Below are 57671 nucleotides of genomic sequence, written 5' to 3'. Positions count from 1 at the left end.
TTTTGAATTTATGACAACAAGGAGTTTGGCTTATGTACTGGTCAGATCGAAAAGAAAACGCCATTTATTTTTTGCTGGCCCTGATCTTGTTATCTGTTGCTTGCTATAATATCTTTTTCAATTTAGGTAAATTTCCTATTTATAGTTGGGATGAAGCAAGACACGGAGTAAATGCTTATGAGATGTTAAGACAAGGAAATTTTATCGTCAATACTTATCGTTATAAGATGGATTATTGGAATTTAAAACCGCCTCTTAGTTATTGGGCCATCATGCTTGGCTATAAAACGGCGGGATTCAATGCTTTAGGATTACGATTAATCTCAAGCATTTGTGCTATGTTGACGATTATCATCGTAGGCATTTTTGTGAAAAAGAATTTCGGAAATGCAGCTTCCTTATTATCGATGCTAACATTGTCGACAAGCACTCAATTTTTAATCAATCATAGTGCACGAACCGGTGACGCAGATTCTCTTTATGTCTTTTTATTTACAGTGGCTATTCTGTCTTTGTTGCTTAGCGAGAAAAAGGATTATTGGCTGTATGTATCGGGACTGGCCTTTGCTTTGGCTTTTTTAACAAAAAGTTGGCATGCAGGGAATATAGCCGTCATTATGGGATTGTACCTCTTTATTACTGGAAAATACAAAAAATTATCCTTTAAAAAATGGATGATGTTATGTTTGTGCATGATCGTGCCCATTTTGATTTGGGCGGTTATACGATATCAATATGACGGCTTTGCTTTTTTCCAAAATATGATTTCGTATGACTTGCTGCATAGATCAACGGTTCCCATTGAAGGTCATGTAGGCGATGAATCTTACTATGGAGTCATATTATCCCATTTTTACTTTTTGTGGTTCGCTGTTTTATTGGGAATGATTTTAGTCTATCATTTTCATCAAAATCTTTCGATTAATCTATCCAAGCATGAAAAACGATCTTATATAATAGGGCTCTGTTTATGGGTGATTGTTCCTTTCATCCTGTATACATTAGCTAAAACGAAGATAAGATGGTATATTTTGCCTGTTTATCCTCCGCTAGCCATCATGATAGGGATTTTGGCCAGCAGAATTTTGTTGAAAGGTAAATGGCTGGTCAAAATAGTTCTTTTATCGACCATTCTTTTTGTTGCTCATTATTATGAAGGGGAAATTCTAATGTATGTTAACAACCCCATACCGAATGATCAATTAAGTTTGATTGAAAAAACGAAGTCATTGGATGGAGTAAGGGGATACAGCTTATTTAAATACCATCCAAAAAGACATAAGGTGGTATGGGCTCAAAGTGCGGTTCTAACGGCTGAATTAGTGAATGATTTGAAAGTGCAAGGCGGAGATTTTCATGCCTTCTTAAAAAATGATAGAGCCTTGCTTTTAGTGAAAAAAAGGTCTTATACAAAACAATTGGCCGCTTCGAATCATTTAAACATCGTCGCCTCCAATCACTGGGGCTACATTCTTAGTAAAGAGAAGATTCGGATGAAACATCAATTGAATTGAATCAGAGAATGACACATGTGGGATTGGACACCATTTATCGAAGGAGCAGGCAAGAATTTATGGATTCATTCTTGCCTGCTCTTGTTCAATTCAAAAGTGATTGGTGACAAATATTTTCTATTCTTTAGGTCTTTAAAATGCCGAAATGCCCCATATATTGTTCGCATGTCCTTTTTCAATACTTATATCTGCACTCTCTAATCCCCAAATCTTCCATTTCAAACGTTGTGAAAAAAACAAAGTTCCATTATTTCCTCTATAATCCTATTCTTTATTCATTGTTAAAAAATTTAACATATCGTGTTAAGAACATAATGTCAAAACCATCGAAAATGGGAGAAATAATCTGAACTACAGATTTATATTTCGGAAAATTTAGTATTGACAAAAAATTAAGTTATACTTTATATTTATTTTGTGTTAAGTTATATAACATTTGTTTGAATTCTAACATTACCATCATATTAAAGGAGGGATAGAATGTTATCATCGAGTGTCGGGTATCTTATATTGCTTATCTTTGGAATTGTTTTTACAGTGATTACAGTTTTGATCCAACGTCGTCAAGGAGAAGTCATGACGGCAGAACAATTTAGCACCGCAGGCAGGAGTGTCGGGGTGGGTTTAGCGAGTGCTTCCATTATTGCCGCTTGGACATGGGCAGCGACATTAATGATGTCTTCTTCTACCGGATATCAATATGGAATTAGTGGACCTTATTGGTATGCTGCTGGCGCTACTATTCAAATTTTACTATTTGCGATAGTGGCCATTCATTTGAAACGGAAAGCACCGAATGCTCATACATTTTTAGAATTTATCGCTCAGCGATTTGATAAGAAAAATCACCGATTGATGCTCGTATTCGCTTTAATGACCAATATCATCGTAACGGCAATGGTCATTTTGGGTGGAGCGGTTTCTTTACACTCTTTAACGGGAATGAATGTATATATTGCAGCGCTTTTAATTCCTATCACTTTCACGATTTTCACGGTGATCGGTGGATTAAAAGCTTCCTTTATTGCAGACTACTTAAATACAGTTATTATCTTTGCCATTCTTGCGATTTTTGCAGCGGCTGTTTATTACAAATTCGGTGTTACGGATATTTATGAAGGATTACGTAAAATCCCTGAATCCAAACAAATGATCACAATGGCTTCGATACCAGGGCTGTTTTTTGGAATGATTAATATTATTGGTAATTTTGGAACCGTATTTGTGGATCAATCTTATTGGCAGCGCGCCATTGCAAGTACAGAAAGAGCGGCAGCGAAAGCCTATATTTATGGAGGGGTTGCTTGGTTTTCAATTCCGTTTACCATAGCCACTTTTCTAGGTGTGGGTGCAGCCGGGTTAGGAATTTCTGTTGACTCGCCGGACTCTGTTGCCCCTATTATGGCGGCCCACGTCATGGGGACTGTTGGATCTATCTTATTTTTAATTATGCTTTTTATGGCTGTGATGTCTACGGGTGTTGCGGAACTGACGGCTATTACAAACATCATCGTTACGGACATCTACCTTCACTCCATCCATCCACAAGCAAATAGTCAAAAAATATTAAGTGTTTCCCGCCAAGTAACCTTATGTGCCGGATTGGCAATGGGGCTATTGTCCATTTTGCTTTTTAAAGTAGGGATAAGCCTTAGTTTCGTTTATATGGCAATGGGAATTTTTATAAGCAGTGCTGTGATTCCTGTTACCCTTGGGTTGTTATGGAAACGGGCAACGAATGAAGGATCTTTTTATGGAGCTTTATTGGGAATGATCAGCGGACTCATCGCATGGGTTTCATCTGCCTATGCCACATCAGGAGAAATTACGATCGAATCGTTAGGCGGGCTTTATCCTATGTTGATTGGAAATTTAACGGTTTTTGTTATTAGTGGTGTTATTTCCATTGGTCATGGATTGCTGTCCAGTCAGGAATTTGATTTTGATTCTTTAAAAGATAAGTTTAAAAGCTACGATGATGACTTATCTGAATATGGAAAGGAAGTTAGCTATGGAGAAACAGCCAATAAATAAAGACGCAAAGTTGTGTATACAGTGGGCTATTGGATTAACCGTTATTTTGATATTTGTGTGGCCCGGGATTATGTTTATCACAGGATATCAGTATAGTTTATCGTTTTTTAAAGGTTGGACTGTACTTGCTTTCGTATGGTTAATGGTAGCCGGTATTTTTATCACGATCAGACCGTTGATGGAGCTTTTTAAGAAAGATCAATAATATATCACAAAAATTTTTTTAAAAATCGCAGTTGCTAGCGGGTTTGTAAAATGAGTGAGAATCTATTGGATGTATTAGAAGGAAATTTGATATAATTTTTAGATAGAAAATTCTAAATATTCAATCTTATAAATGGAGATTTATAAGATCAATTTCATAGTTTGGAACAACCACTTAAAATAGGAGGTTATCCATGAAACTGACTTCACGTGAAATGGAAAAGCTCATGATTGTTGTGGCGGCTGACTTGGCCCGTCGTCGTAAAGAGCGGGGCTTAAAATTAAATTATCCTGAAGCTGTCGCGATGATTACATATGAAGTGCTGGAGGGGGCGCGGGATGGAAAAACGGTAGCTCAATTAATGCAATACGGTGCAACGATTCTTACAAAAGAAGATGTAATGGAAGGGGTTGCCGAAATGATCCCGGATATTCAAATTGAGGCAACCTTTCCTGATGGAACAAAGCTTGTCACGGTTCATGACCCGATTCGTTAAATGAGGAGGACATACGTTGATACCAGGGGAGTATGTATTGAAAAAAGAACCTATTTTATGCAATCAAAATAAGCAGAGCATCAAGATTCGCGTGTTAAACCGGGGTGATCGACCTGTTCAGGTTGGTTCCCATTTTCATTTTTTTGAAGTGAATCAATCGCTTCAATTTCATCGTGAAAAAGCATTTGGCATGCATTTGAATATTCCGGCTGGAACGGCGGTTCGCTTCGAGCCCGGTGATGTGAAAGAAGTAGAAATAATTCCGTTTTCAGGTGAACGCAAAGTGTATGGTTTAAATAATTTAACGAATGGATCAGTTGAAATGGGGAAAAGAAAATGAGTTTTTTGATGTCTCGAAAGCAATATGCGGATATGTTTGGACCAACTGTCGGCGACGCCATTCGTTTGGCAGATTCAGAATTGTTTATCGAAATTGAAAAAGACTATACAACCTATGGAGATGAAGTAAAGTTTGGCGGCGGAAAGGTGATCCGAGATGGAATGGGGCAGCATCCTTTGGCGACAAGCGATGAATGCGTCGATCTTGTATTAACAAACGCGATTATTGTTGACTATACAGGTATTTACAAAGCGGATATCGGCATAAAAGATGGAATGATTGCCTCCATAGGCAAAGCGGGGAACCCGCTGTTAATGGATGGGGTCGATATGGTGATTGGGGCGGCAACGGAAGTCATAGCTGCAGAAGGGATGATTGTGACAGCCGGAGGAATAGATGCTCATATTCACTTTATTTGCCCTCAGCAAATCGAAACCGCTCTTGCATCGGGTGTGACCACTATGATTGGCGGAGGAACAGGACCCGCTACAGGCACAAATGCCACTACTTGTACACCGGGGCCTTGGAATATCCATCGTATGCTTCAAGCAGCCGAAGAGTTCCCGATGAACTTGGGCTTTTTAGGAAAGGGAAACTGTTCTGATGAGGCTCCTTTAAAGGAACAAATTGAAGCAGGAGCAGTGGGATTAAAGCTTCACGAAGATTGGGGATCGACAGCGGCGGCTATTGATACATGTTTGAAAGTGGCGGATCGATATGACGTGCAAGTAGCGATTCATACCGACACTTTAAATGAAGGTGGATTTGTCGAGGATACATTGAAAGCCGTAGACGGTCGAGTGATTCATACCTATCATACAGAAGGAGCTGGAGGTGGGCATGCTCCGGATATTATAAAAGCGGCCGGCTTCCCGAATATTTTGCCTTCTTCTACGAATCCAACTCGACCTTATACTATCAATACTTTGGAAGAGCATTTAGATATGTTAATGGTTTGCCATCACCTAGACGCCAATATTCCGGAGGATATTGCCTTTGCCGATTCACGCATTCGGAAAGAAACCATCGCGGCGGAAGATATTTTACATGATTTAGGCGTATTCAGCATGATTTCGTCCGATTCACAAGCGATGGGGCGCGTAGGAGAAGTGATCATTCGTACGTGGCAAACAGCTGACAAGATGAAAAAGCAAAGAGGGAAGTTACAAGAAGACAAAGGTGTGGGAGACAACTTTCGTGTGAAACGTTATATTGCCAAATATACGATCAATCCAGCAATCGCTCATGGTATTGCGGATTATGTGGGTTCTGTTGAAGTGGGGAAATTAGCTGATTTAGTGGTGTGGAATCCTGCTTTTTTTGGTGTGAAACCTGAACTGGTTTTAAAAGGAGGAATGATTGCTTACAGCACTATGGGAGATCCCAATGCCAGCATTCCGACACCGCAGCCGGTTTTATATCGTCCGATGTTTGCAGCGAAAGGAGATGCCAAATATCAAACGTCTATCACCTTTGTTTCAAAGGCAGCGTATGAAAAAGGCATTCATGAACAGTTGGGTTTGAAGAAAAAGGTGAAACCGGTCTATGGAATTCGAAAATTGACGAAAAAAGATTTAATTTTGAATGATAAAACCCCAAAAATTGACGTCGATCCTCAAACATATGAAGTGAGGGTAGACGGTCAATTAGTGACATGTGAACCGGCAGAAATCGTCCCGATGGCACAACGGTATTTCTTATTTTGAGGTGAGAAAAACATGATGGTTGAAAAAGTAGTCGGAAACATCACGACATTAGAGAAAAGAGTTCCACATATAGAACGGGTTTATATGCGAAGCGATGATTTAGTCAAACGGGTGAAACGGGTTGTGACAGATCATGGCAAAGAGATTGGCATTCGCTTAAAAGAACATCAGGAATTACAAGATGGAGATATTTTATACATGGACGATCACAATATGATTGTGATATCGGTCTTAGAAGATGATGTATTAACGATCAAACCAACATCCATGCAGCAAATGGGGGAAATTGCGCATCAACTTGGCAATCGACATCTGCCGGCGCAGTTTGAAGGAAATGAAATGATTGTGCAATATGACTATTTAGTAGAAGAACTGCTTCAGAAGTTATCGATTCCATTTACACGTGAAAACAGAAAAATGAAACAAGCATTTCGCCCAATAGGACATCGTCATGAATAGATTATTTTCACTTTTTCAGTTGTGTGATTCCAACTTTCCATCGGGATCGTTTTCTCACTCTTTTGGATTGGAAACATACATTCAAGAAAAAGTGATCACGGATAAAGAAAGCTTTAAGAATGCTATTTCCGTTTATATTCGGAAACAGCTGTTTTTCACAGAAGGCCTTGCTTGCAGACTTGCTTATGAAGCAATGGAGCAAAATGAACCATCCGCGTTGGTAGAGCTTGATCATATTTTATTTGCATCGAACATTGCGCAAGAAACAAGAAGCGGGAATCAAAGGATGGGGGAACGGATGGCCAAGCTATGTGTGGATCTGTATCCATCTCCTATTTTAATAGAATATACAAACCGGATAAAAGAAAAGAAAGCGTATGGTCATTCTGCCATAGTGTTTGCGATTGTCGCTTACCACTTAAAGGTGACAAAGGAAACGGCAGTTGGAGCCTATTTATTTGCCAATGTATCTGCTCTTGTGCAAAATGCGGTGCGTGGAATTCCGATTGGTCAAACAGACGGTCAAAAGATCTTAGTTGAAATTCAACCTCTTTTAGAGGAAGGGGTAAGAACGATTTCACAATTGCCTAAAGAGGATTTAGGAGCGGTAAGTCCCGGGATGGAAATTGCTCAAATGTGCCATGAACGTTTAAATGTGCGCTTATTTATGTCTTAAAATTCGGAATATAAGGAGTGAGAAACGTGGAACCAATACGTATTGGAATCGGAGGGCCTGTTGGAGCGGGAAAAACGATGCTTGTGGAAAAATTGACGAGAGCCATGCATAAAGAATTGAGCATCGCCGTTGTGACAAATGATATCTATACGAAAGAAGATGCTCAATTTCTTCTGAAGCATGGTGTGCTGCCGGCAGATCGCGTCATTGGTGTGGAAACAGGAGGGTGTCCGCATACAGCTATTCGTGAAGATGCATCCATGAATTTTGCCGCCATTGATGAACTAAAAGAAAGGCATCCCGATCTTGAGTTGATATTTATCGAAAGCGGCGGGGATAATCTAGCCGCTACATTCAGCCCGGAACTAGTCGATTTCTCTATTTACATTATTGATGTAGCGCAAGGGGAAAAAATTCCGCGTAAAGGTGGACAAGGGATGATTAAATCTGATCTTTTTATCATCAATAAAATTGATCTCGCTCCGTACGTTGGAGCCAGTTTAGAGGTTATGGAGCGCGATACTCTGGCAGCGAGAGGGGATAAGCCATATATTTTTACCAATTTAAAAGATGAAATCGGTCTTGCAGAAGTATTGGAATGGATTAAAACCAATGCACTTTTGTACGGATTGGAATCATGAAATATACAGGAGTATTACAAGTATCTGCCGCCAAAAAACGGCAAAAAACCATTATCTCATCTTGCTATCATGAAGGGGCCTTAAAAGTGAGCCGTCCCATTTATCTTGAAAAGGATCTACCTTTCTTATATCTCATTCATGTTGGCGGAGGTTATGTAGACGGGGATGTCTATTTAACCAATCTCAACGTGGAAGAAGAAGCTGAGCTGGCGGTTACAACGCAATCCGCCACAAAAGTATATAAAACACCAAAGAAGCCTGTTGTTCAGAAAACGAACATCCACTTAAAAAAAGGAAGCGTTCTTGAATACTTGCCGGATTCTTTAATTGCTTATAAAGAAGCACGTTTTATACAAGAAACGACCGTTCATATAGAAGAGGATTCCGGTTTTTTTTACAGCGATGTCATTACACCAGGTTGGGCGGAAGATGGGAGTTTGTTTCCTTATGATTGGATTCGTTCGAAATTAAAAGTATATAAAAAAGACCGGCTTGTGTTGTTTGATCATTTACGGCTTGAGCCGGATGAAGATATGTCCGGAATGTTGCAAATGGACGGATATACTCATATCGGCACTTTTTTGATCTTTCATCAGAAAGCAGATAAAACATTTCTTGACCGTTTATATGATGAAATGGAGGCTTTTGATTCCGACGTTCGATTTGGTATGACATCATTGCCGGCTAGCGGCATTATTTTACGTATACTTGCACGTAGTACGGGTATCATTGAGAACATGATTTCTCGCGCTCATTCATTTGCCAGACGAGAGTTATTAGGCAAGAATGGTGTCACTTGGCGAAAGTATTGAAAGATAGGGTGAGGAATAAACGATATTAGGAGGCTTATAGATGGACCAAGTAGACTTGCTTTCCGTTTTAACTTTAGGATTCGTTCTTGGAATAAAACATGCTATGGAGCCGGATCATGTGATAGCTGTATCAACGATTGTTTGTCAAAGCAAAAAACTTTGGAGATCCTCTTTAGCCGGAGTCTTTTGGGGGATCGGGCATACATCCACATTACTTATATTTGGAATGACTATTATTTTGATGAAGAAAAAAATTTCACAAGAATGGTCGATGTCATTAGAGTTTTTAGTCGGAATCATACTCGTTTATTTTGGAATTTCAGCCATTCTTTCTCTTAAGAAAACGCATGAACATTCTCATTCACGTCTTCATCTTCATACAGATCATCCTATTTATACATATAAAGGGATTCCCTATGTTAAATCTCTTTTTATTGGGATCATTCATGGACTTGCCGGTAGTGCAGCCATGGTATTGTTGACAATGAGTACAGTAGAAAAGGCATGGGAAGGTCTTCTTTATATTCTGTTTTTTGGCGCCGGAACGGTTTTGGGCATGCTTTGCTTTACGACTTTAATTGGGATCCCATTCACACTGAGTGCCAAAAAGATTCGTATTCACAATGCCTTCATTCAAATAACAGGCTTTATCAGCACGGTATTCGGAATTCATTATATGTATAATTTAGGTGTAACCGAAGGCTTATTTAAACTTTGGATACGGTAAATGGGAACAAGAAAATGTTTTTTGCTGCATCATGATAAGATCATTCGTTCCATCATAATGGCGAACGGTATTAAAAACTATTGGCAGGATGATGGGTGGTTTGACAGATGCTTGGAGATCTTTTTTCTAAGCCAAAAGCAAGGGCGGGGTCTTTACCGTTTTTGGTTAGGAAATAAAAAACAAGGGAATCGTGATTAGACGAAAGATTCCCTTGTTTTTCTTTTCTGCGCTTGCTAAGTGTTCCTACACTCTTTTCTTTTGAAAGGCTGCAATACTTTCATATTCTTCTTTTAACAGTCGAGAAAGACGAATGTAGATAGGAATTAATTCTTTATAGACGGATACATGTTCTGGATTCGGTACATGATGATGGGTGGCGCCTACCATTTCCGATACTACGTGTAATGAATGAATTTCACCTAGACTATATAAGCCAAGGATAGCAGCTCCCAAACAAGAACTTTCAAAACTTTCCGGTATATATACCTCTTGATCGAAGATGTCCGCCATCATTTGACGCCAGAGTGGGGATCTGGCAAAGCCTCCGGTGGCTTGAATTTTTTTCGGCTCACCGATTAATTCTTCTAAGGCAAGCAGAACGGTGTATAAGTTGAAAATAACTCCTTCCAAAACAGCACGAATTAGATGTTCTTTTTTATGATGCAAACCTAATCCAAAGAAAGAGCCTCTTGCATTGGCATCCCACAATGGAGCCCGTTCTCCGGCTAAATAAGGATGAAATAATAATCCGTCCGATCCGGGATTGACTTTTGCCGCTATCTCTGTCAACACTTCATATGGATCTTTCCCTAAACGCTTCGCTGTTTCGACCTCTGAAGAACCTAGTTGATCGCGAACCCATCGGAAAATCATGCCTCCGTTGTTGACCGGGCCTCCAATGACCCAATGGTTTTCAGTCAATGCATAACAAAAGATTCTTTCTTTAGGATCGGTTACAGGGCGGTTCGTTACGGTTCGGATAGCACCGCTTGTCCCAATGGTGACAGCCACAACTCCGGGATCTATTGCATTTACTCCTAAATTGGATAATACGCCATCACTGGCTCCTACCACAAAAGGAGTGGACGGGTGCAAATTCATTTCTTTTGCAAACGTTTCATCCAATCCTGTTAAACGATAAGTAGTTGGAACAGGACGTGACAACTGTTCTTCTGATATACCGGCGATATGTAGAGCCTCTTCATCCCATTTTAAGGAATTTAAATGAAACATTCCTGTTGCGGAGGCAATCGAATAATCAATCACATATTCCTTAAATAGCTTATAAAAGATATATTCTTTTATTGATATGAATTTATAGCTGCGTGCAAATATTTCGGGATGCTCATTTCGAAGCCATGTCAACTTAGAAAGAGGAGACATCGGATGGATAGGCGTTCCGGTCCGCCGATAAATCTCATGGCCATTCATTTCCTTTTTTATTTTTTCGGCCCATTTTGCGCTTCTGTTATCCGCCCAGGTGATGCAATTCGTTAAAGGCTTGCCTTCTTTGTCTACAGCAATGACGCTGTGCATGGCGGAACTAAAGGAAACGCAAAGAATATCAGATGGCTGAACATGGCTATCTTGTATCGTTCTCTTAATGGTGTTGACCACAGCGCGGAAAATTTCTTCCGGATCTTGTTCTGCCGTTTCTGGTGTAGGAGAGAATAAAGAATATTCAATTCCATGTCTTGAAATAACGGATCCTTCTGCGGAAAACAAAACGGATTTTGTACTGGTTGTTCCAATATCTACACCGATTACATATTTTGAACTCATGATTTTTTCCTCCTTACAAATACCTGACAACCTAAGTGCTCTCTTTTCCGATAAGCGCCTTTCTTTCTTTAGCAACAAGCTATTATCAGTAAGGTCCAGTCCTGTTTTCATCGGTTCTTTTCTTTACACAGGTTGATGACATGAACCGTTTTAAGCCACTCCATCTCTTAAGGATTAAAAATTTTTCCATCATTTCCTTTTTACAATCTTCTGCCATCGTTTGCATCATACCATATTCTGTCCTATTTTGTTTTCATCAGCTCATGTTGTTGAATTCTCAAAGAGATAAACTCCCTCTACGGATGTGTAGAAGGAGTTTTGTTTTTATACAAACATATTAAGCAGCAAAGCGCCTGCAAAAGCGGTAAATGAAAGGATTGTTTCCAATACGGTCCATGTTTTAAACGTTTCTTTCATGGATAATCCTAAATATTCTTTTACCATCCAGAATCCGGCATCGTTTACGTGTGAGAACATTAAGGAACCTGCACCCGTTGCGATCACGAGCAATTCCAGATTGACACCGGACATATGTTCAATAATAGGTGAAACGATGCCAGCCGCTGTGGTTAAGGCGACGGTTGCTGAACCTGTAGCAATACGAATTAATCCTGATATCATAAAGGCTAAAACAAGGGGAGACAGAGATAGATGTTGGGACATATGACCAATGGTCGTACCAACACCGCTATCGATAAGGATTTGTTTAAATCCACCGCCGGCTCCAATGATTAAAATGATGGAACCAACAGGCAGCAAGCATTGATCTGTTAATTTCTTAATGTCTTTTTTACTCATTCCTTGACGAATTCCAAGGAAGTAGAATGCTGCGAAACAAGCGATCAGAAGCGCAATGATAGGGCTTCCAATGAATTCGAAAAATTTCATGAAGCCTTTAGGCAGTGGCAAATATGGTGCAACGGCCGATAAAATCATTAACAATACAGGCAATAAAATGATGAAGAACGAAAGTCCTGTACTAGGTAATGTTTTCGCTGTCATATTGACGCGAATTAACTCCGGTTCGCTTTCAGGAATGACGCGTTTATGAACCCATTTTGCAAATAATGGTCCTGCGATAATGGCTGCAGGAAGCGCAATAATCAAGGAATAAAGAAGCACTTTTCCAAGATTGGCATTGTAAATCTGGATCGCGGCAATCGCTCCCGGATGCGGCGGCACAAGACCGTGTACGATCGATAAACCGGCAATGACAGGCAAAGCGATTAATAAAATGTTTTGTTTCGTCGTTTTATGAATAGAAATGACTAATGGCAATACAATCAAAATTCCGACTTCAAAGAACACAGGAATTCCAATAATAAACCCTGAAAGAAGCATGGCCCAGGGCAATTTCTTTACACCGAAAAGCCGAACGAAGAAATTGGCCACTTGCATTCCAGCGCCTGATTCTGACATCATCTGTCCTAAAATGATGCCTAATGCCAAAATTCCGACTAAATGGCCTAATACACCCCCAACTCCGGTTTCATAGGCAGTTACGATTTTATCCAAGGACATTCCGGACATGATCGCTAAGAACAAACTGGCGACAAGCAAGCTGATAAACGCATGCCATTTCCACCATGATACTCCTAAAATAACAATGAGAATGGCCAAAAATGTAATGGTCAACAAATATAGATCCATACTTCATTTCACCTTCCTTTTATACGGTAATCGTTTTCAAAAAAGTTGAAAACGATACTGTCATGTTTTTGTTGTGTTAGGGGGTCACAAATTTCCTTTTCGGATGGGACTGAATGTAATCACTGCAGCACAACTAATAATTGAAAGCATTTTCATTTTGTAAGTAAATTATATGAAAAAATTTTTCGTAAATCAATAGAATTTTATTTAAATATAATGATAGGATTTTTGAGAATATATGAACTTTTTATTTGTACAATGAAAATGCCATGAACATTGAAGCTTGAAATTCAAAGTCAAGAAGCCGCGCAGGTTATCGAGTTATTGCGTTCATCATTTAAATGAAATCATTCAGCTCAGCTTTTGAAAAAGAAGGATTTTTTCAAGTGGTTTCCCATAACTGTTCCAATTTTAGGGAGATAGGAGGCATTATTTGATAAGTTTCTTGGGAGTGTTATATTAGACGGCGTTGATTACACAAGAGCCGTTGTTTTTGCAAAAAAAAATAAGTGAACTATTACTTCGCCAAACGAAAAAAAGAAGCTATCCAAATGGACGGCTTCTTTTTCGCATGGCTGTTGCTAAGAAAAGATGGAACTTGTTATATTGAAATCATTGCAAACAGCCCTTTGATGAATGATATTTTCGTGAATTTAATTCGAATTGGTAGCAACGACTTTTTTTCTATTTTTCAGTTTCGATTCTTTTTCACCTTTTTTGTTCGACAAGTGGATTTGTTTTAAGAAAAGGGTGCACACTGCTCCAGCTACGACAAACCATAAACCTACAAAAAACACGCTGTGCAAGGAATCCATTAAGGATGTTTTTAAAATCGGCACCATTTGATTGGATAATTCAGGAGGCATCTGTTTCAACGTTTTTGGATTAAAGAGCATTTGGAACAAACCTTCTGGATTGTTTGCTATCGTCTGTTTAAATTTTGATACGATAGGTCCCGCCTGTGCAGGCAATGTATTTAAAAATGGAACTAGTTTGTCTGTCAATAATGTTCCGGATGTGCTATTCATGACAGCTCCTAAAACGGTAATGCCAAAAGTACCTCCAATAGAACGGAAAAATTGGCTGGAAGAGGTGACAACCCCCAGTTCTTGCTTTGAAAAACTTTCTTGAAGAGCCAAAGTAATTGTTGGCATCACGAACCCTAACCCTAAACCTATCACAACCATATAAGATGTTGCGACTAACTTGCTTGTATCCATATCTAAAGTAGTTAATAAAAAGAGTCCGCCGGCCATAATGAACATCCCTATCATGATTTGCAGTTTGATGCCCATCTTGTAAACGAACTGGCCGCCGATAATGCTTGTAATAATCATGGAAATCATCATCGGTGTCATGATCGTTCCGGATTGAGTAGCACTGACTCCAATAATGCCTTGCATAAAAAACGGAACAAACGTAACGGCTCCAAACATTCCAATCGTCATAAAGAATCCAATTAAATTCAAGAAAACGAATGTTCTATTTCTGAACAAATGCAAAGGAAGAATCGGTTCTTTCGCTTTCCTTTCCACGATCACGAAACTCACTAAACCGATGGCTGCCAATGTAAACAGACCGATAATTTGCCATGAATTCCAATCGTAGTCTTTTCCGCCTAAACTAAGCGCAAGAAGCAAGCTGACGGTTCCGACCATCATCGTAAACATACCGGCAATGTCAAAGTGAATAGGGCCTGTATGTTTGTGTTTTTGTAATCCTAAGGCGATAAAGATGGTGGCTAAAATTCCAACAGGGAGGTTGATATAAAATACCCATTTCCAGTTTAATGAGTCGACAATCCATCCGCCGATTTGCGGACCAATGACAGAAGCGAGGCCATAAATTCCGCCAAAAATTCCTTGGAATTTGGCGCGCTGCTCTCCTGTAAATGTATCCCCGATGACAATCATAGCCATCGGCATCATGATTCCGCCGCCAATTCCTTGTATTCCACGATAGATAATTAGCTCTGTCATGTTATGGGCCATTCCGCAAAGTGCTGATGCCCCCATAAAAATAATCAGTCCTGCAATATATACCACTCTGCGGCCTAATAAATCCGATAATTTTCCTGCGATCGGAACAATAGTAGTAGAAGTAAGCAAATAAGCGGTAGTAAGCCATGTCATCATACTTAATCCGCCTAGGTCTCCTACGATTTTTGGCATAGCGGTTCCCACAATGGTTCCGTCAAGCGCAGAAAAGAACATCGCAATAATAAGACCAATCAATAATATCGTACGATTATGATTTGTATCCATCGTTTTATCCATATCCATAGCTCCTTTTTCTTTTGTATCATCTATAAACGGGATGTTTCGTTATCTTAAGTTAACGAAACAACATGTTGATCCTTTATCCTTCAGTCTGTTCGTTCTTCTATTTGTTCTTTTTCTGTGTAATTTGCAAGTTTTTCGGCGGTCTCCGCCATAAACGAAAGTTCATCTTCTGTCAAATAGGAAAGGTATTTGGTTATGGTGGCTTTTCTACTTTCCAAAATGGTTTCCAACATATTTTCTCCTTGTTTGGTCAGTCTAATATTGACCACTCTTCTATCCTTTTGATCATGCTCGCGCATAATGAGTTTGTTCTGTTCAAGGCGATCCATCATAAATGTTACGGCACTTGGTTTTACACCCAGGTGATCGGCTAATTGAGAAATGTTGCATCTTCCTTGTGTTTTTAATAAAGACAGAACAAATAGTTGTGTAGGTGTTATCCCATGATCATGTAGACTTTCCGACATTTCCGGATGTATTTTTTGGTAAACGAAGTGACTGGCCGATTGAATTCGTGCAATGTAGTCGCAAACATCCCTCATAATAGGATTCCCCTTATTAATTAACGGAGATAAATATAAACTTTATAAATATTTATTTTATATAAAATTCCATGCCATTAAATATAAAGGGTATTTAAATAAAAATCAATGGTTTTTTTTAATACTAACGAGTTATATTCACTCATTTATGGAAACATCCTCTATTTATCGTTCTTTTTTCATGTCAAAAAAATCTGCAGGATGAACCTTTTCATACAAACGGTATTTTTTTCACAAAACTTTATATGATATTCCGATCAAGTTTTGAACATTCCTCTTGAGGATAGGATGCATCAGGAAATTTCATTTTATATTCTATTGACCTAATTGGTCAATAGGATTATGATGAAATTGACCAAATCGGTCAATAACGGTAAATAAATGGGGGGATCATCATTTGTTTTCCAATTTCTTTCAAATAAATCCAGAAAAGCAAGAACGAATTTTAAATGCGGCACTAAAAGAATTTGCCAAACATGGTTATGAAAAAGCGTCCACCAATGGGATTGTAAAAGAAGCCAATATCTCAAAAGGGCTGCTTTTTCACTATTTCAAAAATAAAAAGGAATTGTTTTTATTTTTGTATGACTATTTTGTAGAGATGATCATGGATGAGTTTTACGCGAAAATCGATTGGAATGAAAAAGACTTGTTCATGAGATGGCGAGAATGCGCAGTCCTGGAATTTGAATTAATGAAGAAATATCCCGATATCTTCAATTTCTTTATAGCCGCCTCTCAAGAAGAATCCGACGAGGTAAAAAAAGAGTTAGAGCAAAGGAATAACGAAATATTGGTCAGCAGCTATCAAAAATTATTTACCGATATTGATACTTCAAAATTTAAACAAGGCCTTGATATAAACAGAGCTATCAAAATTATCATGTGGACGATGGAAGGATTATCAAATGAACAGCAAAAAAAGATGAAGCAATTCTCTTTGAAGCATTTCGATATGGATGAAATATTATCGGAAATGGATCATTATTTAAATCTGCTTAAGGAATCTTTTTATGATGAAACCGAAGATTGAGAAAGTCTGCATTATTAAAAAAGGGGGTTCAAAGAATGAATGTCATTGAAATCAACCACTTGACGAAAACCTATGGAAAGGCAAGAGGAATTACGGATATTAGTTTTACGGTTGAACAAGGTGAGATTTTTGGATTCATCGGACCAAATGGTGCGGGAAAGTCGACGACCATAAGAACGTTATTGTCTCTCATTTATCCGACAAGCGGAAATGCCAAGATTTTCGGAAAAGACTGTATAAAATATGCTCCTGAAATCAAAAAAGACATCGGGTATTTGCCTTCAGAAGTTTTTTATTATGACAATATGAAGGTGATAGATTTGCTGAAATATTCAGCCAGCTTTTATAAAAAAGATTGCAGCAAGAGAATGAAAGAATTAGCTGAAATAATGGATTTGGATCTGAATAAAAAAATAGATGATTTATCTTTGGAGAACAAAAAGAAGGTTGGGATCGTTCAAGCGCTGCTCCATGAGCCAAAGCTGATGATTTTTTGATATAAAAAATAAATTGATAATCAGTTATTGACAAAAAGAGCGAAAACTATGACTAAAAAGTCATGGTTTAAACTTGTCTTTAATAACTGGATAAAATGCTTTGTGCTTGTTGGTTCAATAGGATAAAGTTGCGAAATCTTTGTGTAACAGTGAATGATTCAAATAAGGTGAAATGAATCATGGATAACCATTTGCGGAGGCAAGATCTGCTCACTGGGAGATTGAAGATGAGGGCAAGGAGTGAGACTTAGCGAATGCACAGGATTTTTCAATCTTTCCTTGTGTTTGTGATGTAAAAAATCATTATAAGCGACAGCTAATTTTGGAGTCGGCAGACAGCTCACAGAAATGATCAACGGTTTGGTCGTATTAAACTTGTCGTTGTTGATTGGAGTATTTAACAACCGGCCATTTTTCTTTACGTAGTGCGTTCATCAATTCTGGTCCTGCATGCAAGTTGTCCGCTACCAGCTCCCGAGGAGTAAGCGCCATCCACTGATTTAGTGACACATCGGCAAAACGGTCACTCTTGAACATCTCCAGAAACCATAGGCTTTGGTCACCGGTGTTCTGGATGTAGTGTCCGAAGGCGAACGGCACATATCCTACATCGCCGGCCCGGTAATTGAAAGTTCGCGCCTTGCCATTTGCTGCGAATACGGTCATGCGTCCCGTGCCCGATAGGTAATACTGCCATTCATCGTTATTCGGGTGCCAATGCATTTCCCTCATAGCGCCTGGCTTGATTTCTACCAATGCCGCCGCAACGGTAGTTGAAATGGGGAAGTTGGTGGAATCGACTATACGCACTGTCCCGCCCGGAGTGACGAGCGGTTCCTGCGCAAGCAACCGGTGTGTGAAGCTTTTGGGCACCGTTCCATAAGGGTCCGGTATCTTTTGGCTCTCCAAAGGACCGGGAACTTTTGATTGGTAAATGTATCGTTGTTTTTTGGGTATATGAGCAAAGGCGTTTTCTGATACGCCGAAATTTGCGGACAGTACGTCTTTCGGTGTGTGCGCGAACCAATCTGAGATGGAGAAGGTGTCGAAGTCGGAGAAGTTGCCGTCATCGAAAACAAGCAGAAACTCGCAGCCTTCTTCAAGCCCTTGGATGGAGTGTGGAATGCCGGGGGGGAAAGTACCATAGATCCCCGTGGCCGACGTCCGCAATAAAGTTCCGACCGTTCTGATCGACGGCGGTGATGCGCGCCCGGCCCATAATCATGAAGGCCCATTCCGCTTGTTTATGCCAATGCAGCTCACGAACACCCCCAGGGGTCAGACGCATGTTCACGCCTGCCAGTGTGGTTGCGATCGGCAGCTGTCTTACCGTTACTTCTCGTGACCAACCACCATGATTTAACTGCATATTGGTGTCGGAAAAAGAGAACTTCAAGTTAGGGATCGTTCCGGCATCGGTGGCAGGCGGAACCAGCATGTCGGGGTTCTCCAGGTCCCTCATGATGTCCCGCGGACCGAAATCGGTTGCACCGGCGCCATCATCTCTTATAGGATGAGGCACATGGCCATAATAATGCTGATTCCGAGTTCGATTGTCCATGAAACACGCTCCCCTTCCTCAGATCATGCAATAAGTCATTTATCTCCAGTCTATGATCGCTTTGTTGTGTGTATGTTTTATTCTTTATGGCTTGCATTTGGTTGGTGAAATCTATTTATGTGTCGCTATTTCGCACTTATTTTTTGTTGGTTTAACAGGGCGGCCTGTTCTTGCCTTCTTTTTTGGCTGGACAGATAGACGCCGATAAAGACGAGGAGTCCTCCTAAAATCTGCACGAAAGTAATAGGGTTCCCCATGAGCAGGCTTAGAAGAGCGGTAAATACCGTGATCAAATTCAAATAAATTCCCGCTCGGCTGGGGCCAATTTCCCGAATGGACGCATTCCAGAAAACAAAAGATCCGACGGAGGGAAAAATTCCAATATATAAGATTCCTATCGCGGCTTCTTTGCTAAGAGGAAAGTGGACGCCGGAAACAAGAATAAAAGGAAGAAGCATCACCAATCCCAATAATACGGATACCGCAGTAGCAGAAATGGGGGGAACGTTTTGAATCTTTTTCCCTAAAATGGAATAAAACGTCCAAACGAGGATGTCCAAGAGCATGAAGAGATCGCCTCGGTTATAGTCAATGAGAAAAATTTGCTCCAAGTGTCCTTTCGTTAAAACAAGAAGAACCCCCAGAAGGGAAATGACGAGGCCGAAGCCGTTCACCAGCGAAATTCTTTCCTTTAAAAGAATGGCGGAAAAAAGGACGATGACTGCCGGATTGATCGAATTGACCAGCGCTGCATTTAAGGAGGTCGTAAACCGCAAGGCCTCATATAAAAGAAGGTTATACCCTAAAATCCCCAACAGTGATAGAACGATGAGAATTTTCCACTGGTTCCAAACGTTTTTCCAATCCGGACGTTCAATCCAATGAGCGAGAGGGAATAAAAGAAAGATCGCAATCACCCAACGGGAAAATGTCATTTGTAAAGGAGACATTTCGGCCACTACATATTTTCCGAACACATAATTACCTGCCCAAAATAAATTGGCTAGGACTAGAAACAAAAAGACTTGGTATTTTTTCATCGCTATTCCTCGCTTTTCTTTCCGTTTTTCAATGAATCTTTACAATAGTTCCTAAAGATTCATTGAGTCGCATTCACAAAAATAAAAAATCGATTTCCGTTCATGATCCTTTTGAAATTTTTTAAATCATTTTGTGTTGATGGGAAATCGATCCGTTTCAGATTGGGGGGCAGTGTTGTTTAGAGAACATAAAATCGACGTTTCGGTTTCATTGATAAAAAGACATATCACCCGTGAATGCCGGAATGATATGTCTTTATAAATTCATTTTATTATTTCCATATATCTTGGGCAATTTGAACGACATGGCGCAGTTTCGCCCATTGCTGTTCTTCCGTTAACAAGTTGCCTTCTTCTGTTGAAGCAAAACCGCACTGTGTGCTTAAACATAATTGGTTTAAATCAACATAATGGGAGGCTTCATCAATGCGCCGTTTAATATCGTCTGGATTTTCCAGTTCTCCCGCTTTTGATGTGATTAAGCCGAGCACAATTTTCAAATCGGATCGATTCACGAATCGGAGCGGTTCAAAGCCGCCGGCTCGGTCGCTGTCATATTCGAGGAAAAAGGCGTCTATATTCAATCCGTTAAACAGGACTTCTGCTACCGGCTCATAGCCGCCGGAAGAAAACCATGTCGAGCGATAATTGCCACGGCAAATGTGCATGGTAATCGTCATATCATCCGGACGGACCGCCACAGCTTCGTTTATTAACTTCATGTATGTAGTGCTCAATTGATCGGGGTCTACTCCTTGAGCCAGCATTTCTTCTCTTTTCTCGGTTGAACACAGGGCGCCCCAAGACGTATCATCGAGCTGCAAGTAGCGACAGCCTGCATCATAAAAAGCTTGTATCGCCTTTTGATAAGTTTTAGCTAAATCATGGAAAAATTCTTCTTCGTCCCCGTAAGCGGTTTTTTCGATTTTGCCTCTTAAATGAAGCATGCTTGGACTTGGAATGGTCATTTTAGCAATATGGCTGCCGGCGATGCTATGGAGATATTGATAATCTTCCAGCATAGGGTGGTCTGTGAAATCCAATTTTCCTGTCACTTTAATTCCATGAGACTTTGTTTGCATTTGATGAAATGAAATGCCGCTTTCTGGTTCATAGCTTTCGACGCCGTCAAGGTTTTCAAGGAAATCAAAGTGCCACCATGCTCGGCGAAATTCACCATCTGTCACGGCTTGAAGCCCGATTTCTTTTTGTTTTTCAACGATCCGTGCGATTTCTTCATTTTCAATCAGCCGCAATTGGTCAGCTGTTATTTCGCCTGCTGCTCTTTGAGAACGAGCTTTTTGAATCCGTTTTGATCTTAACAAACTGCCCACTTGATCCGCACGAAACGGCGGTTTTTTGGTTTGCAGTGATTGAATTGTGTGTTGTTCCAAAGTTGTTCCCTTCCTTCCTTTAAATAATTAAATTAAATGGTATCAAATATTCAGATAGAAGTAAATATTTTGAAACATAAAACAGGTCTGTCATATCGATCGTTTCTGCATACTTGATTCTATTTCTCGGAAATGAGGCCCTATTTCAAAAAGAAATTGAAGGATCTTAGCTTCTTTTCTACCAAAATTCTGTTTTCTGATTGTCTGTAAAAAGAAAAACGAACCCGGATGTAAGATGGGTTCGTTTGATGTGTTTTTTAGCCAAAACATAACGGTAAGGATCATGCATTGGCCTTTTGTTCAAACAGTTTGATGATTTCAATAATCACGTTCGTTGCTTTTACCATATTGTCGGCGGAAATGTATTCATATTTGCCGTGGAAGTTTTCTCCGCCTGCAAAAAGATTAGGTGTCGGGAGGCCCATGTACGATAGCTGTGCGCCGTCGGTACCTCCTCGGATCGGTGTAACTTTCGGTTCAATGTCTAAATTTTTCATCGCTTCGTACGCAATGTCGACAATTTCTTTGACCGGTTCGATTTTTTCTTTCATATTATAATATTGATCTTTGAGTTCCAACAAAATATTATCTTTCCCGTATATATTTCTGAATTCTTCTACAATCTTTTCTAATTGGGCTTTTCGGGCGTTGAATTGTTCTCGATCAAAATCCCTGATGATGTAGTGCAAAGTTGTTTGTTCGACATCACCGTTGATCGCAAGCAAATGATAGAATCCTTCGTATCCTTCCGTATATTCAGGTGATTCCTTTTCCGGCAGTTTACGATGGAGTTCCATGGCAATCTTTGTCGAGTTCACCATTTTCCCTTTCGCTGTTCCGGGATGTACGTTGTTGCCTTTGATCGTAATTTTGGCAGCGGCAGCGTTAAAGTTTTCATACTCGAGTTCGCCGAGTGGGCCGCCGTCCACTGTGTAAGCATATTTTGCATCAAAAGCGTCTACATTGAATTTATGAGGTCCTCTTCCAATTTCTTCATCCGGTGTAAACGCCACTCTTACTTTTCCGTGCTTAATTTCTGGATGATCCAATAAATAAGCCATAGCCGTCATGATCTCGGCAATCCCCGCTTTATCATCGGCGCCGAGAAGAGTGGTGCCGTCAGTGGTAATCAACGTGTGGCCTTTATAGTTGGCCAGTTCAGGAAAATCTTTTGGCGAAAGTACGACATTTAGAGATTTATTTAAGATAATGTCACCGCCGTCATAGTTTTCGACAATTTGCGGTTGAACGCCGGCACCGGTAAAATCAGTCGCTGTATCCAGATGGGCCAAAAATCCAATGGTCGGGACATTTTTTTCCGTATTGGCCGGAAGGGTGGCCATCACATAGCCGTTTTCATCCACTGTCACATCTTCCATGCCGATCGCTTTTAATTCGTCCACAAGCATGCGGGCAAGCGTCCACTGGCCGGGAGTAGATGGACAAGTGTTGCTGTTTTCATCAGATTGAGTGTCCACTTTGACATAAGAAATAAATCTTTCCATTACTTCCTTTTTCATTTTCGTTCATCTCCTCACGTTTTATTTTATATTATACTCTTCCGAGAGGATACATACTTTCTCGGATGTTTTCTACAATCGAGAAAACCAACAATTTTTTCTTTCCTTTTTTCACTCGAACACCTTCTTTTTTGCTGACAAAGATCGTTTTCAATGAAACTCGTAAGCCGATTGAGATTTTGATCCAAAATGCAAGAAAAATTTTATTTTAAGTCCAACAATGGGTTTTAGCACTCGCTTTTTTATTTTCAAGGCTTTGAATCGACCGAATGTTTAGGCTTTCTCAATTAAAATCTATGGCATACGATTTTTGATATAATAATATGGTCTTTAAACATTTCATTAAAACTAAATAAGAAGTAGAGGTAAATGTATGAAAAAAAGAATTTTTGTAGTCGGAATCGTTTTCCTGGCCATTTTTCTTCTTTTGTATGGTACTTACAAATTAATGAATTCACGAACATACCAGCTATTCGGAGGGTTAACCAACCAGGTTGAAACAAGTCAAAAAGTTGTGGCTTTGACCTTTGATGATGGGCCTACAAAGAATGTCGATCAACTGTTGCCTCTTTTGGATAAATACAATGCGAAAGCCACTTTTTTTGTCATTGGGAATGAGTTGGAAAAGAATCTGGAGGAAGGAAAGAAAATAGCACAAGCAGGACATCAAATTGGCAATCATAGCTATTCTCATAAGCGAATGGTCTTTAAAACCCCTTCCTTTATTCAACAGGAAATTGAAAAAACCAATACATTAATTCGAAAAACAGGTTATAAAGGACCCATCGATTTTCGACCACCTTATGGCAAAAAACTGGTGGGATTACCGTATTACTTAAATAAACATCACATGGATACCATTACTTGGAATCTTGAACCAGACACCTATTATACTTCCGTTTCTGACAAAGTCGATTATGTAAAGAAAAACGTGAAACCCGGGTCTATTATTTTGATGCATCCAATGTATGATGATACGGGAAAAGAGTTAAAAGCCATTGAAGGAATATTAGCGGCCTTGTCCAAAGAAGGCTACAAATTCGTCACGGTGAATCAGTTGCAAAAATGGAAAAACAATTAGTCTGAAAATGGGTGGACATTCATACTATATGTAAACTATTGAGGTTTACATCACTTCATTGGTGATTTTAGGAAAAAAAGAAAATATTAGCAGATTCCTGTTATCATGTTAGCGACTTTGCCAATATATTGAATAAGCGTGTTCATATAACCATATAAAACTTTCCATAAGTTCTACGGAGGCTTAAACAGTTTTAAATAACTTATAAAAAGTTATAAAATTTTTATTGACTTTATAATTTTTTCATGCTATATTTAATTTAAGGAGGAATATAGCATGAGATATTATAGCATTCATGAATTTTCCAAATTAATCAATCGAACGCCACAAACTTTAAGAAATTGGGACAAAAGTGGAAAATTAAAACCACATCATACTGGCTCAAACGGCTATAGATATTATTCTCACGATCAACTTAAAGAGGTACTTGGTATTAAAGAAACTAGTCAAAAAGTGGTTGGTTATTGCAGAGTTTCTTCTAATAAACAAAAAGATGATTTGCAAAGACAAGTTGAAAATATGAAAAAATATTTAGAATCGTTAAATGTTGAATATGAAATCATTCAAGACATTGGTAGTGGGATTAATTACAAGAAAAAAGGTTTGCGTCAACTAATCAAAATGATAAATAACAAAGAAGTAGATAAAATAGTAGTATTCTATAAAGATAGGCTTCTTAGATTTGGTTTTGAATTGGTTGAGTATATGGCAAACCTTAATGGGTGTGAGATTGAAGTTTTAGATAGCACTGAAAAAACAGATGAACAAGAACTTGTAGAAGATTTAATACAGATTGTTACAGTATTTAGTTGTAGATTACAAGGAAAACGTGCTAATAAAACTAGAAAGTTAGTAGATGAATTAATTGAGGAAAATGAGGAGTTGCTAAATGATAAAGTCAATAAAAGTGATGTTGAAACCAAATAATAAGCAAAAAACTAAATTATTTCTATATGCGAATACAGCTAGATTTGCTTATAATTGGACAATTGCAAAGCAACAAGAAAATTATCAAAATGGTGGTAAATTCATCAATGATTCAACTTTGAGAAAACAGTTTACTCAAATGAAAAAACTTGATGAATTTAATTGGTTGAATTATGTAAGCAATAATGTAACGAAACAAGCGATTAAAGATGCTTGTGATGCTTACAAACGATTTTTTAAAGGACTATCAAAATATCCAAAATTCAAGAGTAAAAAGAAATCTACACCTAGTTTTTATCAAGACAATGTGAAAATTAAATTCACAAAAACACATGTAAAAGTAGAAGGATTTGCTTCAAGTAAGAAGTCGAATAAACAAAAGATAAATTGGATTCGATTAGCTGAGAAAGGACGTATTCCATTTGGTGAAAATGTTAAGTATACGAATCCTCGATTTACATTTGATGGTTTGAATTGGTGGGTATCTGTTGGAATAGAAACAGATAGTGATTATTCTCCTTCAAAAACAGAAGGGATAGGTATTGACTTAGGAATAAAAGATTTAGCTGTTTGTTCTGATGGTAAAGTTTATGGAAATATTAATAAAACAAAAAGAATTAGGCAATTAGAGAAGAAAAAGCGTAGGTTGCAACGCAAAATATCAAGAAAATATGAAAAAGGAAGGGAGGGAAACCGTTACAGGAAAACCAACAACATTATAAAAAGTGAAAAGCAACTTTTAAAAGTTTCACGAAGACTAACGAATATTCGTCATAACTACATACATCAAATCACTTCTGAAATCGTAAACAGAAAACCAATGTTTATTGTTTTAGAAGATTTGAATGTAAAAGGTATGATGAAAAATAAACATTTAGCTGAATCTGTTCAACAACAATGTTTCCATGAATTTAGAAGACAAATTGAATACAAGTCAAATTGGAATAATATTCGCTTCATTTTGGCGGATAGATGGTTTCCAAGTTCTAAGTTGTGTTCTTGTTGCGGAAAAGTTAAAAAAGACTTGAAGTTATCCGATAGAACTTTTGAATGCGAATGTGGAAATATTGTTGATCGAGATTATCAAGCGTCTATAAATCTTAAAAAATATGGTGAAAATGTTTTAGAATCTGCATCTTAACAATGCAAGTTAATGCAGACATGTACCGATTCGTTAGTCGGGAATTTACGACTTTGGAGTGTTACACCAAATGCAAGTAGCGATCTGTTTAATAGATAGACGTGAAAGCAGACACGATGAAGAAGTAATGAAACATAAAAGTTGTAGGAAATTATAACTTTTTATAAGTTTTCTGTAACGGTATTCAAAATAAAGACAAGGACTGTAATCGGGTTAATAAGTTCTCTTATTGTATGCGTTTATGGGGTGTATTGCTTGTTTCTTGAAACACCGTCATTTCATTCTACCTGTAATTCCTTTCACTTTTGCTATTTCTGGTCTTATTGGCATCATTGGATTTAGTGTCGAATTACGGAAAAGACATTCCAATTAAACGAATTTTAATAAACAAAATTCGAGTAGAGATGGGGCATTTCTAACCCTTTTCACCACAGAACGAAAGAGCTGTACGCGTGGATCTTCGCATACAGCTCTTACTTTTTTGTCTTGAAAGTCTTGGAATGAGAGACGTTAAAATAATATTGTCTGTTGTGCTAACAATGTTTTTATGGTTCCATTATTCTGAAATATTCATCTCCTTATATTGATCGTAAAAACACTTGAGTTCATTTTTGTACTGTTTATGCCAAGGCTTGTCTTTTCCGCAATAATGGATTAAAACGGTGTTGCGGCGAATCCAGTCGATAGTGTGTTTTCGCTTAGGGATCAGTTTCGAAAGTTCATAATAGCGGGCATCATAATTGTATTTCAGGCTGTCTGTCGGCTTGATTTTATCCCAATATAAAGCATTCAATACGTCTTGGTCTGGGAGAACGAGTTTTAATTTGTTTTTTTCGATAAACTGGTAGATCTCTTCGATATTCACTTCTTTTCGGATAGACGCCATGTTCATCAACAACACACCTGTATTAAAATAGCCCTTCGCATTTGGTGTACGCAACCGTAATTTGTTGATTGCCCGCGCCATTTTAGCAGAATGTTCGTGCTCGGCAGCGACAAATAAGCAATTTTCAAAATCGGTCCAATAAAAATCTGTGATCGGATTAATGCAAACAATATCCGGATCAAGATACAATATTCGATCGACATCCTCCGGCAAAAATTGATAAGCGGCCAGCCGATAATACATTTCGGATGTGTAGTGCCGAAATACAGGTGCATCTTGAAACCATTTCGAATCTACGAATATGGGAGTGAAACGATGTCCTTTTGAGAATATGTATTGCTCCAAAGTTTTTATGTCTTGATCCGGTATGTCGGAATATAGAAGATAGATGGAAAATGACTCGTTTTTGTTGTTGCAGAACAGTGAATGTAATAGTACTTTCAGCGGGGGTAAGTAATTGGCATTCAGTGTCACAAGAATGTTCATCATGTGCATACACCCTTACGAATTTACCTTTATTAAGAAAAACAAAACAGTCATATATCATTTTATTATAAAATGAAAATTTTTTCATAGATGAGAATTAATCTAATATGGGAAAATCGTTTGTTTTGAACGAGAAAAGGGGAATATAGACAAGGGGATCCGGGGGCATTTTATTTCTTTGGTTTCTAAATTATTTTGGAAAGTTGAAAAGGTTCTTTTTAACCGTTCATAGATTGAAAGAAGATTGTGAGATTTGTTCATTCATAAGGGGTCATAAGTACCCCTTCAGCAACAGCGATAACATAGTGTTTTTCATGATATGGAAAAGATTTATTAGATTCATAATGAAAGAAAAGGGCAAGTTGCGCCCCTTTCTTTTCAGCGTATAAAGTTAGCGTATGGTTTCCTTTAGTTTGTTTCTGATTTCGTCGGCTGCAGCCGTCATGTTTTTTAAAGAGGCAATCGCTTCTTTTTCACTTCTTGTTTTTAAACCGCAGTCAGGGTTAATCCAAAATTGGCCGGGATCCAACACTTGTAATGACTTTTCAATAATAGCGGCCATCTCTTCTACAGTCGGTATTCGAGGGCTGTGGATGTCATAAACGCCTAGTCCGATTCCTTTGTCGTACGTTTGTTTTGCAAAGACAGGGATAATTTCGCCATGGCTTCTGGATGTTTCAATTGAAATCACATCCGCATCCATTTTGCTGATGTCTTCTAAATAAGAAGCGAAATCGCAATAGCACATATGAGTATGAATTTGCGTTGTATCTTGGACTGTTGAGGTGGTGATTCGGAATGCCCGCACGGCCCAATTCAAATAGTTTTGCTTGTCATGATCCTTCAAAGGCAATCCTTCCAGCAAAGCGGGTTCATCTACTTGGATCATCGCAATGCCTGCTGATTCTAATGCTTCCACTTCTTTTCTTAAAGCGAGCGCAATTTGTTCGCATACTTCTTGACGAGATTTATCATCGCGAACAAACGACCAGTTTAAAATCGTCACCGGTCCCGTAAGCATCCCTTTTACAGGCTTGTCCGTTAATGATTGTGCATAGACGCTTTCTTTCACGGTCATCGGCTGCAAAAATTCTACGTCGCCGTAGATAATAGGGGGACGGACACAGCGTGAGCCATACGATTGGACCCAACCATTTTCGGTAAAAGCGAATCCTCCCAGTTTCTCCCCAAAAAACTCCACCATATCGGTTCTTTCAAATTCACCATGAACCAATACATCCAGTCCGATCTCTTCTTGTAGACAAATCCATTTTTGAATTTGCTGCTGAATAAACTGTTCGTACTGCTGTTCATTCCATTCGCCTTTTTTCCATTTTTGCCTTGCCTTGCGGATATCAGCTGTTTGCGGAAAACTGCCGATAGTCGTTGTCGGAAGAATAGGGAGGTCGAACGCTTCTTTTTGGACGGATTGGCGAATGGAATAAGGCGATTTTCTTGTCGCTGATACATGTTGTAAGTTTTTTTGAGCTTGCTGTACACTTTGGCGATGTCTTTCCGAATGGTTTTTCCATGTTTGGATGATTTGTTGGTTTTTTTGAAAATAAGCGTCGTCCACCCCGTGTTGATCTCTTGCCAGGAACACAATTTCGGTTAATTTTTCATCCGCAAAAGCCAGCGATTGTTTGATGATTTTGTCTAATTTTGTTTCGTTCTTCGTCGTTACCGGTACATGAATTAAGCTGCAAGAAGGTTGAATCCACAGCATCGATTCCGGAACGACAGAAGTGATCTTTTCAATGAGATGACGTTTTTCCGCTAAATCAGACCGCCAGATGTTCCGTCCGTCAATGATGCCAGCCGCGAGCACTTTATTGGCGGGAAAGCCGTGAGTAAGCAGTGATTCTAAGTTGTTTTCGCCGCCATGGACAAAATCGAGTCCGACTCCTTGAATCGGCAAGTCCATAAGCTCTTGGTACCAATCGACGGAATCAAAGTATGTTTGCAGCATAATTTTTAAGTTTGGTGCCGCCTCATGCAATTGATGATAAATGAACTGGATCGTTTTCATTTCCTCTTTGGAAATAGAAGTAACGAGAATAGGTTCATCGATTTGCAGCCATTCTACCTTTTCATTTTGCAATTCCTGTAAAATTTGTTCATAAAGAGGAAGAAGCTGCAAAATAAGGGCGGGGAGCTCTTTTTCCTTATATCCTTTGGACAGTTTGATGAAGGTATATGGCCCGATCAGTACAGGTTTTCCTAAGATTCCAAGCTTTCTTTTGGCTTCTTGGTACGCTTTCAGCGGCTTGTTTTCAATGAGTCTTGGTTGGGCGTTGTTCCATTCAGGCACAATATAATGGTAGTTTGTATTGAACCATTTCGTCATTTCGCAAGCATGCGCAGTGTCGCTGCCGCGCGCCATGGCAAAATAAACAGAAAGGGGAATGTCATTTCCTTTCCAATTAAATCGTTCCGGTACTAATCCAAACATAGTTGCCGTGTCCAACATTTGATCGTAAAATGTAAAATCGCCGACGGGGATAAGGTCAATCCCGATTTCATGCTGTTTTTTCAAGTGTTGATGCCGAATGGATTCCATCGTCTGTAGAAACTGGCTTTCATCCACTTGGCCTTTCCAAAATTGTTCCAATGCTTTTTTCCATTCTCGATTTTCACCAATACGTGGATAACCAAGATTGCTTGATTTCATGTGTTTTTTCACTCCCTAATTAATTTCCCCAAATAAAAAGGCATTTCTAACGTTCGATAAGGAGTTAGAAATGCCAAAAAAAGGGTGTAAAATACCCTGTTTTTTCCATTCATAACACCTCCCTATCTCCCGTAGGTAAAAGCAGTGTTGTCAGAACAGGCAGGTCTCCTGACTTAAGGGTCATCGCTTTTTGCCGACCTTCCCAGCCTTTTCGGCCAGTGGCTGCATCGGCATTGCTCGCCTCTTACAGTGGCGGGACCGTGCCGGATTTGCACCGGGCTTCCCTTTTCATCCAAGGACAAAAATCGTCTTTGGAACCTGTTCCCACAATATTAAATTGTAAAAAAATAATTTATATTATAAATTATAGAAAAACAGTAACGTCAAGATATCATGATCGGTGGTAATTGTCAAGGGAGCAAAAAATAGGAGAGTGAGGGTTCACTCTCCATCGAAAGTAGGATCTGTTAAGCATTTTTTCAATCGATTTCAGAATGGTTCGTTAAAGTTTAATGAGCCGGTTTTTTTTCACCCAATAAAAAGATCTTTGTTACAATCCGAGAAATTAAGAATGTGATCAAGTATACGATCAAAATGTGAAAATAGTTCACCCCGTCAAATACGACTAATAAACCAAGGCCGGCTAAAAGAGGTTTCACGATAAAAGCGAATACACAGGCGGTAAGAAAGGAATAGAGATAAAAATTTTTATTGTGATTCAACGTCCATTGATAGACGAGCATAAAGACGACCGGTACAAGAGAGGCATCCAACGAAAAACTGGGAAAGTAAGGGATGGCTTCATAGGGATATCCCCATAATCTTGTCCTTACGCCGTATGTATCAATATAGGCGAACCAAGCATGTATATTAAAGCCATAAAATCCAATTAAAAAAATTTTCTCTCTGTCTATCGTAAAAGCTAAAACAATTAAGGGAACGATGAGCATTAACACAACCACCCAAAATTGCCATGTATGAAAACTGGAATATTGTGCCCAATAGTCTGCATGTAAGATACTTACTTTTTGCTGTAATTTGGTTACATAATCAAATAATTGCTGTTGATGTTGGTTCATCAAATCTTACCCTCCTATTCATTTCTCTATAATTATGGTTACCTAAACGACGAAAAATAAACGACATGCACTAAGGAAATCATAATTAGATTTATTAGATCTTTGATCCCACATGAATCATCTTTTTTCTCGTTGCAGATGATGGAAAAGTAGAATTGGGAATAAGAAATAAAAGGAAAAATTACCACCGCAAAGAGAAGATTTCGAAGGTTGAAATGAACTCTCCGCTTCCCTATCCGGATTGAACAGATCAGGAAAAGATGTTATATGGTCGTTATGGGAATGAAGATCAACTACGGATGACTTGGCGTAAGAACAACGGCCCCAAAGTACCGATTAGTTCCACTAACCATCGGGGAGGATGAAAAAACTCCCCTGATGGAATTTTTATTTTATACAAATCGGCATTTTATAGCCCACAGCTTGAAAATTGGAAATGGAGGGGGGAAACTCTACGGTTTTCAGCCCGCATTTGCCGTTTGGATTAAAGGCTTTCAAGTGATGAACGTGGATATTTTGAACTCCGGCACCAATCTGAATGGCCAGAGGAGCGGACTGGCGGATGGTTGAATGGCGAATGGTGACGTCATCTGCCCGCTGTGGACCGCCAAAGATCTTAATATCCGCACCCGCTGTATGGAAATTCCGTATCGACACATGATTCAACACGATATTGCGCGCCCGATACTGAATGGCGATCACAGGATTTCCCTTGTAGTCATAATCCGGGTCGCCTATTAACGTAAAATGGTTGATGACTACGTTCCGATAGGCAGAAACAACCAGTCCCCTGGGGGAAGAATGCTGATATAAATCTGTATAGATCGGCGCGATTGACACCATCATTGTCGCCTTTATGTTATAAGCCGTCTTTGATTCGGGATCCGAGATTTTATGGTGTCCGATATGACGGAAGTTATAAGAACGGTTATCGTGGACGGATAAATGTCCGATGATGTAGATGTTGGATGCTGCCGAAGCATTGTGGTGGGCTTTAATTTCTACGCCGCCGAAGCATCTTGACGTCGAGTTATGGACGAGCCATATGTTTCTGGATCCATCATCCACTTCGATGCCGTTGGAATTGGATATCCCTTTTGGATGGGCTCTTCCGCTTGGATCGCACATGTGGCTGTTGGAAATAAAAACGTAGTCGCTGTGATGAGTGGTGATTCCATCATCGCCAAACCCATATCCGTTTAATTGGTCAAGCCAAATGTACCGGCTTCGGCCTCGGGCGCGTTTTCCGTCTCCTGCGTAATGATAGCGGGTTGAGGACACATCAAAACAATGCAGGCCGGGGTTAATGGCTTCCACCTGTTTGACCCATCCATATTTGACATTGGCGAATGTGAAGCAGCTGGAACTATGCCCGCCCGCGCTCGTACGCTCCGTGTTCCCGAGCCGTTCTATATTCCAGTCTAAACTCATCCCTTTTACCAAAATATGGTGATTTCCTTTCCGATGGTTGGCATTTGTCACTAATCTTGTCTCGATGGGGGCATCGGGATGAAGCTTGATGGTTGTGATGCCTTTTCCTTTTCCGATTAAGCATGTCCAAGAAGGCAGTTTGATTCCTTTTGTTAAAAAAATACCTTCCGGCACGTGCACTATTACCCGCCCGTTCCCAATCGCTTTTTGAAACGCTTTGGTGTTGTCGGTTTTTCCGTCTCCTATAGCTCCGTAATCTAACACATTTACGATCCTATCAATTTTGGACATTAAATGGATGTATTCTTGATCTAAAAGGTTTTTCCATATTGGATAAACAAAACCGTTCTCATCAAGATCTGTCTCCCATGAAATATCGTTCCTTTTTTGGACAGGTAAAAAGTTTGTTGTTTTTTTGATGACAGAAAGCACAGAAGCGGTGAAAGGATTTCGTTGCTTTCTCTTGTTGCTATATCGATCAAAAAGTTCTTCGGTCTCCTTGATGACATTTTTCAAATCTGTTTTCGTATCCAAAAGGTTTGCAATCAAATCTTTATTTTTGATAGGATCGTGATTCTTATCTAAGCAAAGCAATGTTTTCACTCCCTTGAAAAACTTGGCGACAAGGTTCATGTATTTTGTAGTATTCTCCATTTGGGCTTATATAACCTTGTAACAAGAAGAAGGATTATTTTGTTTTCAAGTTGTATTCATCCTTTAAAATACTTTCTTCTTGTTTTAGGAGAAAATCAATTCATAAGCTTATACCCGTTTTCTGCCGGAAACATATATTGACAAAAGCGGTTCATTTGCGGACATTTGCTTTTTTTCTCGAACAAACCGATTGCAAGACAGTTCCATAGTTTAAGAATCGACGTGTACACGGTTGCTGACAGAGAAATTTGACAAGAATGATCAATAGGGAATGTACGTTTTTTAGCGAGCTGTTTTCAAATGTAAATTTATTTCATTTTATATGCCTTATGAGAGGGAGAGTTCAACCAGCAGCGATCAAGAAAAGAATCATCGCCGTTTCAAAAAGATGGTGGGAAGAAGTCCATATTATAAGAATAGGGGATTATGTTTATGTTGAAAAAATGGTTAGCAGCAGCTTGTATCATGATTTTGACATTATCGGGATGTGCCGGCAGCGGCAAAGAAAATTCACGGAATGATCGAGACCGAATTCAAGAAAAAGTTTCCGACACGGACAAACACGAAGTACGATATCGTTACCCGTTGACTGGGATCTGGACCAATCAAAAGCCTAGTGATCGCGCAGTGGCTGTGGTCATAAATAATCATCCGAAAGCTCGGCCGCAATCAGGGCTTCAATCAGCTGATATTGTGTATGAAGTGCTGGCCGAAGGTGATATTACTCGGTTTCTGGCCATTTTTCAAAGCCAAAAGCCCGATAAAATAGGGCCTGTCCGCAGCGCGAGAGATTACATGATTGATTTGGCGAAGGGCTACGATAGCCTGTTTATCGCTCACGGCTATAGCCCGGAGGCGAAACAAATGCTCCAATCGGGCTTGATTGATAATCTGAATGGCATTCAGTATGATGGCACTTTATTTAAACGGTCAAAGGACAGAAAGGCGCCCCACAATTCCTACATCACCTTTGAAAACATTCAAAAAGGAGCTGCCGAAAAGCAATTCAAAATGACTCCTGCGCCCAGGCCGCTCCCTTTTTATACGGATAACGAATCGAAGCATCTTTCCGGACGCAAGGTAGAGAACGTTCATATAGCTTATTCCAAATATTCACTTTTTAATGCAGATTATCGGTTCGATGCTAAATCGAAAAAAATGGAACGCTATTCCGGTGGAGAGCCAACAATGGATGCAGAAACGAAAAAACCTGTTTTAGTGGATAATCTGTTGATTATCGAAACGATCCATCGTGTTATTGACAGCAAAGGGCGGAGAGAGATTGATTTAACTTCGGGTGGAAAAGCCTATTGGATTCAACGGGGCGTGTGCCGAGAAGTGGAATGGAGAAACGAAAACGGCAGGATTTTGCCGTACGAAAACGGGCACTCTCTTCCATTTGTTTCCGGAAAAACATGGATCAATATTGTCAAAAGCCTCGATTCTGTTTCATTTTCATAGGCAGCATTGAGCTTCATTTTTAGGGGAGGCTTTCTTTGGAAAAAGAAAGCCTCGGCAACCTTTTTAAATAAAGCTTAAAACGGAATCACTTGGATGATGACGGCTACGATAATCATGACAATGGTGGAACCACATGCCCATTTTAAGAAGGCTCGCTGCAAATCGCCGAATTCTTCGCCGACCATTCCAACCAGTAAATAGGTGGAGGGCACCAGAGGACTTAATAAATGAACGGGCAGGCCTAAAAGCGAGGCTCTTCCAATAGCTTCAGGATCAATTCCATAGGCGGAGGCTGCCTTTGAAATTAACGGAAGGACTCCAAAATAAAACGCATCATTGGACATAATGAACGTAAAAGGAGCGCTTAAAATCGCCGTTATAATCGCAAAGTGGGGGCCCAAAGCTTCCGGGACGTGGGATATCAATGCATTTGCCATCGCATCAATCATTTTCGTTCCCGATAAAATACCTGTGAAAATTCCGGCTGCAAAAATCATGGACACAACCGATAATGCGTTTCCTGCGTAAGCAGCAATTCGCTCCTTTTGATCTTCTAAACGAGGATAATTTACGATAGCGGCAATCGCAAAACCCGCCATAAACAAAATCGGAGTTGGAAGAATTTCCAGAATTAATCCAATTAATAGAGCAACAGTTAACAAGGCGTTGAACCACAGCAGATGTGGACGTTTATTGGAATCTTCTTCTAAAGCTGCTGCTTGCTCGACTAGAGTGCTTTGATCGATCTCCATAATACCGATTCGTTTTCGTTCTTTTTTTCCAAGCCAATAAGCCATCAATAAAACAAATATTACTCCTCCTATCATAGAAGGGACGATCGGTGTAAAGAGATCAGAAGTTTCCAGATTTAATGCACTCATTGCCCTGGCTGTCGGTCCACCCCAAGGGAGCAGATTCATTACGCCTGATCCGGAAACCGCAATGCCCGCCAAAATAAGCGGCTTCATGCCAATTCGTTTATAAAGCGGCAGCATAGCGGAAATCGTAATCATATAAGTGGTTGTGCCGTCTCCGTCCAGCGAAACAAGAAGTGTCAATACAGCTGTCCCGATGGCGATTTTTAATGGATCGCCTTTTACGACTTTCAGGATTTTGGCAATGATGGGATCAAATACTCCGGCGTCGATCATGAGTCCAAAATAAAGAATGGCGAATAAAATCATAATTCCGGTTGGAGCGACACTTTTAACCCCGTCAAGCGCCATCGTTCCAATGTCTTTTCCAAATCCGCCTATGAGAGCAAAAAGGATCGGGATGATCATCAAGGCGATCATGGCCGAAAGTCGTTTTGTCATAATGAGAAACATAAAGACAATGATCATGAGGAAACCTAGTACAGCAAGCATCTTATCACCTCAAGCAATGTTTTTTATTAAGTATATTAAATAGGGGGAAGTTTAGTAATCGTTTTCAACAAGAAAATTAAAGTGTTTTTAGAATATTTTGTTTTTTATTCGCGATCTCAAAAAAACCGTATTACCACTAGTGCCTCTCATATAAAGCTCAAGTCCTAAATATTATGTAAATCTCTTGATAGACTAACTAGGATGGATGACATGACGTATGGTTTTAGAAAATCCAGAAAGTTTCTCTAGCAGTCGCCTTCTCCGACAAAATATCATGATAGAAACGTTTGCGACTAATTCTTACTCGGCTCTGGATTCCACGTTCTCCTTGACACGGCGAATAATTTATCCCACTCTCTTAAAATTGGAGACTCCTGATTTTTGATTGAGCGTCTTGATTTTTCGTTCCAGCCATGCAGATGTATATCATCACAATATCTATTTTTTGGGAATTTATCTTATCTTGAAAGAGGAAAAGTATTCGGCAACGATGTAATAGCAACAGCCATTTCAGGTCTTTAACATTATAGGTGATTCCTACCATTTCCGCGAAAAAGAAAAAGCAGTCATTTATCCTTCGTGGTTGTCGAATTAAACGTTCATAATGTGGGGAATATCATCTCGTTGAAATTGGGTAATTTCAATTTACTTTCGCAAACAACTAGGCATTGTTCAAGAAATACATTTCTCCATTGCCAGATCTGATTCAAGTGAATCCCATTGAGAGAGGAATTTCATTCATCGTTTTTCCCTTTTTAGGACCTTTAGTACGAGCTGGAATTTATAATCTGTTGTATATCGTTTTCTCCATAAACCTACTTTAACGCCTCCTCATTTCGTGTCTAGTTTTATGGGGGGGACTATTATAAATTGTTTTAACAACATCTTGCCTTTTTTAAGCAACAACAAGACTGTTTTTTTATTTAAATTCGAATTTTCCTGCAATTTTATAGACAAATTTTGTTATTAACTCAACTTTCGCACACAGAAATATTTAAGCATTGCTTGATATAATTAGGTATAGTGGCCAACCATTTATTCATTTGATTTTTAAAGATGTCCATGTTCAAAGAAACCTCGGCTTCCGCCAAAGTTTGGAAAAGGTCAATAAGTGATTGAAGGGCAGTAATAAAATCTATGTCTTTTACATCTTCGCAAAGGATGTAAAAAAGGTTGCCAATCGTCTTAGGATCCTCCTCTTTTCGCATTTGCCAAGCAATGAGAATATATCGTGTAAAAACAATGGTTGTATGGCTAATTAACATGTCGTAGGAACGTCCCTGGAATTCTTTCTCTAAATTTAAAAGGGATTTATTGCATTTGAAGAAGACTTCAATGTCCCAACGCATGCCGTAAATACGAATGATCTCTTCATTTTCTAATGTTGTATCTGTGCTGAGAATGGCAAGCCATTCGCTCCGTTTATTACGGTTTCGTACAAATAGAATTTTTACTGGAATTCCATTGTCTAAAGTAGCATAAACGGATCCGCGAATGTCTTTTTTACCCATGTGAGGTTTTGCCAATTTGTAAAGTTGATTCAGTGTGAAACGTTCACCATTGTAAACGTATCGCTGCTTTAATTGCTTCACCAAGCCAATGACAAATAACCCTTTGTTCGTAATCTTCTCAATTAAAGGCGCTTGTGTAAACCAGGAATCCATGAGAACATAGTCAGCTATAATCCCTTTTTCAAGCGCATGATCAAGTAAAGCTGAAGCCACGTCCGGTTTTGATTTCAGAGCTTCCTGGCGACGCTTATAGCCAGATGTTCGTTTATCAATATTGGTATTGATTTCTTGCAGGCGATTTTCCTTTTTCGGTGAACTTAGAAGAGCAAAATCAACGGGAATAAAAGTAAAACTATCGGTCCAGCCAAGGGTAAGCATTTGAAACCCTTTCAAGTACTGATGGGTAGAGTGATCAAAAACCTTAGCCAACAGTTCAACCGACTTACTACGGTTTCTTGAAAAGACAGAATCATCAATCACAAAAGCTGTGACACGATCTTTTGAAGTTAATGGTTGAAGCAGACGGATCATTTCACTGCTTAATGAAAGCAGAAACTTTCTCCAATGATAGGTTGGTGTATTTAAAAAGCGATAGACTGTATCCTTTCCGGGCAGATCCTGAGATCGTTTACTCATAAAAGCACGAAACCAGTTCTTATATTGGAAGACTAAAAGAAAAATCAGTTTGAAAACAGTAAGACAAGAATACCCGGAAAGTTTCGTAATATTCGCTTTTCTTAAATGATATCCAATATTTAATTCGGAAAATCCTTGTTTAATTTCTTTTGGTAATTGCGCAAAGTAGTCTTTATTCGTTATCATAGTGGTGACACCTTTCTTTTGGATTTGGTTTCGTCACCAATATTTTACCAAAAGAATAGGTGTCTTTCTTTATGTTTTAAAAAATGTCAAATGATAATTTTGTACTTCCCAAAACCATTTACATCAAGCATTTAAACAAGATTTTGGACTGCGAAAGCTGAGTTATTAAAACTATTCTTTTGGTATGAAACATAAATTGTTTTTTATCGCAATGTTTGCAAGAAAAACTGAGATAATTTTTCTTGATGAACCATTTACAGCGTTAGACCAAAAATCCCAGGAAATAGCGATAGATTTATTAAAAACATATAGCAAAAATGGGGGAGCGATTTTATTTGTTAGCCACTTGAAAGATTTACAGCGTGAACTAGCAAATAAAATTTATTTAATGTCAAATGGAAAATTAAAGGAGATGTAGCGATGAGGATAATGTATTCTATTATATTTATTGTTTCTTTAATTATAATTGCATACTTTTCTAAGACGAATTATATAAATCAAACGTCAGGAAAAATAATTGTAGCAGTTGCTTTTGGTTTTTTAGTTTCGTCAATTTTAAATATTTTTAAAAAAAGAAAATGATGCGGTTTTCTGAAATCTTTCCCTTTCAGACAAGTTAGTTTAGTATACAATAACATCATCTTCATGAATAAGATTTTTCTGATGTACTGAATGTTAATCGACTACCAAGGTTGTCGATGTTTCTAAACCAAGATGATGTGACCCGACACCAATTGCACGGCGAGGAGATAATGGATTTGGAAAATGAAGTTCCAAACGAGTCTTCCGTGATTAGGTCATCTTTCGGGCAGACACCCCTATTCTTCACCATTTTCATTCGTGCTGGTATTAGAACTTGTTCACTTCGTTGGTATAGTTGAAACAATTCGGTGGTGAACTTCCATCTCTTATTCGTGAAACGCGCCAACTGACATGGATACGGACTGTTTCGATAGACTTTATGTTTATCCGTTTGTTCATAACGGAGGGCACCAGGCTGTTCTTTTGTTTGCGCCTAGAGGAATTAATTAGGAATTTATTCCAGAAGATTCCCTCATCCTTCGTCGATAATCCGTGCAAAAGTCTATCTTTTACGGGAATATGATATTGAGCCATTGTTGCATACCACCTTATATTTGGCGGTTATTGTTTATTCTATCAAAGGGAAGCAACATGGCTCTTTTCTTATTTCTCTTTTTACACAATTATACGACTAAACTGGATCTTGTTCTGATTGTTGGGGTGTAATTGTTAGTGGAAATTTACAAAAGGTATCTTAAAAACAAGTCAATAGCCATCTACTCACACGTGAAAAGAGTTGGGGGCTGACCGTTACAATACTTTCCGAACATCAAACAATTCACTGACAATAAATCCGGACTGAGGAAAATGCAATCCAAGCTGCCATGCTCCGACTCCTCTTAATCGATACCTAGGGACTAATAAAAGCTTCGCTACGCGTGCTCGGGCATCTTCATACCAGACAATATGCCTTCTCCCATTTTCATCGCGGAACGTAAAATGGGGCTGTTGGTATTCATTTGAATACTGGATGGGCACTTGGTGAGAAGAGGCTAGTTGTATGGCCATGTCAACCGAAACAGCACGGGCGCTTTGGACGCTTCCGTTTGACATAGTCCATTCATATCCGTAACGCGGAAAACCTAGAATGATTTTGTTTGAAGGCATTTGGTTGATGGCATATTCTATGGTTCTTCGCACTTCTTGAATAGGGGCAACAGGTCCTGGAGGAGAATCAGGAGTATGCCAATCGTAAGCCATGATAAACGTGAAATCAACAACTGATCCAATCCCTCCGTAGTCGTATCCTCTCAACCAAGGAATTTGATCGTCCGTTTTTGCTGGAAGGGCGACGGAAAGATAATAACGGCCGCGATTTTTCAAACGTTGATTTAAAATCCGAAGAAATCCTGTAAATAAGTCTCTTTCTGTTTCAGCCACTCTTTCAAAGTCGATGGTCACCCCTGAATAATTTTTTTGTGTTACAAGCGTGACAATTTCATTCACAACCCTGTTTCGGATCTGCGGGTTTGACAATACTTGGCGGATCAATGCTGAGCTGAATCCTTCTGAAGTTAAATTCGTAATGGTGGCAAGCGGGGCTACCCGAAACGAGCGAGATGTTTGAATGGTATAACGATCATTTAAGGTGCTTAAAGCGACTCCGGGCAAAATGTGATATTCAAACATGGCAAAATACGTACTGATGGGAGAAAAAGACCTGATCAGCTGTTCATCTTCCGTAGGTGTACCAGGATAAATAAAACTTAAATCTTCAGTTGAATATTTGGGGTGCGATGGTAAATAGAGGCGCATTCCCGGATAAATGACATCGGAAGTTAATCGATTGGCAGCTCGGATCGTTTGAACAGATAAAAATGCTTTTTGAGCGATGGTATAGAGAGAATCTCCCGGTTGAACAATGTAGGTGGAACTTGGAACAACTATATCTTGGCCGGGGACTAAACCTCCCGGATATACCCCGTTTATTTCTTGCAGCCTTTGAAAAGAAACCCCGTAATTTTGAGAAATCGAATAAAGTGAATCTCCGGGCTTCACGACATGGATAAAAAACATGGCCTCTTCTCCTTTCATTGTATAAATATGTTCAGAAAGAAAAAACATGTAATGATTTTGGCAAAAGCAATGATTCTTCTTGTATTGTCAAATGAATGCGAATTCAAGGAGAGCGGTATGACAAACATGATTTTTTAGAGACTTTTTAATCTCATGTCTTCGTGTTTACGTTCATGGAAGGCTAACATGTTGAAGAGTTTTACGTACAATCTTTCTTTAGTTTGCTGAAGCAATTTAGGCGAATCCAAACCGATGACTTTATAGGAGAGATCTTTTGTTTATGGAAATTTAGTCATATTTTTACTGTTTTTATATATTTTTTACATAATAGATATTTGAATTTTACAAATCGTCTTTAATCTATTAATAGATTTTTTTTCGTGAAAAAGATCGAAAGTTTTACTTGATTTTATTTCATGCAACAGTTGGATTTAAAAGGTTCACTACTGATATTCAGCGCCGGGAAGGAAACGAATGATATGCGGCAAGCATGCGGTCTTGCCATAAAGCAAACCGATATCATGCTTGTCCGACAGTGGCTATTATCGGTTTTCAACAAGATTTCACTGCTGTAGAAATATGTCTTTTGCTGCAATTTTTAACAAGGTAGTTGCTTGACCTTTAAAGATATGGAACATGACGTTGACAACAGCTACGAACGCTCCAGCCATTGCGAAAGAAGAGAGGACAAAAAATCGTTTCATTCCCAGTGCGTTCATCCATTCAAAATGAAAGGCTGGCACATAAAGTTCCAGCCTCTTCTAATGTTTTGGCAAGATCGCTTTCGTTTTAGATACCGCTTTTTCTTTCTACTGTAGGTGATGAAATAGGGGGTTATAAAGGGCTGCTTTCATTATAATCGTGGAAGCGAGTATGTTGGATTTTCCGTTTTTCTACTATTATATATGTCATGATTTGAATTTCTTGTTGTGATAAGATTTTGGATGAGAATAGGTATTTTAGCCCCGTCCGATTATCGAAAGCAACAAAGGAAGGTTAGTTATTTTGTCCTAATGGTCATATCGATGAAATGCCTAGTGTCATTGGTGCTGCTTCATAGCACAAACGTTAGCTTATTCAAAAATGATGTTGAAAAAAATCAAAACAAAAAATCTTGGCAGCAGATGTCGAAACGTCTGTTTACAGCCGACATTTAGATCACTAAGTGGATTCGTGGCTATTTTTTTCTAATCCGCATTTTTGTAGGGGAATCGATTAGGTGATTTTTAGAGTTGAATGACAAGAAAAATTCGTCTTGAATAACTATCCTCCCGTTAGTGGCGTTCACGCAGCAAACTAAAGCCAGAGACAAAGGTTCTGTTCTAAGACCGAAACAAATTTTTTCTGTATTTATGAGGGATGGCGAAAGGGATAATCTCGCACAGGTATCAGGTTTTGATCATTTATTCTTGATTTCTTGCTAAAGATGGACGAACAGCACGGTAGACACGGTATCCTAAAATGTTTTGATACAAACGGGAAAGATTCATATGTTCATGAAGCAATTCTTCCACTTGGGGATCCACAGGGTCTGAGATTTGATACTCCGGGTAGTCATCTTTTTCTGGAGAGTTTTTTTGAAGTTCCGATTGAACGGTGTTGGAAAAGATAACGGCAGCTTCGGCAAATCCGGAACGATGCAAGTGTTGGATCCATTCGGTCTCTAAAAATACGTTGGAAATTCCGTAAACTCTTTTCATGTCCTTCAATTCCAACGGCTGGAAAGGTTTTTCTGCTGTCATTTCAATCATCAATAAAACTCCGCCTGGTTTTAACACTCTACAGTATTCTTTTAGAGAATCTGCAATGTTTGTAAAAGCCGTAACGGATTCGGAAAGCACAAAATCAAAGGAGGCATCTGAAAAAGGAAGGCTTTCTACGTTCCCTTGAATCGCATGAACGGGAAGTCGTTCATCGGAAAACCTTTGTTTGGCTTTTTGAATCATTGTCGGATGATTGTCTAAAGCCGTGACCGAACATCGAAAAGATTTCGAAAGAAAGGCGGCCGTTTGGCCCGTCCCGCAGCCAGCGTCCAAAATTTTTGACCTCCGGCTGATGTTCTCCTTCTTCAGAATCTTTCTCGTTAACGAAAGCCCCCCCGGATGAGCACCGCCAATTCCATAAGCGGCAAGAGCGTCTTGATATGTTGGTTTCACTATTTTCACCCCGTTAGCGCAAAATATATCATCATGCTATGAAGAACAGCCGCTTAGAGTGATACGTTTTGCGGATGATCATTTAAAAGGGCCGTAACATTGGTTTGCAGTTTTCAGCCATAACGTCCGCTGTATGGCTGAATTTCGAAAAGGAAAAATTATCTAAAGGTTTTTGTTTGCATAATGACTGTAAACGTTGTATAAATGAGATTAAAAGAAGTAATTACATACAATGCTTCCTATTTGTAAAATTGCAAGTACAGTTTGTAAATTTTGTCTAAAAATATATTTTCAATTTCTTAAACAATGTATTATAATGGTCATTAGAGTTTTAATCCGAAGGAGTGAAACAAAGTTGAATATGGAAAAGATAGGAAAAAGAGGGTTGTTTAATATGAAACTCTCGTTTTTCTTTTTAGCTGTGATTTTGTTCTGGATTAAGACGTATATTGCTTACAAAGTAGAATTCAACCTTGGCATTAACAATAAAATACAAGAATTTTTGCTTTTTATAAACCCCATTAGCTCCGCTATCTTGTTTCTTGCCTTTGGATTGTTTTTTAAAGGGAAAGGAAGAAATATTGCGATTATAGTTATCAATTTTCTTCTTTCCTTTTTACTGTATGCAAACATTGTCTATTACCGGTTTTTCAATGACTTTATCACAGTGCCGGTTTTGACGCAGGCAAAAACGAATAGCATCGGAAATTTGGGAGACAGCGCATTTGCGTTGATGAAGCCGTATGATGTTCTTTATTTCTTGGACATTATCATTTTGATTTTACTGGTTGTCTTCAAAGTGGTAAAACCACAAGGGAAAATTGGATGGCGCCCGGTTGTTGGTGTTTTTATGTCCGGTTTTATCATCTTTATGGTCAACTTGGGACTGGCGGAATCAGATCGTCCTGAGCTTCTGCAGCGTACGTTTGACCGCAACTATATTGTGAAATACTTAGGTATGTACAACTACGCTGTGTATGACATGATTCAAAACGTCCGTTCTTCTGCACAAAGAGCACTGGCGGACAGCTCGGATATTGCGGATATTGAGAATTACGTAAAATCCAATTATGCAGAGCCGAACCCGCAATATTTCGGTAAAGCCAAAGGAAAGAATGTCATTTTCGTTTCTCTGGAATCGTTCCAGAACTTTATGATTGACTATAAATTAAATGGACGAGAAGTAACACCGTTTTTAAATTCGTTGGCTCACGACAACAATACATTTTATTTTGATAATTTCTTCCATCAAACTGGACAAGGGAAAACGTCTGATGCAGAATTTATGATGGAAAACTCGCTGTTCCCGTTACCTCAAGGGTCAGTTTTCACGAATAAAGCTTTGAATACGTACCAAGCCACTCCGGCCATTTTAAAAACGCATGGGTACACTTCCGCGGCATTCCATGGCAATACAAAGACGTTCTGGAACCGCGATGAAATGTATAAATCGTTAGGGTACGATTATTTCTTTGACTCTGCCTATTATGATATGAATGATAAAGACGTGCTGAACTATGGTTTGAAAGATAAGCCGTTCTTTAGAGAGTCCATGCCTCTGTTAAAGAGCTTGAAACAACCGTTTTATGCGAAATTCATCACGCTTTCGAACCATTTTCCGTTCCCGTTGGATGAGGGGGATACGGATTTTCCAGCAGGAGATTTTGGAGACTCGATTGTCAACCATTATTTCCAAACAGCTCATTACATGGATGAAGCGTTAAAGCAATTCTTTGACGATCTGAAGAAATCGGGTCTTTACGATAATTCCATCATTGTGTTGTATGGTGACCATTACGGAATTTCCGAAAACCATAACGATGCAATGGCTAAAGTAATGGGTAAAGAAATTACTCCTTTCGAAAATGCCCAATTGCAACGTGTGCCATTGTTCATTCACGTGCCGGGTGTTAAAGGTGGAGTAATGCATGAATATGCCGGTGATGTTGACGTTCGTCCAACGATTCTTCATTTGTTGGGAATTGATACGAAAGATTACATCGAGTTTGGAACGGACTTGCTTTCTAAACAACATCGCCAAATCGTTCCGTTCCGAAACGGCGACTTTGTAACACCTCAATATACGTATGTAAGCGGAAAATGCTACAGCAATGCTACTGGAAAACAAGTGCCAAACAAAAATGCATGTTCGCGTCCAAACAAACAAGTAAAAGCTATGCTGGATTTTTCCGACCGAGTAGTATACGGAGACTTGCTGCGTTTCCACCATCCAAAAGGATTTAAACCCGTAAATCGTGCAGATTATGATTACTCTGTCAAAAAAACAGAACAAAATATAAAAGAAAATAAATAAATAAAGGATTAAAACTTTCATCAGATGAGAAATCACCTTGCTGATGATGTGTTGAATATGTCTCCCTCCCTTGCAATAATTCAAGTTGTTAAGGGAGGGAGATTTTGTTTTTCTGTATCCGTGATCATAATCATCTATAGGAATCGGCTTTTGTTTCATTTATTTTGTGAAGCAGAATGAAACAAAAGCCATTTTTTTGACTCTGTACTGAATGAAGTAAAGGTCCTTTAAGTTTTATGTGATTGAAATATCCAACTCGATTTTTAATATCTTTGACTTGCGAAAAGGAGGAGGGGAAGAGTGTGGGTTATTTATGATGGAACGATTAGAGGCATATGAATCTAGGGATCATCAGTTGGTAGGCGGAAGAATATCATGTTTGCGGGCGGAGAAAACGGGGTAACAAAAGCGTATTTGGCAATTAAAAAATGTAGTAAAATGGCAAATAAGTGTATTCATCAAACTAAATACTACTTCAATGATTGACATGGAGCCTCTGCGGTCATGATTTTTGGCAAATGACAGCCTCAAGAAGCTTTGCAGGCACTCGAGAGCCTTATGCCCTCCGCTCCATGTAAGCAGCGGTTATGCAGTATTTTGTGCATGCTCTTAATTGCCAAACGATGCACTTTTTTGGTTATCGACACAACAAAAGCGTTCCCATGCATCCCTAAATAATAAGATCTTTTATAAAAACGATGGATGACTAACGGTTTTGACGGCCTTTATAAGATAGATTCTACCAATCTGTAAAAGGAGGGCTTTTGTTTTTAGATATTCGGTGGGAAGGTTTGCGGACGATCCTAAGCGCCAATCGTCGCCACCCACAGTGGTTTATTGCTTCGCACGCTATCGCTAGTTCAACTGATAAAGTGAAAATGAAAAACTCCCGTCTGGAAACGGGAGTTTAAAATTAAGAATTGATATATTGGTGATCAAACAGCATGGTTCCGTGTTTTAAATAATTGGCATGCCAAGAAAATGCCTTTTCTAAAACATGAGGTGTCTGTCCACCTACTTTTAAGGCTTCTTCATAGTACGCAAGCAGTTGTTTTTTATACATTGGATGAGCGCAGTTTTCGATGATCAAGCGTGGTCGTTCTTGAGGAGCGAGTCCTCTTAAATCAGCGTATCCTTGTTCGGTTACGATAATGTCCACATCATGTTCGGTATGATCTACATGGGAGACAAAAGGCACGATACTAGAGATTTTGCCGTCTTTGGCGATGGACTTAGTCACAAAAATAGAAAGACGGGCATTTCTTGCAAAATCACCGGAGCCTCCAATGCCGTTCATCATTTTTGTTCCTGTCACGTGTGTCGAGTTGACATTGCCATAAATATCAACTTCCAACGCAGTATTAATAGAAATTAATCCGAGGCGGCGGATAACTTCTGGATGGTTGGAAATTTCTTGTGGCCGCAAAATGAGCTTGTCTTTATAGCGGTCCAAATTTGAAAAAACGGCTTTCATTTTTTCTTCGGACAACGTGATGGAGCAGCCTGAAGCAAAGCGTACTTTACCGCTGTCAATTAGATCAAATACGGCGTCTTGAAGAACTTCAGAATATACTTCCAAATCTTCAAATTCGGAAACTAGCAAGCCGTGCAGCACCGCATTGGCTACGGATCCGATCCCTGATTGAATAGGAGCTAAAGTGTTATCCAGCCGGCCGGCTTTAATTTCTTTTCTGAGGAAATCGATTAAATGATTGGCCATAACAGCCGTCTCTTCATCCGGCGGCACGATGGTTGAAGGAGAATCAGAAGCGTCTGTAATCACAATGCCTTTTACTTTTTCCGGATCAAGAGGAATGCCGATTTGACCAATTCTTGAATCCACTTTTGTCAACGGAATAGGTTCGCGTTTTCCTTGTGGAGCCAGATCATAAACATCATGGAGCCCTTCCAATTCTGCAGGTTGGGCTAAATTAATTTCTACAATAACGGCATCTGCTTTTTCAATAAAAATAGAATTATTTCCAACTGATGTAGTTGGAATGAGAAGTCCGTCTTCGGTAATCGCTGTAGCTTCAATAATGGCAAAGTCAATTTTGCTTAATACATCGTTGCGAACATATTCTGCAACATGAGAAAGGTGCTGATCAACAAACAGCATTTCTCCTTGATTAATTTTTTTGCGCATTGCCTTATCTGCTTGAAATGGAAGACGTTTATGAATAATGCCTGCTTCGGCCATTAGTTTATCAATATCAAATCCGAGAGAAGCTCCTGTGAAAACGTTTACTTTGAATTTCTCAGTTTTAGCACGGTCAACTAAAGCTAGTGGAACAGCCTTTGCATCCCCTGCACGTGTAAAACCGCTCAACCCCAATGTCATCCCATCTTGAATCCATGAAGCAGCCTCGTGAGCTGGAACAATTCGATCAGCTAATCTAGGATCACGTAAGCGTTCTGCAATACGTTTCTCCACCAAAAATCCCCCCTTTGATTGTTTAAAACATTCTACCAATTTAAGGGGGAAATCTCATTATTTTTTGTATGAAAAGCCTTAATTTTGTTGTAAAGCAGAAAAAATTTCGCAAAAAAGAATTTTAGATACTTTAATGCTAGATGCATTTTTAAAAAAAGGCTTCCCTTTTGACATCGCAAGAGGGTCATATAAAAGAAAATGGAAAAAATTTTCATTGTTCTTTTAAAAGTTAAGGGATCTGCGAAAAATGCTAGCGTACGTTTGGCTGACAGGAATCTTTACGTTATTTTTCATAATCAGCAAAAAAGTGGAATGGGAATCAGGATGAATTTCTTTAATAAAATGAACATTAATAATATAAGAACGGTGAACTCTAATAAACAAGTTATTTGGCAATAGATATTCGAGTTCCGTTAAATTCAGTTTATGAGTTCCTTCCAATGTTTCCGACTGGACTTTCGTTTTGCGATTTTGCGCTTCTAAATAGACAATTTGCTCATAAGGAATAGGATACCATCTCTCATTAAACTTAATGGTTAAGAAATTCGCAGAAATGGGTGAAGGTTTAGCCTGCAGAATGGTTGTAATCGCTCCAGCAGGACGATCTTTTTCAAAAATAGGGATGCTCATGCCGAAATAAGGAACGCCGAACACTTCTTCATCAATATAGAGAGAAACTTTTTGGCCTGTTGACAGTGCTTTGTAGGCAGCGGTCCCTTGTTTTACGGGGTCCCCGGGCTTTATTTTTAAATCAACTGTTTTACTTGGTTTATAATAAATATATTGTTTGTGGTCGGAAATCGCGATTGAAGTGTTTTTAGGCAAGTATTCAGAAAGAATTCCCATTACAGAAACGACGGTAAATTTGTCCACTAGGTGTCAACTCCTCCAACTTTGTACTTCTGTATGAACGATGTCGAAATATTAGGTTTTTTTGAAAATCGTAAAACCTTTACCATTTATTATACCAACTTGATTCCGTGCTTAAAAGAACGTTTACATTAAAATTGATCTATTTTTGATATATATGATGGTCTTCCACCGGTTGAAGGTTCAAAAAATTGAAGATGCTCGAAATTTGTCGGATAATAAAGAGTGAAGAAATCAACGAAGAAGCGGTTTCCCAGGGGAACAGGAGATATGAAAACAGCGATATGTATTAGACGGCGTATGGAAGAATGGAATCTCTCGTTTTTTTTATGAGTGGCTGACGCGCCGGCGGAGTAAGAAACTAGACGGAAAGGTGATTAGGATGCCAAAAGCAAAAACGAACGCCATAAGGATGCTGGATACTAAAAAGATTCCCTATAAGGTTTATACGTATGAACCACATGGCGGAAAAATAGACGGTGTTTCGGTAGCGGAAAACCTCGGCAAAGATCCTCATTGTGTGTTTAAAACACTGGTGGTTCAAAGCGGAACAAAGCAGCTGTATGTGTTTGTCATTCCGGTGGCGTCTGAACTGGACTTGAAAAAGGCTGCTAAAGTAGCAGGAGAAAAAAAGGTAGAGATGCTCCCTGTCAACGAGCTGCAAAAGTGGACGGGTTATGTTCGTGGAGGCTGTTCGCCCATCGGCATGAAAAAGCATTACCCCGTTTTTATCGATAAGCAGGCGTTAAACTGTCATGAAATCATAGTAAGCGGAGGAAAAATTGGAGTTCAAATAGAATTGTCACCCGCAGACTTGCAAAAAGTCGTCAACGCCAAAATAGAAGATCTAGTTAAAGGGGCCTGACCCCCTTCACACTTTAATGTGTGAAAGGGGTCAGGCCCCATAAAAATGTTCCGATAAAATGGTCGACTTCGGTGCTTTCATGCAGGCCGCTATGTGTCACTTGTACATTCTGGACGATTTTGTCTTGATAATTGTGGCGAGGGACCATTCTTCGGATAGACAAGGCGCTTGAAATGTTGACTACTTGGTCGCCTTTTCCGGCAATAGCGAGTACTTTGATGTCTGGTGGGAAGTGGTTCGATTTTCTCCATAGGTCTTGTAGAGCTTTAGATCCAGGTTTTAAATCGAGAGCGGCTGGTCCGCTATTCACTTTAAAGTAAGAGGATTGGTCAATCCCCAAAAAAGGGCTGCCAATGGTGACCAATTTTTCTACTTTAGGATAGCGAAGCTGGTTGCCGTGATCCAGGAGAAACTTGGTTGAAATAATTCCCCCCATGGAATGGCCGACAATATTCACATTTTCAATCCCGTATCGTTCTTTTAACAAAAGCATCACTTCAGAAAGCCAATGGGAAGTGTCCTGAAAACTGGCTCGGTTGTTTTCAAAAACGACTTGAATGAACATTCTATGGCTGTCATTTGGGATATGTCCGTTCACGAAAAGATGTCCGTTTTTTGCCACTTTGCAAATCAGCACACGATGACCCCAATGATAGTTATATTCAAAGCGGTTCAGCATTCCGTTAAAAGAGTTGTAAGTTCCTTTATAGCCATGAACAAAAATGGTCGGTGGATCGATATAGGTTTGATTTTGCGAATTGACCGGTTCGGACCGATTCAATAATTGAAAACTGATATAAGCTAATAACAGTAAAAGTGACAATAAAAAAGGTATATTTTTACCGCTTTTACTCATTTTTGACCCTCCAATGCGTGTGCATTGTATCATATCTATATAAAATTGAAAATAAGATGTACATTCGAACATTTCATTTTTGGTATAAAACACCGTCAGGCATTGATCTTTTCAAAATTTATTTTGTCCAGCAGCATTCGATTGGATCATGTGTTTTTGGTGGCAATAATAGACAGAAGATGGTGAATGAGGGAGTTTTTTTGGAAATGGCGCAAAGAATTCTGTTTTTTGGGTGGATTTTTAAAAGGTGTCTGGGGAGGAGAAAGGCTTTATTGTTTTGATGGCAAAATAAATATAGAAGTGATTTATCGATTAAAAAGGAGATTTGCGTTTTTTGCAAACTTTTCTTGTAAGAAACGATGGTGGACAGACAAACAAACAGATGCTTGATCGTGAATGGCTATTCAAATCAAAAGGAAGGATGTTGAAAATTCTTTCGACCATGGAATGCTTTTTTTTGCTGATAACATGCAATCTTGTTCGTCAACGAAAAATCGCTTCTACTTAATGCATTCCATACAGAGGGAACATCAATTGAACATAAGCTGCTAAATGATGAAGACGCATTTCGGCAAAAAATGTGACAGCCCGATGAAATCTGACTAAATAGAAGGTGAAAATTTGAAATTAATGGATCGATGGATGTCAAGAATACGAGTGGAACAGTGAATGCTGGCTAAACGCTAATAAAGTCGAAAGAAAATTTTGTTGAATTTTTTGAAAAACCCTTTATTTCTATTAAAAATCATATTAAAATATCGATGTTAATGAGGATCAGGCCAGAAAAAACGATCATTACCCAGAAATTTTGAATTATTTCTTAAATGGTGAATACTTGATCAAAACGGGAATGTTGCCATATTTTTAAGGATCGGGTCCCCTTTTTTGTTTTGAGGAACTTTTCATGATTCAAAAGAAATCAAAAAGGGAAAAGAGGTTGGGAAAGGTGAATCCATCGCTTGTTTTGCTGAGGGATGAACAGTTGATGGAAGTATATGAACGAGCTAAAACGGAAAATCTCTCTAAAGATTTTATTCAATTGCTGGAAATGGAAATCGAACGAAGAAAAATTAAAAGTAAAACTGATAAACAATATGAAAAATTAAGGCAGATTATTCATTAATGATTTCACAAAAACGTATGTATAGGGACATACGTTTTTTTTATGTGCGCCCGGCATGTACATGAACTATAGGGTGTAAGTCCCGAACCCCGAAGACAGAAGTAGAGGTTAGCCAAGAGCAAGGGTGTCCGTGGTGACGCGGAATCTGAAGGAAGCTGGAGGCAAAACACCGGTCCGAGGAACACGAACCTCATATAAGGCTAGGTATGATTGAGTGAGTTTGCATAACAAAACAAAGCTCTTTCTGTCGAAGGTCATATCGAGTAAATGAGGCGGATAGATGGTGTGAAAGTGCATGTACTTACCCGGGGAGGTCTGGCGGATATGTGAAGTACTCTTCATAACCTACTTAGTGATAAGTAGCTGAACCGTCAGAAGTCAGCAGAGGTCATAGTATTAGTTGGTCTAGAACAACTAAGAAGGACCGAACAATTAAGAGAGAATAGCCCTTGGTATTCAGTGAGTCATGATGAACACAGAAAACGTAGTACCTCACTTGAGGGAGGAAGCGGTGAATCCCGTGGGAGACCTCTTGGAGGGTGGAGTGACCACTGGCATAAAGAGAACAGCTATTCACGGAAGTTATAAAGACTTGCGTCAATTATCTTAATTGAACCGCCGTATACGGAACCGTACGTACGGTGGTGTGAGAGGACGGGAGTTAATCGCTCCCTTCTACTCGATGGACTGAAGTTTCGACAGCCTTTAAACGGGTGCGGAAAACTGATCTTGTCTTTAAAAAATGGTAAGATAGAAATGAATTGCTGAAAGTGTAATGAGGAAATAGATAAGGGTGAAATGCATGATTAAATGTATTGCTACAGACATGGATGGAACACTGTTAAATAGCCGGCAGATGATTAGCGAGGGTAACCGTACAGCCATCAAAAAAGCCCAAGAAAAGGGAATAGAAGTCGTGATTGCCACAGGGCGTTCGTACGATGAAGCCCAAACAGTATTAGCGGAAGCTGGCTTACAGTGCCCAATTATTTGTGTGAATGGAGCGGAAGTGAGAACAAAAGAAGGCGAAATCATTCATACAAATGAATTATCGGCCAAACAATCCCTCGATATTTATGAAATTCTTTATCATTCGGATACTTATTACGAAGTGTTTACTAACAAAGGGATATATACGGATCATTATGAAAAAGGCGTTCAGACGTTAATGAACATCTTTCAAACGGCAAATCCAGATATGCCGGAGGATCAAATTTATGAAATGGCCAAAAACCGATACTCCAAAGGACATATTCAGATTGTAGAAAACTATGAACACGTTATCGAAAGCAATGATCAGCTTGTTTATAAATTCCTTGTTGTTTCAAAAAATCCTAGTGAATTGATGAGGGTCAAAGAGAAATTAGAAGCGATTCCGGAAATTTCGGTAAGTTCATCTGGAAGCGAGAATTTGGAAGTGACGCATAATAAAGCTCAAAAAGGAATCGCATTGACGTGGTTTACTGAAAGAATGGGCATATCTATGCAAGAAACAATGGCGATCGGCGATAACTTGAACGATCTCTCTATGTTTGAGAGAGTGGGGCGCTCTGTTGCGATGGGAAATGGCCATCCGGATATCAAAAAAATTTGCAGCCATGAGACAGCGGTGAATGACGAAGATGGGGTTGGAAAAGCAATACTGGAAGTTCTTTAAAAGTTCCCAAGACCGAATGATACGAATAAATTCAATAGAGACAATAAGCTATCCAAAAACAGCTTATCGAACTTACCGTCAGTAGGGAATGTAAATTCTTAGCTGGTGGTAAGTTTTCTTTTATCATCAGTGGCATTGGCTAAGATGATGTTATGTTTATTTTCGCGCTTGATTCAAAGGTGAGCTATCATAAAAATCATCATTTTAAGAAAATTTGTTCATCTATTTGACCGAAAATGTGTTAGAATTATTTTTAAAATTCAAATATTAAGAAGGGGCGTTATGATGAGCAAAGCTTTGACAAAAATCAGTGTGGAAGACATCGTAGTAGCCAATCAAATGCTGAAGGATGTAGTGGAAAAAACACCTCTACAAAAAAATGAACGATTATCCGAACGTTATCAATGCAATATTTATATAAAAAGGGAAGATTTGCAAATCGTCCGTTCTTTCAAAATACGCGGTGCCTACCACTTCATCCAGAGCTTGACAGAAGAAGAAAAGAAAAAAGGAGTCGTATGCGCCAGTGCCGGCAATCACGCTCAAGGGGTGGCTTATTCGTGCAAAAATTTGGGAATCTACGGAAAAATTTTTATGCCGACGACGACTCCACGGCAAAAGATTTCCCAAGTTCAATTATTTGGCGGCTCTTATGTAGAAGTGATTTTAACAGGAGATACATTTGATGATTCATATATGAAAGCAAGAGAATGTTGTGCTAAAGAAGATATGATATTTGTGCATCCGTTTGATGATTCTCGCATTATTGCGGGACAAGGAACGGTTGGGGTAGAGATTATGAATGACAGTGCTGAACCGGTGGATTTTGTTTTCGCTGCGATTGGTGGGGGAGGATTAGTTTCCGGCGTCGGCTCTTATATAAAGAGCATCAGCCCGGAAACAAAAATTATTGGCGTTGAACCGGAGGGGGCGCCAAGTATGAAAAAATCATTGGAAAACGGAAAAGTGATGAACTTAGAAAATATTGATCCGTTTGTTGACGGCGCTGCGGTCAAGCAAGTAGGAGATTTAACAATGGAAATCTGCAAAGAAGTTGTGGACGACATCGTGGTGGTGCCGGAAGGAAAAGTTTGTACGACGATTTTGAATTTATACAATGAAAATGCGATTGTGGCCGAACCTGCAGGGGCTCTTCCTATCGCCGCTTTGGATTTTTACAAAGATCAAATAAAAGGAAAAAATGTTGTCTGCGTTTTAAGCGGAGGAAACAATGATATCTCGCGAATGCAGGAAATCAAAGAGCGGTCTCTTATTTATGAAGGATTAAAGCATTATTTTATCGTCAATTTCCCGCAGCGCGCTGGTGCATTAAGGGAATTTATGTCTGATGTGCTAGGCGAGCATGATGATATTACAAGATTCGAATACACGAAAAAGAATAGCCGCGATGAAGGACCGGTGCTTGTAGGCATTGAATTGAAAAAACGGGAAGACTATTACCCGCTGATTGAGCGTATGAATCGCAAAGGCTTCCCGTATATGGAAATTAACAATGACCCGCTTTTATTTAATTTTTTAATTTAACTTCCCTCCGAAAGAAGTCTCCTACTTCTAAACGTGAAAGTGCGGAAGCACCAGTGAAAGTGGGAGATGAATTTCGGTTAGGCGTAGCCTAAAGTTGTCTCTTTTTTGTACTACGATATAATCAGTATTTATATAAATGAAAGACTGTTATATCAATGAAATTAGATAATAATAATCATTCGGTATTCCTTTTGTATTATCATCTTGTTCTGGTCGTAAAATATCGCAGACAAGTGATTGATGACCCCATATCTGACTATGCAAAAGATATGTTTATTCGACTTGGTGAACATTACAATATTTCCTTGGGCGAATGGAATCACGATCTTGACCATGTGCATATTTTGTTCAAAGCACATCCGAATAGTGAACTATCAAAGTTCATCAATGCCTATAAAAGTGCAAGTTCTAAGACTTATCAAAAAGCATTTTCCACAAGTGAAAAGAAAACTTTGGAAAGAGTATTTTTGGTCAAGAAGCTTTTGCTTACTTACAACAGGTGGTGCGCCCATTGAAGTGATAAAGCAGTATATAGAAAATCAAGGGAGGAAGTGAGGTGATTTGATATGGCAAACAAAGCATATAAATTTCGTCTGTACCCAACACAAGAACAAGAGCGACTTCTTACAAAAACCTTCGGTTGCGTTCGTTTCGTCTACAACAAAATGTTGGCTGAACGAATGGAAACATATGAACCATTCAAGGACGACAAAGAAGCCTTGAAAAAGCAAAAAAAATTCCCGACTCCTGCAAAGTACAAAAAGGAATTTCCATGGCTCAAAGAAGTAGACAGCCTTGCGTTGGCAAACGCTCAACTGAATTTGCAGAAGGCATACCAAAACTTCTTCTCTGGTCGTGCTGAATTTCCGAAGTTCAAAAGCCGAAAGGCGAGACAGTCCTACACAACCAACGTGGTCAACGGAAACATTATGCTTTTGGATGGTTATATCAAATTACCGAAACTGAAACTTGTAAAAATCAAACAACATCAAGAAATTCCGTCACATCATATCATCAAGTCTTGTACGGTTTCTCGAACAAAAACAGGAAAATACTATGTTTCTATTCTCACTGAATACGAACATCAACCTGTACAAAAAGAAGTACAAGCTGTGGTTGGCTTAGATTTTTCCATGAACGGTTTATTTATCGATAGTGAAGAAGGTAAGACAGCCAATTACCCTCGTTTCTATCGCCAAGCCTTGGGAAAATTAGCGAAAGAACAGCGTGTTCTATCACGCAGAAAGAAAGGTTCTAATCGTTGGCACAAGCAACGACTAAAAGTGGCGAAGCTACATGAAAGAATTGCGAATCAACGAAAAGACTTTCTACATAAGGAATCGCACAAATTAGCGAAACTATATGATTGCGTGGTTATCGAAGACCTCAACATGAAGGGAATGTCCCAAGCACTCAATTTCGGCAAAAGCGTTGCTGATCATGCATGGGGCATGTTCACGAAATTTCTCCAATACAAGTTAGAGGAGCAGGGGAAAAAGCTTCTCAAAATAGATAAGTGGTTTCCATCATCCAAAACTTGTTCATGTTGCGGTCGAGTAAAGGAGTCTCTATCTCTTTCTGAGCGCATATTCCATTGTGATTGTGGTTTTGTAGCAGATAGAGATTGGAATGCTTCTATCAATATCAAGCGTGAAGGATTGCGACTGTTGGCATTAGCATCATCATAAATAGAGCATGGAACAGGCTCGATAGCTAAGTAAATTTCGTACCGTTAGGTGCGATTACCTTAGAAGCCCTCACCTCTAAGCGAAGCGTAGGTAGCGGGTAGTTCACTATCTTCATCCAGCTCATGGCGCCTCATTAAGGGATGATGATCAAAGTCAAAGAGAAGACGCTCCAAAGAGTTTACATAGGATCGGTTCTTTCCTGTTTTGATGCAGGCGATGAGTGGATAAGAAAAATAATAAAAGCCAGTACCAACGTGAAAGAAGTGGGCTGGCTTTTTTGTGTAGAATTGGTTTGATAGGTATTGGTTGCGATCGAACTCTTTCTTGCGATCATTGCCTTTTTAAAATAAAACAATCGCTTAGAGATGAAAGGCAAAGTGCTGCTCTTTGACGAGCGTTTATGACAAAGATAGGATCAATCTACTTCGTCACGATCCCATTGATAGCTCCATAAACGTTCTGTTGTTAACCGTTCGCTGATCGGATTGTTTTGAGCTATGCTTTCCTCTAATCCCTTCAGCATCCAAGCGGTTTGGGAGATATGCGCTTTTAAAGCAGCGATCTTGATATCCTGTACTTCACGAATATCGTTTACAATATCGGGTTCACCTAGATTTCTTTCGCAGTCTTTGGAAAAGGCTGTGCAGTATAGCTTCGGCCGTTTTTCCACTGGAATTCGGCGCACCGCTCTTACAACCGCACGTCCGGTAGCTTCATGGTCCGGGTGGACGGAGTAGCCGGGATAAAAAGTAATGATCAACGATGGATTCAGCTCTTCGATTAAATCAGTCACCAGTTTGACCATTTTTTCGTCGTCTTCAAATTCCACCGTTTTATCGCGAAGCCCCATCATTCGCAAATCTTGAATGCCGATCACTTCAGCTGCTTTCTCGAGTTCCTTTTTACGGACTTTGGGCAATGTTTCTCGAGTAGCAAACGGCGGATTGCCTAAATTTCTTCCCATTTCGCCCAATGTCAGACACGCATAGGTGATAGGAACGTTGTTTTTCGCATAAATGGCAAGTGTTCCTGAAACCCCCATTGCTTCATCATCCGGATGTGGATAAATAACCAGCACATGACGCTCTTTTTCGATTTTGTTCATGTTCTAAAATCGCTCCTTTCCTTAGTCGAACG

44 protein-coding genes, 3 pseudogenes and 1 riboswitch (1 of these 48 running past the window's edge) are annotated in these 57671 nt (G+C 39.2%); of the genes and pseudogenes, 26 read left to right on the top strand and 21 right to left on the bottom strand.

The features are described 5' to 3' along the window. Nucleotides 1-32: 32 nt before the first annotated feature. The 11 genes from NST12_RS16140 to NST12_RS16090 all read left to right on the top strand — a co-directional run bounded on the left by NST12_RS16140 (nucleotide 33) and on the right by NST12_RS16090 (nucleotide 9610). Nucleotides 33-1514, top strand: a complete 1482-nt coding sequence (locus NST12_RS16140) for an ArnT family glycosyltransferase (RefSeq protein WP_341102062.1) — start codon at nucleotides 33-35, stop codon at nucleotides 1512-1514. Between the two features lie 480 nt (nucleotides 1515-1994). Next, nucleotides 1995-3548: a sodium:solute symporter family protein gene (locus NST12_RS16135; RefSeq protein WP_341030425.1), complete on the top strand. Its 1554-nt coding sequence runs from the start codon at nucleotides 1995-1997 to the stop codon at nucleotides 3546-3548. Beyond that, nucleotides 3526-3753: a hypothetical protein gene (locus NST12_RS16130; protein ID WP_327797393.1), complete on the top strand. Its 228-nt coding sequence runs from the start codon at nucleotides 3526-3528 to the stop codon at nucleotides 3751-3753. The genes NST12_RS16135 and NST12_RS16130 overlap by 23 nt, the downstream gene beginning before the upstream one ends. Nucleotides 3754-3946: 193 nt before the next feature. After that, the gene (locus NST12_RS16125) at nucleotides 3947-4249 is read left to right on the top strand and encodes an urease subunit gamma (RefSeq protein WP_048624310.1); all 303 of its coding nucleotides are present in this window, start codon (nucleotides 3947-3949) and stop codon (nucleotides 4247-4249) included. Nucleotides 4250-4265: 16 nt separating this feature from the next. Further along, the gene (locus NST12_RS16120; RefSeq protein WP_003354879.1) at nucleotides 4266-4589 is read left to right on the top strand and encodes an urease subunit beta; all 324 of its coding nucleotides are present in this window, start codon (nucleotides 4266-4268) and stop codon (nucleotides 4587-4589) included. Then, nucleotides 4586-6295, top strand: a complete 1710-nt coding sequence (ureC, locus tag NST12_RS16115; protein WP_341030422.1) for an urease subunit alpha — start codon at nucleotides 4586-4588, stop codon at nucleotides 6293-6295. The genes NST12_RS16120 and ureC overlap by 4 nt, the downstream gene beginning before the upstream one ends. Before the next feature lie 12 nt (nucleotides 6296-6307). Further along, nucleotides 6308-6754: an urease accessory protein UreE gene (ureE, locus tag NST12_RS16110; protein WP_327797391.1), complete on the top strand. Its 447-nt coding sequence runs from the start codon at nucleotides 6308-6310 to the stop codon at nucleotides 6752-6754. Beyond that, the gene (locus NST12_RS16105) at nucleotides 6747-7430 is read left to right on the top strand and encodes an urease accessory protein UreF (RefSeq protein ID WP_341030419.1); all 684 of its coding nucleotides are present in this window, start codon (nucleotides 6747-6749) and stop codon (nucleotides 7428-7430) included. The genes ureE and NST12_RS16105 overlap by 8 nt, the downstream gene beginning before the upstream one ends. A 26-nt stretch (nucleotides 7431-7456) precedes the next feature. After that, nucleotides 7457-8071 carry an urease accessory protein UreG gene (ureG, locus tag NST12_RS16100; protein WP_003354884.1) on the top strand — a complete coding sequence of 205 codons (615 nt, stop codon included), beginning with the start codon at nucleotides 7457-7459 and terminating at the stop codon, nucleotides 8069-8071. Then, nucleotides 8068-8883: an urease accessory protein UreD gene (locus NST12_RS16095; protein WP_048624305.1), complete on the top strand. Its 816-nt coding sequence runs from the start codon at nucleotides 8068-8070 to the stop codon at nucleotides 8881-8883. Before ureG ends, NST12_RS16095 begins: the two co-directional genes overlap by 4 nt. 40 nt (nucleotides 8884-8923) lie before the next feature. After that, complete coding sequence (locus NST12_RS16090; RefSeq protein ID WP_048624304.1) at nucleotides 8924-9610, top strand: urease accessory protein UreH domain-containing protein; 687 nt, start codon at nucleotides 8924-8926, stop codon at nucleotides 9608-9610. Nucleotides 9611-9853: 243 nt separating this feature from the next. On the opposite strand, the gene gntK is transcribed toward NST12_RS16090, so the two are convergent. The 4 genes from gntK to NST12_RS16070 all read right to left on the bottom strand — a co-directional run bounded on the left by gntK (nucleotide 9854) and on the right by NST12_RS16070 (nucleotide 15866). Beyond that, nucleotides 9854-11395 (bottom strand): gluconokinase, encoded by a 1542-nt coding sequence (gntK, locus tag NST12_RS16085; RefSeq protein ID WP_174521030.1) that lies wholly within the window; start codon nucleotides 11393-11395, stop codon nucleotides 9854-9856. A gap of 321 nt (nucleotides 11396-11716) precedes the next feature. Then, nucleotides 11717-13042, bottom strand: coding sequence for a GntT/GntP/DsdX family permease (locus NST12_RS16080; RefSeq protein ID WP_003354888.1), 1326 nt, complete (start codon nucleotides 13040-13042; stop codon nucleotides 11717-11719). 653 nt (nucleotides 13043-13695) lie between these two features. Continuing rightward, a complete protein-coding gene (locus NST12_RS16075) occupies nucleotides 13696-15318 on the bottom strand; it encodes an MDR family MFS transporter (RefSeq protein ID WP_341030416.1) in 1623 nt (540 codons plus the stop codon). Between the two features lie 89 nt (nucleotides 15319-15407). Further along, complete coding sequence (locus NST12_RS16070) at nucleotides 15408-15866, bottom strand: MarR family winged helix-turn-helix transcriptional regulator (protein WP_048624300.1); 459 nt, start codon at nucleotides 15864-15866, stop codon at nucleotides 15408-15410. A gap of 397 nt (nucleotides 15867-16263) precedes the next feature. Here NST12_RS16070 and NST12_RS16065 point away from each other — a divergent pair, with 397 nt between their 5' ends. After that, nucleotides 16264-16899: a TetR/AcrR family transcriptional regulator gene (locus NST12_RS16065; RefSeq protein WP_048624299.1), complete on the top strand. Its 636-nt coding sequence runs from the start codon at nucleotides 16264-16266 to the stop codon at nucleotides 16897-16899. 35 nt (nucleotides 16900-16934) lie between these two features. Beyond that, nucleotides 16935-17390, top strand: a pseudogene (locus NST12_RS16060) (ABC transporter ATP-binding protein); the annotation flags it as partial. A gap of 375 nt (nucleotides 17391-17765) precedes the next feature. Here the strand turns inward: NST12_RS16060 and NST12_RS16055 are convergent. From NST12_RS16055 to pepT, 4 genes and pseudogenes are all read right to left on the bottom strand, one after another. Next, a pseudogene (locus NST12_RS16055) lies at nucleotides 17766-18957 on the bottom strand (oxalate decarboxylase family bicupin). Nucleotides 18958-19082: 125 nt separating this feature from the next. Continuing rightward, nucleotides 19083-19997, bottom strand: a complete 915-nt coding sequence (locus NST12_RS16050; protein ID WP_048624297.1) for a DMT family transporter — start codon at nucleotides 19995-19997, stop codon at nucleotides 19083-19085. 272 nt (nucleotides 19998-20269) lie between these two features. Then, nucleotides 20270-21391 (bottom strand): 5-methyltetrahydropteroyltriglutamate--homocysteine S-methyltransferase, encoded by a 1122-nt coding sequence (locus tag NST12_RS16045; RefSeq protein WP_341102055.1) that lies wholly within the window; start codon nucleotides 21389-21391, stop codon nucleotides 20270-20272. 281 nt (nucleotides 21392-21672) lie between these two features. Continuing rightward, entirely contained in the window at nucleotides 21673-22911 is a 1239-nt protein-coding gene (pepT, locus tag NST12_RS16040; RefSeq protein ID WP_003354897.1) for a peptidase T, read from the bottom strand. Between the two features lie 373 nt (nucleotides 22912-23284). Here pepT and NST12_RS16035 point away from each other — a divergent pair, with 373 nt between their 5' ends. From NST12_RS16035 to NST12_RS16025, 3 genes are all read left to right on the top strand, one after another. Beyond that, complete coding sequence (locus tag NST12_RS16035; protein ID WP_341102053.1) at nucleotides 23285-23992, top strand: polysaccharide deacetylase family protein; 708 nt, start codon at nucleotides 23285-23287, stop codon at nucleotides 23990-23992. A gap of 276 nt (nucleotides 23993-24268) precedes the next feature. Further along, nucleotides 24269-24919, top strand: coding sequence for an IS607 family transposase (locus NST12_RS16030; protein WP_048624295.1), 651 nt, complete (start codon nucleotides 24269-24271; stop codon nucleotides 24917-24919). Then, a complete protein-coding gene (locus NST12_RS16025; protein ID WP_048624294.1) occupies nucleotides 24882-26060 on the top strand; it encodes an RNA-guided endonuclease InsQ/TnpB family protein in 1179 nt (392 codons plus the stop codon). The genes NST12_RS16030 and NST12_RS16025 overlap by 38 nt, the downstream gene beginning before the upstream one ends. Before the next feature lie 556 nt (nucleotides 26061-26616). On the opposite strand, the gene NST12_RS16020 is transcribed toward NST12_RS16025, so the two are convergent. From NST12_RS16020 to NST12_RS16005, 4 genes are all read right to left on the bottom strand, one after another. After that, entirely contained in the window at nucleotides 26617-27435 is an 819-nt protein-coding gene (locus tag NST12_RS16020) for a glycosyltransferase family 8 protein (protein ID WP_341102051.1), read from the bottom strand. 388 nt (nucleotides 27436-27823) lie between these two features. Further along, nucleotides 27824-30103 carry a 5-methyltetrahydropteroyltriglutamate--homocysteine S-methyltransferase gene (metE, locus tag NST12_RS16015; protein WP_341102049.1) on the bottom strand — a complete coding sequence of 760 codons (2280 nt, stop codon included), beginning with the start codon at nucleotides 30101-30103 and terminating at the stop codon, nucleotides 27824-27826. 141 nt (nucleotides 30104-30244) lie between these two features. Beyond that, nucleotides 30245-30440: riboswitch (cobalamin riboswitch) on the bottom strand. A 172-nt stretch (nucleotides 30441-30612) separates the two neighbouring features. Further along, on the bottom strand, nucleotides 30613-31182 hold the full coding sequence (locus tag NST12_RS16010; RefSeq protein ID WP_341102047.1) for a CBO0543 family protein: 570 nt from the start codon (nucleotides 31180-31182) through the stop codon (nucleotides 30613-30615). 387 nt (nucleotides 31183-31569) lie between these two features. Further along, entirely contained in the window at nucleotides 31570-33246 is a 1677-nt protein-coding gene (locus NST12_RS16005) for a glycosyl hydrolase family 28-related protein (RefSeq protein ID WP_445662352.1), read from the bottom strand. Nucleotides 33247-33699: 453 nt separating this feature from the next. Here NST12_RS16005 and NST12_RS16000 point away from each other — a divergent pair, with 453 nt between their 5' ends. Further along, nucleotides 33700-34728 carry a DUF3048 domain-containing protein gene (locus tag NST12_RS16000; protein ID WP_445662334.1) on the top strand — a complete coding sequence of 343 codons (1029 nt, stop codon included), beginning with the start codon at nucleotides 33700-33702 and terminating at the stop codon, nucleotides 34726-34728. Nucleotides 34729-34802: 74 nt separating this feature from the next. Here the strand turns inward: NST12_RS16000 and NST12_RS15995 are convergent, their stop codons facing one another. Beyond that, nucleotides 34803-36095, bottom strand: coding sequence for a CitMHS family transporter (locus tag NST12_RS15995; protein WP_003354904.1), 1293 nt, complete (start codon nucleotides 36093-36095; stop codon nucleotides 34803-34805). Between the two features lie 971 nt (nucleotides 36096-37066). Further along, on the bottom strand, nucleotides 37067-38428 hold the full coding sequence (locus tag NST12_RS15990; protein ID WP_087960047.1) for an IS4 family transposase: 1362 nt from the start codon (nucleotides 38426-38428) through the stop codon (nucleotides 37067-37069). 196 nt (nucleotides 38429-38624) lie between these two features. Here NST12_RS15990 and NST12_RS15985 point away from each other — a divergent pair, with 196 nt between their 5' ends. Next, nucleotides 38625-38846 (top strand): hypothetical protein, encoded by a 222-nt coding sequence (locus NST12_RS15985; protein ID WP_053083266.1) that lies wholly within the window; start codon nucleotides 38625-38627, stop codon nucleotides 38844-38846. Nucleotides 38847-39760: 914 nt separating this feature from the next. On the opposite strand, the gene NST12_RS15980 is transcribed toward NST12_RS15985, so the two are convergent. Together NST12_RS15980 and NST12_RS15975 are read right to left on the bottom strand one after the other, a co-directional pair. Further along, a complete protein-coding gene (locus NST12_RS15980; RefSeq protein ID WP_341102036.1) occupies nucleotides 39761-41026 on the bottom strand; it encodes a glycosyl hydrolase family 18 protein in 1266 nt (421 codons plus the stop codon). A gap of 1403 nt (nucleotides 41027-42429) precedes the next feature. Next, entirely contained in the window at nucleotides 42430-43182 is a 753-nt protein-coding gene (locus NST12_RS15975) for a class I SAM-dependent methyltransferase (protein ID WP_341030404.1), read from the bottom strand. A gap of 361 nt (nucleotides 43183-43543) precedes the next feature. Between NST12_RS15975 and NST12_RS15970 the strand changes: the two genes are divergently transcribed. Continuing rightward, a complete protein-coding gene (locus NST12_RS15970; RefSeq protein ID WP_048624561.1) occupies nucleotides 43544-45496 on the top strand; it encodes an LTA synthase family protein in 1953 nt (650 codons plus the stop codon). Nucleotides 45497-46409: 913 nt separating this feature from the next. Here NST12_RS15970 and NST12_RS15965 read toward each other — a convergent pair. Together NST12_RS15965 and NST12_RS15960 are read right to left on the bottom strand one after the other, a co-directional pair. Continuing rightward, complete coding sequence (locus NST12_RS15965; protein WP_341102035.1) at nucleotides 46410-47930, bottom strand: acetyl-CoA hydrolase/transferase family protein; 1521 nt, start codon at nucleotides 47928-47930, stop codon at nucleotides 46410-46412. 222 nt (nucleotides 47931-48152) lie between these two features. Continuing rightward, the gene (locus tag NST12_RS15960; protein WP_341102033.1) at nucleotides 48153-48803 is read right to left on the bottom strand and encodes a LytR/AlgR family response regulator transcription factor; all 651 of its coding nucleotides are present in this window, start codon (nucleotides 48801-48803) and stop codon (nucleotides 48153-48155) included. A 379-nt stretch (nucleotides 48804-49182) separates the two neighbouring features. On the opposite strand from NST12_RS15960, the gene ybaK reads away from it, so the two are divergent. Then, on the top strand, nucleotides 49183-49665 hold the full coding sequence (gene ybaK / locus NST12_RS15955) for a Cys-tRNA(Pro) deacylase (RefSeq protein WP_341102031.1): 483 nt from the start codon (nucleotides 49183-49185) through the stop codon (nucleotides 49663-49665). Nucleotides 49666-49678: 13 nt separating this feature from the next. Here the strand turns inward: ybaK and NST12_RS15950 are convergent, their stop codons facing one another. Continuing rightward, a complete protein-coding gene (locus tag NST12_RS15950) occupies nucleotides 49679-50521 on the bottom strand; it encodes an alpha/beta fold hydrolase (RefSeq protein WP_327796733.1) in 843 nt (280 codons plus the stop codon). 186 nt (nucleotides 50522-50707) lie between these two features. Here NST12_RS15950 and NST12_RS15945 point away from each other — a divergent pair, with 186 nt between their 5' ends. The 6 genes and pseudogenes from NST12_RS15945 (at nucleotide 50708) to NST12_RS15920 (ending at nucleotide 56534) form a co-directional block, all read left to right on the top strand. Further along, nucleotides 50708-50911 carry a hypothetical protein gene (locus tag NST12_RS15945; protein ID WP_341102029.1) on the top strand — a complete coding sequence of 68 codons (204 nt, stop codon included), beginning with the start codon at nucleotides 50708-50710 and terminating at the stop codon, nucleotides 50909-50911. A gap of 514 nt (nucleotides 50912-51425) precedes the next feature. Continuing rightward, on the top strand, nucleotides 51426-51644 hold the full coding sequence (gene sda, locus NST12_RS15940) for a sporulation histidine kinase inhibitor Sda (protein WP_048624284.1): 219 nt from the start codon (nucleotides 51426-51428) through the stop codon (nucleotides 51642-51644). A gap of 802 nt (nucleotides 51645-52446) precedes the next feature. After that, nucleotides 52447-53301 carry a Cof-type HAD-IIB family hydrolase gene (locus NST12_RS15935; RefSeq protein ID WP_341102027.1) on the top strand — a complete coding sequence of 285 codons (855 nt, stop codon included), beginning with the start codon at nucleotides 52447-52449 and terminating at the stop codon, nucleotides 53299-53301. A gap of 282 nt (nucleotides 53302-53583) precedes the next feature. Continuing rightward, a complete protein-coding gene (gene ilvA, locus NST12_RS15930; RefSeq protein WP_341102024.1) occupies nucleotides 53584-54846 on the top strand; it encodes a threonine ammonia-lyase IlvA in 1263 nt (420 codons plus the stop codon). Between the two features lie 155 nt (nucleotides 54847-55001). Next, nucleotides 55002-55401, top strand: a pseudogene (tnpA, locus tag NST12_RS15925) (IS200/IS605 family transposase). 11 nt (nucleotides 55402-55412) lie between these two features. Then, nucleotides 55413-56534 (top strand): transposase, encoded by a 1122-nt coding sequence (locus NST12_RS15920; RefSeq protein ID WP_341102021.1) that lies wholly within the window; start codon nucleotides 55413-55415, stop codon nucleotides 56532-56534. Between the two features lie 415 nt (nucleotides 56535-56949). Here the strand turns inward: NST12_RS15920 and bshB2 are convergent, their stop codons facing one another. After that, a complete protein-coding gene (bshB2, locus tag NST12_RS15915; protein ID WP_341102266.1) occupies nucleotides 56950-57630 on the bottom strand; it encodes a bacillithiol biosynthesis deacetylase BshB2 in 681 nt (226 codons plus the stop codon). Between the two features lie 30 nt (nucleotides 57631-57660). Beyond that, nucleotides 57661-57671: the 3' portion of a YojF family protein gene (locus NST12_RS15910; protein WP_003354347.1), read on the bottom strand. It continues 337 nt past the right edge of the window; only the last 11 of its 348 coding nucleotides appear in the window; the start codon falls outside the window, past its right edge; the stop codon is at nucleotides 57661-57663.

Source organism: Bacillus sp. FSL W8-1127 (assembly GCF_038006725.1).
GTDB classification, from domain to species: Bacteria; Bacillota; Bacilli; order Bacillales; family DSM-4216; genus Bacillus_O; species Bacillus_O smithii.
Note: the sequence above shows the minus strand (reverse complement) of the source record. Positions and strands in the feature narration are given on the sequence as shown.

What these genes read in the sequence shown, in the direction of transcription:
- NST12_RS16140 (WP_341102062.1), top strand. Translation starts at nt 33, where the DNA reads ATGTACTGGTCAGATCGAAAAGAAAACGCCATTTATTTTTTGCTGGCC.
- NST12_RS16135 (WP_341030425.1), top strand. Translation starts at nt 1,995, where the DNA reads ATGTTATCATCGAGTGTCGGGTATCTTATATTGCTTATCTTTGGAATT.
- NST12_RS16130 (WP_327797393.1), top strand. Translation starts at nt 3,526, where the DNA reads ATGGAGAAACAGCCAATAAATAAAGACGCAAAGTTGTGTATACAGTGG.
- NST12_RS16125 (WP_048624310.1), top strand. Translation starts at nt 3,947, where the DNA reads ATGAAACTGACTTCACGTGAAATGGAAAAGCTCATGATTGTTGTGGCG.
- ureC (WP_341030422.1), top strand. Translation starts at nt 4,586, where the DNA reads ATGAGTTTTTTGATGTCTCGAAAGCAATATGCGGATATGTTTGGACCA.
- ureE (WP_327797391.1), top strand. Translation starts at nt 6,308, where the DNA reads ATGATGGTTGAAAAAGTAGTCGGAAACATCACGACATTAGAGAAAAGA.
- NST12_RS16105 (WP_341030419.1), top strand. Translation starts at nt 6,747, where the DNA reads ATGAATAGATTATTTTCACTTTTTCAGTTGTGTGATTCCAACTTTCCA.
- NST12_RS16095 (WP_048624305.1), top strand. Translation starts at nt 8,068, where the DNA reads ATGAAATATACAGGAGTATTACAAGTATCTGCCGCCAAAAAACGGCAA.
- NST12_RS16090 (WP_048624304.1), top strand. Translation starts at nt 8,924, where the DNA reads ATGGACCAAGTAGACTTGCTTTCCGTTTTAACTTTAGGATTCGTTCTT.
- NST12_RS16080 (WP_003354888.1), bottom strand. Translation starts at nt 13,042, where the DNA reads ATGGATCTATATTTGTTGACCATTACATTTTTGGCCATTCTCATTGTT.
- NST12_RS16075 (WP_341030416.1), bottom strand. Translation starts at nt 15,318, where the DNA reads ATGGATAAAACGATGGATACAAATCATAATCGTACGATATTATTGATT.
- NST12_RS16070 (WP_048624300.1), bottom strand. Translation starts at nt 15,866, where the DNA reads ATGAGGGATGTTTGCGACTACATTGCACGAATTCAATCGGCCAGTCAC.
- NST12_RS16050 (WP_048624297.1), bottom strand. Translation starts at nt 19,997, where the DNA reads ATGAAAAAATACCAAGTCTTTTTGTTTCTAGTCCTAGCCAATTTATTT.
- pepT (WP_003354897.1), bottom strand. Translation starts at nt 22,911, where the DNA reads ATGAAAAAGGAAGTAATGGAAAGATTTATTTCTTATGTCAAAGTGGAC.
- NST12_RS16035 (WP_341102053.1), top strand. Translation starts at nt 23,285, where the DNA reads ATGAAAAAAAGAATTTTTGTAGTCGGAATCGTTTTCCTGGCCATTTTT.
- NST12_RS16030 (WP_048624295.1), top strand. Translation starts at nt 24,269, where the DNA reads ATGAGATATTATAGCATTCATGAATTTTCCAAATTAATCAATCGAACG.
- NST12_RS16025 (WP_048624294.1), top strand. Translation starts at nt 24,882, where the DNA reads ATGATAAAGTCAATAAAAGTGATGTTGAAACCAAATAATAAGCAAAAA.
- NST12_RS16020 (WP_341102051.1), bottom strand. Translation starts at nt 27,435, where the DNA reads ATGATGAACATTCTTGTGACACTGAATGCCAATTACTTACCCCCGCTG.
- metE (WP_341102049.1), bottom strand. Translation starts at nt 30,103, where the DNA reads ATGAAATCAAGCAATCTTGGTTATCCACGTATTGGTGAAAATCGAGAA.
- NST12_RS16010 (WP_341102047.1), bottom strand. Translation starts at nt 31,182, where the DNA reads ATGAACCAACATCAACAGCAATTATTTGATTATGTAACCAAATTACAG.
- NST12_RS16005 (WP_445662352.1), bottom strand. Translation starts at nt 33,246, where the DNA reads ATGAACCTTGTCGCCAAGTTTTTCAAGGGAGTGAAAACATTGCTTTGC.
- NST12_RS16000 (WP_445662334.1), top strand. Translation starts at nt 33,700, where the DNA reads ATGTTGAAAAAATGGTTAGCAGCAGCTTGTATCATGATTTTGACATTA.
- NST12_RS15995 (WP_003354904.1), bottom strand. Translation starts at nt 36,095, where the DNA reads ATGCTTGCTGTACTAGGTTTCCTCATGATCATTGTCTTTATGTTTCTC.
- NST12_RS15990 (WP_087960047.1), bottom strand. Translation starts at nt 38,428, where the DNA reads ATGATAACGAATAAAGACTACTTTGCGCAATTACCAAAAGAAATTAAA.
- NST12_RS15980 (WP_341102036.1), bottom strand. Translation starts at nt 41,026, where the DNA reads ATGTTTTTTATCCATGTCGTGAAGCCCGGAGATTCACTTTATTCGATT.
- NST12_RS15970 (WP_048624561.1), top strand. Translation starts at nt 43,544, where the DNA reads ATGGAAAAGATAGGAAAAAGAGGGTTGTTTAATATGAAACTCTCGTTT.
- ybaK (WP_341102031.1), top strand. Translation starts at nt 49,183, where the DNA reads ATGCCAAAAGCAAAAACGAACGCCATAAGGATGCTGGATACTAAAAAG.
- NST12_RS15950 (WP_327796733.1), bottom strand. Translation starts at nt 50,521, where the DNA reads ATGAGTAAAAGCGGTAAAAATATACCTTTTTTATTGTCACTTTTACTG.
- NST12_RS15945 (WP_341102029.1), top strand. Translation starts at nt 50,708, where the DNA reads ATGAGGGAGTTTTTTTGGAAATGGCGCAAAGAATTCTGTTTTTTGGGT.
- sda (WP_048624284.1), top strand. Translation starts at nt 51,426, where the DNA reads ATGATTCAAAAGAAATCAAAAAGGGAAAAGAGGTTGGGAAAGGTGAAT.
- NST12_RS15935 (WP_341102027.1), top strand. Translation starts at nt 52,447, where the DNA reads ATGATTAAATGTATTGCTACAGACATGGATGGAACACTGTTAAATAGC.
- ilvA (WP_341102024.1), top strand. Translation starts at nt 53,584, where the DNA reads ATGATGAGCAAAGCTTTGACAAAAATCAGTGTGGAAGACATCGTAGTA.
- NST12_RS15920 (WP_341102021.1), top strand. Translation starts at nt 55,413, where the DNA reads ATGGCAAACAAAGCATATAAATTTCGTCTGTACCCAACACAAGAACAA.